Consider the following 57,671-nt stretch of genomic DNA (forward strand, 5'->3'; position numbering starts at 1 on the left):
GGCCGGCCGGCGCCCGCCGGGAGGTCTATGTACCGCCGCGCCGCGCGAAGCGGGGCTGGTTGACCTGGCAGGACCGGGCTCTACTGATTCTCTGGGTGATTCTGACCGCTTTGTTGCTGGTTCGAATGAGTACCGCCGAGGCCTCAACCGGAGGCGAAGAGCACTGGGGCCTGGAATTCCGCGGCAACGGCAGCAATCTGCGCGCAGTCGCCCTCGATACCGACATCGCCGCCGATGTCACCGGGCTGGTGGCCCGGATCGAGGTACGCCAGCGCTTTCGCAATACCGGAACGGCCTGGTCGGAAGCCATCTATCGTTTTCCGCTGCCTCGGGGTTCCGCGGTCGACCGCCTGCGTATCGAAGCCGGCGGCCGGGTGATCGAGGGCGAGATTCGCGAGAAGGGCACCGCCCGCCGCCAATACCAGCAGGCTCGATCGTCCGGCCGGATCGCCGCGCTGGTGGAACAGGAAAGACCCAACCAGTTTCAAACCCGCCTGGCCAATATCGGCCCGGACGAGGAACTGGTGGTGGAAATCGGATTTCTCGCTCACGTGGACTACCACGACGGCGTGTTCAGCCTGAATCTCCCCCTCACCTTCACCCCGCGCTGGCAGGCGGCGGGCCCGCGACGGGTTGAGACCGCCTGGTCGGAAACCACTCCCCGCATCGGAACTTCGGGCGGCCTCGACGACCACCACCTCCAGCTCGGAGTCCGCTTGCGCACCGGGCTGAGCCTGGCTCGCCTGGAAAGCCGCTACCACGACATCGAGGTGCACCCGGCCCTGGGCGGCTACGATGTCTTCGTCGCGGATCCCGACACGCGCACCGACCGGGTGTTCACCCTGGAATGGGCCACCGAGCGGGGCCGCGAACCGGAGTCCGCCCTGATGACCTGGGATGACGGCGACGCGATTTACGCCATGCTGATGGTCGCCCCGCCCCTGCCCGAAGCCGTCGCGCCCCAGCCGCGCGACGTGGTTTTCATCATCGACACCTCCGGTTCGATGGAAGGCCGATCACTGCGGCAGGCCCAGGCCGCCCTCCACCAGGGACTGCAACGGCTGGGACCCGACGATCGCTTCAACATCATCCGATTCGACTCGGTGAGCGAACGCCTGTTCGAGCGAAGCGTGCCGGCCGACGCGGCCAGCCTCGTCACAGCCGGTGATTTCATCGACGACCTGCGTGCCAACGGCGGCACCAACATGGCGCCGGCCTTGCAGGACGCCATGCTGCAGCCGGCCTGGCCCGGATTGTTGCGGCAAATCGTGTTCGTCACCGACGGCAGTGTCGGCAACGAGGGTGACCTGCTTCTGCAGATCGGCGAGCAATTGGGCGCCAGCCGTCTGTTCACCGTTTCCATCGGCTCCGCACCCAACCGGGGCTTCATGCGCAAGGCGGCCGAAATCGGGCGCGGCCATCACACCCACGTCGGCAAACTGAACGAAGTGGAAGAGCGCATGGCCGCCCTGTGGTCGCGCATCGAGAACCCGGCGCTCAGTGATCTCTGCGTGGACTGGGGTGTCGCGGCCGAAACCTATCCGGAAGTCATTCCGGACCTGTACGCGGGCGAACCCCTGTGGCTGTTCGCGCGCCTGCCGCGCGAACCGGCGGAAATCCGTCTGTGCGGCCAGCTCGGCGGCCAGCCCTGGGAACAGGTTCGGCAACCGCTCCCCGGCCGCGGGAGCGAGAACATCGCGACCCTGTGGGCCCGCAGCAAGATCGAATCCCTCGAAGACAGCCGGGTGTTCGGCGCCGATCCCGATTTCGTCCGCGGCGAGGTCACCGATCTGGCCCTGGACTTTGGCCTGCTCACCGCCTACACCGGCATGGTGGCGGTGGCGCCGGAGCCGGTTCGACCGGCCAGCCAGGCCTTGCGGGCCGAGGACGTTCCCAGCCTGCTGCCGGCCGGCAGCAGTGGCCAGGCAAGCGGATTCGCATCCACCGCGACCCACTGGCCGGTGCAACTTTTCTTCGCGCTGCTCCTGCTGTCCATCAGCGTGGCCCTGATGTGGTTCTCCTCTCCCTCGCGCCCGTCGCGAGTACGACATGGCGCGGCCTGACCGCTCCCGGATACGTCCTCCACGGGCCCTGACGGCGGTGCCACGCACCGCCGTCTTTTTTCTTGTTGCCGGTTCCGCCGCGGCCCTGGCGTTGCATGCGGTCTGGATTCCCGTCAAGGCGGAGCTGGCGCAGGTTCTGCTGTCCCGAAGTTGGCAGGCGGTGCGCGACGGCAATGCCGACTCACCGCCATGGCCCTGGGCCGACACCCTGCCTGCCGGCGTGTTGCGGGTCCCCCGACTGGGCCTGGAGCAGTTTGTTCTCGCGGGTCAGTCGGGTCGCAATCTGGCATTCGGACCGGTGTTCGCAAACGGACCGGGAGCAGGCCTCGACCGCGTGCTGAGCGGCCACCGTGACACGCATTTCCGGTTCCTGGAACAACTGCGTCCGGGTGATCGGTTGGAGTTGGAAACCGGGCACGGAACCGAAATCTACGAAATGACCCATGCGGAGGTGATTGACAGTCGTAGGGCCGAACTCGTCATCGAACCCGGGCGCCGCCGGCTCAGCCTGGTGACCTGCTACCCGTTCGGCGCCGCCACGACAGGCGGGCCGCTGCGCTACGTGGTGACAGCTCTGCCCAGCCGCGGGGGCGCGCCCGGGAAAACCCCTTCGAAGGACCAGGCATCGCCCGACAACCGCCGGTTCAGCACCCGTCCGCGTTCTGTTTCATCGCCTTGATGGTCGCCGTGTAGTCGTCGGCGCCGAAAATGGCCGACCCGGCAACGAAGGTATCCGCGCCCGCCGCCGCGACGTCACCGATGTTCTGCACTTTCACGCCGCCGTCCACCTCCAGGCGGATGTCACGGCCCAGGGCATCGATGCGGCCGCGGACTTCGCGGACCTTGTTCAACACGTAGGGAATGAACGATTGGCCCCCGAATCCCGGGTTGACCGACATCAGCAACACCAGGTCGAGTTGTTCCAGGGTCCAGTCCAGCACCTCGACCGGGGTCGCCGGGTTGAGTACCAGTCCGGCCTGGCAGCCGTGGTCATGGATCAGTTGCAGGGTGCGGTCCACATGCCGGCTGGCTTCGGGATGAAAGCTGATCACGCTGGCCCCGGCATCGGCGAACTGCGGCACCAGTTCATCCACCGGCTCCACCATCAGGTGCACGTCGATCGGCGCCTCGATGCCGTGCTTGCGGAGCGCCTCGCACACCATCGGCCCGATGGTCAGGTTGGGCACGTAGTGGTTGTCCATCACGTCGAAATGCACCCAGTCGGCACCGGCTTCGAGCACGGCTTCGACTTCATCCCCCAGCCGCGCGAAATTCGCCGACAGGATGGACGGGGCGATGACGGTTGATTGTTTCATGCGGCTTGCCTCCGGGGCCATGATGAGCAGGGGCGACAGCTTACACGGATTGCACCCGGACCCGCACGGCCCGGTCGTCCGGACTATTTGATACCCCGTGCTTCCTTGATCTGATCGTAAGCCGTGTTGATGTCCCGCACCCGCGACCGGGCCATTTCCATCATTTCCTCGGGCAGTCCGCGTGCCACCAGTTTGTCCGGGTGGTACTGGCTCACCAGCTTGCGGTAGGCCCGCTTGACCTCGGCATCACCGGCCCCGGGCTTCAAACCCAATTGGGCGTAGGCCTGCTCCAGGCTTCCGCGCACCACGCCGGCGGCGCCCCGTCGCCCACTGCCCGCCCCCGCCGATCCGCCGCGAGCCTGCAGCATGGCCGCGAACCAGGCCGGTGCGATATGCAGATCCCGCGCCACCCGCTGCAGAACCGCCAGTTCGTTCTCGGTTGCCTCGCCGCTGGAAAAAGCCGCCTCGACCAGGATTTCCATGAACATCCGGCGCAAGTCCGGCCGGGCCATTGCATGCTGGGCGAACGGACGCAGACCCGCCTCGAGATCGAAGCCCGCCTGCTTGCCCTGGTTGAACAGGCGGATGGCCCGGCGCCGTTCTTCGCCGGTGATCTGCATGCGCGCCATCAATGACTCGACCATGCGGATTTCCGATTCCGAAACCCGGCCGTCGGCCTTGGCCAGATGTCCGAGAGCACTGAACAAACCATCGAAGAACGCTTCACGCGTGGCGCCCACACCGAGAATACCGCCCAGAAAACGATCGACCAGGTGACCGAATACGAAACCGATGACAGCACCCATGAGGCCGCCACGGAAGATACCGACGACGGTGCCGATGATTTTTCCCCACCAGTGGCGGGGGATGCCATTACCCATTGTCATGAACTCTCGACTTGATACGAATGCGCGGGCCGATTATCCCCGAAGCCGGCCGCCGGGTCGAAACCCCGGACAGGCCTCGCCAAGCGCCCGGCACCGCACGTAAACTATCGGCTGTCATCCAGCGGAACGAACCGTGAACGCGAATACGAAGACTTATGAAACCGGCCAAGTCACCGACCTGCCGCTGATCCACCAGGGCAAGGTGCGTGACAGCTTTGCCATCGACGACGAGCACATGCTGATCGTCGCCTCCGATCGGCTGTCCGCATTCGACGTCGTACTGCCCGACCCGGTTCCCGGCAAAGGCGAAATTCTCACGCGGATTTCGAATTTCTGGTTTGACCGCACCGGGCACATCGTGCCCAATCACCTGGCGCCCATCGCGCTCGACGACATCATCCGCGATTCCGGCCTGCGCGAAAGCCTGCGCCATCGCGCCGTCATCGTCCGCCGGCTGAAACCCCTGCCGCTCGAAGCCATCGTGCGCGGCTACCTGATCGGATCGGGCTGGAAAGACTACCGGGCGGAGGGCTCGGTCAGCGGCATCGCGCTGCCTCCGGGCCTGCAGCAGGCCGAGCGCCTGCCGGAAATCATCTTCACGCCCTCGAGCAAGGCGGCTGCCGGTGATCACGACGAGAACATCACGGTGGCGGAAGTCGAGTCGGCCATCGGGACCGACCTGACCCGCCGGGTCCGCGAAGCCAGCATCGCTCTGTACCGGTTCGCGGTGGCGCATGCCGAGCGCCGTGGCATCATCATCGCCGATACCAAATTCGAGTTCGGGCTCGACCACGACGGTGAGCTCAAGGTGATGGACGAGGTCCTCACACCGGACTCGTCTCGCTTCTGGCCGATTGAATCCTATGCACCCGGTTGCAGCCCTCCGAGTTTCGACAAGCAATACGTGCGCGACTACCTGGAAACCCTGGACTGGGACAAGAAACCGCCCGGCCCCCGGTTGCCGCCCGCCGTGATCGAGGCAACCGCGGATCGCTACCGCGAGGCCCTGACCCGCCTGACCGGCCCGGAACGCGAGCCCGAAAACCCGCCCCGGCAGCAGGAGCAGGGCTAGCCCGCCGGCACCCCCGGGAGTGAAACCATGCGAAGAGTGGAAGAACTGCTGAATGAATACGGGGCCAGCCACCGCGACCCGCTGAACAAGAAGCTGCACTGGGCCTGCGTGCCGGTTATCGTCTGGACCGTGGTCGCCCTACTGTGGGCCCTGCCTTTTCCGAACGGGTGGCAGCCCGAAGGAATCCCGCTCAATTGGGCATTGATAGCGCTCGTTCTGGCGCAAGTCTACTACTTCAGGCTCTCGTTCCAGCTCGGTCTGGGCGTGCTCTTGTTTCACGTTTTCCTGCTCTGGCTCACCTCCATCGTGGACACAGCGGCCCCGTGGCCACTGTGGGCGATCGCCGTTTCACTGTTTATCATCGCCTGGATCGGCCAGTTCATCGGCCATGCCATTGAAGGCAAGAGACCTTCATTTTTCAAAGACCTGCAGTTTCTTCTTGTAGGACCCGCCTGGCTGATGTCGTTCCTGTACGAACGACTCGGACTGCGTTACTGAGCGGCGCGGCGTTAGCCCGGAGAGCCTCGACCCTGATGCAAAAAGGCCCGCGGTTCGCGGGCCTTTTCAATGAGACTGGCTCGAGCGCCTATTCCTCGATCGACTCGGCGTAGCCCTCGGAATCCATCAGGCTACTGATTTCATCAGCCGCGGAAGGCGCCAGGCTGAACAGCCAGCCATCGCCGTAGGGATCCGAATTCACCAGCGCGGGATCGTCCTCCAGCGCCGGGTTGGCCTCGATGACTTCGCCACTGATCGGTGCGTAGATGTCCGATGCCGCCTTGACCGATTCGATCACTGCGCAGGCATCTCCCTGGGCATAGCTCAGCCCGGGTTCGGGCAACTCCACGAAAACGATATCTCCCAGGGCAGCCTGGGCATGATCGGTAATGCCGACGACCACGCTGCCGTCGTCCTCGACGCGCACCCACTCGTGGCTGTCGCGGTAGTGCAAATCGGATGGAATGTCGCTCATGCCCGTGATCCCTCGCTGTTGTGCCGGTGTGCTGTCACAAATTCACGTGACCCGCGCTGCATTCTAGCCCCACCCCGGGGCGGTTACAAAACCTTCACCCGGAAGCCGGCAGAATCCCCTCACAGGGTCCCCCATTGCGGGCGAACGGCGGCCGCACGATTCGGGCCTTCAGCCTTCTTCCACGCACCTCCACTTCGCACTCACCGGCTTCTCCGGCGGGTATCCGGGCCAGCGCGATCGCGCATTGCAGGGTCGGCGAAAATCCGCCGCTGGTGGTTACACCCTCGCCGGCTTCGGTGAACACGGCCTGATGGGCGCGCAAAACACCGCGATCCTCCAGCACCAGGCCAACGAACCGGCGCGCCACCCCGTCTGCCTTCTGCTTTTCCAGGGCGGGCCGGCCGATGAAATCGCGATCGTCCTTCATCGCCACGGTCCAGCCGAGTCCGGATTCCAGTGGTGTCACGCTCTCGTCCATGTCCTGGCCGTACAGATTCATGCCGGCTTCGAGCCGCAGGGTATCCCGCGCGCCCAATCCGCACGGTGACACGTCCGCATCCAGCAAACCCTGCCACAACGACTCGGCCTCCGCGGCCGGAACGGTCAATTCGAAACCGTCCTCGCCGGTGTAGCCGGTGCGCGCCACGAACCAGTCGCCGTGGGCACAGGCAAAGAATGGCTCCAGCGGAGCTGCCGCGGTGGCCACGGCATCGGGTAAAACCGCCAGCGCGCGGTCGCGGGCCAGCGGCCCCTGCACAGCGATCATCGCGAGGTCGCCGCGTTCGCGCACATCCACCTCGAACGATTCGGCCTGGCTGCGCAACCAGTCCAGATCCTTGTCACGCGTGGCGGCGTTGACCACCATCCGGAAATGGTTCTCCGCCAGGTAGTAGGTGATCAGGTCATCGATAACCCCACCCGCGTCATTCAACATGCAGCTGTACAGCGCCTTGCCCGGACGTTGCAGGCGCGCGATATCATTGGCCAGCAGCCGCGACAGGTAGTCGCGAACACCGCTTCCCGTCAGGTCGACAACCGTCATATGGGACACGTCGAACATGCCTGCGGCGCGGCGCACCTGGTGATGTTCGTCGAGTTGGGATCCGTAATGAATCGGCATTTCCCAGCCGGAAAAGTCCACCATTCGTGCGCCCGCGGCGAGGTGGGCGGCGTGTAACGGGGTTTTCTTCATGCGGTCAGCTTCCGGACGGTGAGAGATGGCTCACTATAGCCACCTGATCCGAAACTTCAATCCGGCAGGCGCCCGCGGCTTGACCTGCGCCAGGAAAGCGCCGGGATGCACGATGTCGTCCGCGCGAACCCCCGGCGCCGGCTTCAGTCCCCCAGCCGGCTCTCGATCCGTACTTCGCCATGGAGCGTGCGGTGAACCGGGCACCGGTCGGCGATTTCGAGCAGGCGTTGACGCTGATCGGCATCGAGGTCGCCGGTCAGGTTCAGAACCCGTTCGAAGCGATCGATTTTCCCTTTACGCGTCTCGCAGTCCGTACAGTCTTTCGCGTGGATTTTGCCATGGCGCACCCGGACCTCCACCGATTCCAGCGGCAGCCCCTTGTGCCGCGCATACATGTTGACGGTCATGACGGTGCAACTCGCCAGCGCGGCCGACAACAGGTCGTAGGGCGTGGGGCCGCTTTCCGCACCACCCACCGATTCGGGTTCGTCCCCCCGCATGCGGTGACCGTCGGCGTTGATGGATACCCGAAAACCGTGTTCCGCCCTGCCAACAACGACGGTTTCGCCCCCGGCGTAATGAGCTTCCGGTATGGCCGGCGCATCCCGTTCCATGTATCGCGCCGCCCAGGACGCCAGGACCGCACCCGCAAAACGCGAATCGCGTTCGTCGCTGAGCAGGTGATCGGCTCCATCAAGGCTGATGAAACTCTTGGGATGGCGCGCGCTGGTATAGATTCGCGCAGCTTCGTCGATGCTGACGACCTCGTCCACCGGCGAATGCATCACCAGCAAGGCACGCCGCAATTTGCCGATGCCGTCCCGTACCGATTGCGAACGCACGTCTTCGAGAAAATCGCGCCGGATCGTGAACGAACGCCCGGCGAGTTTCACCCGCGCCGCGCCCTCCTCCTCGATACGTTCGAGGTCATCGTCGAGCAGGTGCAGGATGTGTTCGGCTTCGGCGGGCGAACCCAGGGTCGCCACCGCCCGGACCTCGTCGATCCTCGATGCGACCTGCAGGCAGGCCGTGCCACCCAGCGAATGCCCCACCAGTATCTGCGGCGCTTCATGAGCTTCACGCAGAAAAGCGGCGGCGTCTTCGAGATCATCCACGTTGCTGGAGAAATGGGTATCGGCGAATTCCCCCTCACTCTGCCCCAGGCCCGTGAAATCAAAGCGCAGGGTCGCGATGCCTTCCCGACTCAGGGCCTCGGCGATATTGACCGCCGCCTTCACGTTCCGGGTACAGGTGAAACAATGCGCGAACAATGCCCAGGCCCGCGGCCGACCGGCATCGGGACGATGCAGTGATCCGGTCAGCTGTTGCCCGCCGCGATTCTCAAAACGTACGACTTCCTGCATGAATCCTCCTCCTCAAACGGTGCGGGACCGTGCCCGCATCCTGGCCGGCGCTGCAAGATAAGCCCGGGAATTCCGGTCGGAAATACCTGAATTCACACGCGCCACCGGCCCAGGACAATAAAAACATGACCGACCCCCGACTCTGCGCACCGCAACCGCGCCAACGCACCAGCCTGGTGGCTCTGCTGATCGTTCTGGCCGCGGCCTGCTCCATCCCGGCCAACGCTCGGGACTCTGCATGGAAGACCGACATTCTTGCCGAAACCTTCCAAATCACGCGGCAGGGTCACATCGATGTGCCCATCGCAGACGTACACCAGGGCTGCCCGAAACGGGACTGTATCATCTCGATTGACGAACCCGGGTTCGCCAGCGCGGATGCAGCCGCCGGGATCGCGGATGACGACCTGGTACTGGGCGTCGTGATCGACGGCGTGGCCCGCGCCTACCCGGCCTACATCCTGAACCACAGCGAAGTCGTCAACGATACGGTCGCGAACCAGCCGATCGCCATCACCTACTGCCCACTGTGCGGCTCCGGCCTGGCATTCCACCGCCAACTCGGTGACAAGACCGTCGAATTCGGCGTATCCGGCCTGCTGCACAACAGCGATCTGATCCTGTACGACCGGGACAGCAAATCCCTGTGGCAGCAGATCACCGGCACCGCCATCGCCGGTCCCAGGCGCGGGGAAACACTGACCGGGATACCCTTGTCGATGACCACCTGGTCGGAATGGCGGGCGGCCCATCCGGCGACCGGGGTACTGGCCGCCGACGCGGGGCGTCCCCTGCGGGTGACCAACAAGAAACCGTACGGCGACTACGCCAGCAGTCCGCGCTTGATGTTTCCCGCCAACGCCGAGGCCGCTCGATTGCTTCATCCCAAGGAGGTCGTGCACGGCCTGCGCCTGCCGCAGGGTGCGTTCGCCGTCAGCGAGCGCAGACTCACCGCGGACACTGTCGTGCACCTGCCCCTCGACGGCACCACCCTGGTTTGGCAACGCGCGGCAGACGGACGGGTGACCGTGACGCGTGACGATTCCGGTGAGGTCCACGATGCCCATCGCATGTTCTGGTTCGCCTGGTACAGCTTCAATACCGATACGGCTCTGCTGGATACCGAACGGGAAGTCGCTCCATAATCGGGCATGGACACGCGCTGGCATATCCGCAGCCGTTGGCCGTCGCTGGCCGCGCTGCTGATTCTGTCGTGCGCCTGTACCACGCCGATGAAACCGGACCTGGAGCGCCTGCATCGGCAGAACGATCCGTCGGGGCAGCCACCAGTCATCCTCATTCACGGCATTCTCGGCGCCCGGCTGGCGGATGGCGAGACCGGGGCCGAGGCCTGGTTCGGAGGGCTGGGACGCCTGATTTTCTCCGATTATGACGAACTGGCGCTGACGATCGATCCGGAAACCCTGGAACCGGTGCCGTCTCGCCTGACGCCCACCGGACTGACCGATCGCGTCGCCGGCCGGGATTATTACGGCAACATCATCGAAGTACTCGAAACCGCCGGCCGCTACCGCCGGGCGCAACCGGGACGACCACCGGACGGGGGAAGCGGCCGTCACTACTACGTATTCGCCTACGACTGGCGCCAGGACAACGTCGTGAACGCGCAACGTTTGGCCGACTGGATCGACCAGATCCGGCGTGATCACGGCGATCCCGACCTGAAAGTGGACCTGATCGCCCACAGTATGGGCGGGCTGATCGCTCGCTATTACCTGCGTTACGGCCGCACCGACGTGCTCGACGACAATCAGTTTCCGGTGAACTTCGACGGTGCGGCCACGGTACGCCGCACCCTGTTGCTGGGCACGCCAAACCTCGGATCGGCCAGTACGCTGCACGCCTTCATCAAGGGCTATCGAATCGGGCTCCGGGGCATTCCCACCGAAGTCCTGGCAACCATGCCGAGTGTCTTTCAGTTGTTCCCGCACAGCCTCAGCGAATGGCTGGTGACGACGGAAGGCCGGCCGCTGCAACGCGACCTGTTCGATATCGACGTCTGGCGCCGCTTCCAGTGGTCGATCTTCGATCCCGAGGTGCGCCAGCGCATCCTAGCCCGGTTCGAAACCGCGGAAGAAGGCACAACCTATCTGCGGACACTCGAAGCCTGGTTCGACAAACGGTTGAAGCGCGCCCGGCGCTTCGTCTGGTCACTGACGGTGCCGGTACCGCAAGCCCCCTATCGGCTGGTCGTGTTCGGCGGTGATTGTCAGCTCACACCAACCCGCCTGCTGGTCGAGGAAGTCGACGGCGTTTCCGAAATCCGCCTGCGTCCCACGGATATCGCGCGGCCTGTGGCTGGCATCGACTACGACATGCTGATGCTCGAACCCGGAGACGGCACGGTCACCAAGGCCTCCCTGCTGGCGCGCGAACACCTGGACCCGTCGCTGCGAAGGCACCAGTACATCGATTTCCCGCTCGACTACCCCCTGTTCCTGTGTGAACACCACGACCGCATGACCGGCAACCCGACTTTCCAGGACAATCTGCTGCATCATCTGCTGAACCGCGATCCCCGGCGTTAGCGATCACTCCGTGACCACTCCGGTGTGCGCCGCGCGACTGTGACCTTGCGGCACCCTGACGAGACGGGATGGCCAAAACGACCCGGCGGTCTGGAAATCCCCGGGAGGGGCCACTAACCTGACGCCTGATCAGGCGATTGGCCTGACGCCTCTGACAGGGAGCGGCCCGCCGGTGACCCAGGACGAAATCGACAGACTGCGTGAACGGGTGCGGCGCAATCCGGCCGACGGACATGCCTGGCTGGCACTTTCCCGGGTCCTGGCCCGGGGTCCCGCGTCACCCGAACTATTCCATGCCAGCGAACAGGCCATCCGTTCGTTGCCGGACCACGACGAGGCCTGGTTGATCGCCGCTCGGGCACAGGCCGGCCGGTCCGGCGCCGAGGCCGCCGCCGGGTGGCTGGAAACCATGGCGCGCGAAAACCCCGGCCTCACGGCGCCACGGCGCGCGGCCGCCGCATTCCGGAAAGAGGTGGACCAGGCCTCCCTGGCGCACGCCGACCAGCTACGCGCGGATGCGCGCTGGGAAGAGGCGCTCACCGTCTATCGCCGGATCGAGCCGCGCCGGCCAGGTGATGCCCTGCTGCGGAACAACATCGGAACCTGCCTGGCCAGTCTGGAAGCGCACGAGGAGGCAGCCGCCTGCTTCAAGGCAGCACTCGAGCGTGATCCCGCGCTGGCCCAGGCCCGCCTGAACCTGGCCTTGCTGCAGGCCTGCCGGGGGCGCCGCGACCGTGCGCGGCGGCACCTGGCGGACCTTATCGCCTCGCCAATGCCGGATCCGCAACTGCACCGGGCCGCGCATCTGCTGATGTCGCTACTCGATGAGCACGAGCGTCTGGCCCCGGCCGTGTCACGTGCCGTGAACGACCGTTCGGTGACCGAACTGCGCGCCGCCCTCGGCGAGACTCCTCCCGCCCTGTGTGAAGCGGACCCCGATTCCATCGCGCGACTGGAGGCCATCGCCGATTCCCTGAACGGCATTCGCCCACGGGCTGACGCATTCCAGCCCCAGGGCCGGACCGAAGCGCTCGCCTTTCTGGAAGCCTGCGCCCTGGCAAACCTCGCGGACACGGACGACGCCGTGACCCGCCGGCATGAACGGTTTCTCGCCACCGGACCCAACCGGCCTGATCCGGACCAATGGCAATTGGGCAACCTGATAGGCGTTTTGCGCGAGCGCAAGAAATGCCGTGCCGATTGGCTGCAAGGTGATGATGGCGAAGCCTGGCTGCGCTACTGGCACGCCAGGCTGATTCGGGCCACCGACGGTGCCGGGGAAGAGAGCGGGGAAGTGGGTGGGGTCGCGGAAGGGGCAGCGAACACACACGCTCGCGCAGACGCCATGCCGGGCCAGTTCAAACCCGCTCCCAACGCGATCCGAAACCTGCCCCTGACTCCGCCGGAACGCGTGGTGGGCACGGTTCGCCAAACCCTGGGCACCATTCTGCCGAAAGTCGAAGCCGGACCGTCGCGCGCGATTCTGGCCTACGTCGCGATCAACATGATCCACGGCTTCGCGGATGGCAACGGGCGCCTGGCGCGCTTCGTGTCTGGCTGGCTACTGGAAACCGCGGGCCTGCCCGCGGTGACCGTTCCTCCCCGCCTGCGGGCACGCTTCGCACCGGCGCTCGATACGGCGTGGCTGCAGGGCGATGCCGCACCGATAGCTACCGCGTTTCAGGCCGCCCATGCCGAAACCTGGCGTCAGTTGAAGCAGCTCGCCTGAACCCATCGCCGATCGCCCCACCCACTTCTCCTTTGAGATCGCTGCGGCTATGCTGCTGAAGACTGGTTGTTCAAAGCCTCGAACTCGCAGGAGAAAATCGCGATGCCCATTCAGCCTTTTCACAATCGGATGCTTGTCGTTCTGGCAGCGTCGCTCATCACCTGTCCGGTTCTGACTTCGGCGGCCGGGGGCTCGCACCCGGTCAAGATGAGCCAGGCACAGATCGCCGGTGCAATCTTCGAGGATTACGATCCGGTTGTGCTGACGCGCAATGGCAATACCACTCACGATGTCGAAGTGTTTCTGTCTTCCGACCGGCAGTTCGACGCCGGCATGTACCGTTCCGGAAAAGTCCGCTTCGACATCACCGAACCATACGGCGTGAACGAATACATGCATTTCCTGGAGGGCGGCGTCACGCTGACCTCGAGCGACGGCACGGTGACGGAAATTCAGGCCGGCGACTCGGTGGTGATTCCGGCCGACTGGACCGGTGTGTGGGATACCGAGGGCTACACCAAGATCTACGTGATCTATTCACCGGACGGGCCGATCGAAGAATGACAGGCCGTTACCGGTAGGCCGCGCATGGATGAATTCGGCGTCCTCAGTCTGGTGCCGACCCTGGTGGTGGTCGGCCTGGCGCTGTGGTCCCACCGCACCATCGAGTCATTGCTGGCCGGCACCATCGTTGGCCTGTTCATGGTGGCGCCGGCGGATGCGCTGGGCCTGGCGGCGGAGATTTCGCTGTCGGTGATGCAGAACGAAACCGTCGGCTGGGTGATTCTCGTCTGCGGTTTCATGGGCAGCCTGATCGCGCTGTTCATCCGCACCGGGGCCGTTACCGCGTTCACCCAGGCCATCATCTCCCGCGTGCGCACTCAGCGCGGCGGCTTGCTGACCGCATGGGTGCTGGGCCTGTTCCTGTTCGTCGACGACTACCTGAACTCGATCGCCGTCGGCGCGGCGATGCGCAAGGTGACCGATTCCTTTCGCACATCGCGCGAAATGCTGGCCTACGTGGTGGATTCCACGGCCGCGCCGGTCAGCGTCATCATTCCAATTTCGACCTGGGCGGTTTTCTTCGGTGCGTTGCTGGTGGAAAACGGCGTCGCCGCGGAAGGCGAAGGGTTGAAGGCCTACATCGCGGCCATTCCTTACATGTTTTACGCCTGGGCGGCCATCCTGATCGTGCCGCTGGCCATCGTCGGCGTGATCCCGGCCATCGGGCCGATGAAACGGGCCGAGGCCCGGGCCGCGACCGGAATCACGGTGCCACCCGGCGCCGAGCACATCGAGGCCGCCAACCGGTCGATTACCGTCAAGGACGGCGTCCGTGGCCACCCGGCGGAATTCATCGTGCCGATGGTCATCCTGGCCGCGTCGACCTGGTATTTCGACTACGATTTTCTCAAGGGCATCTACCTGACCCTGGCCCTGTACGTCATCATGATCGCGGTGCGCCGCACCTTGAATGTGGAGGAAACCTACAACGCGGTACTCGACGGCTTCAAAACCATGCTCGAACCGCTGGCGGCGCTGGTCGCGGCCTACCTGCTGGACGAAATCAACCAGCGCATGGGGCTGTCACAGTTCGTGATCGACGTCATCAGCCCGCACATGACGGCGGGGATGCTGCCGGCCGCCATTTTCCTGTCGATGGGCGCACTGTCATTCGCCACCGGATCGAATTGGGGTGTGTTCGTAATCGTGCTGCCCATCGTCACGACTCTGGCCAATGCGCTGGATGCCGACATGTCGCTGGTGATCGGCGCCACCCTGTCGGCTTCCACCTTCGGCAGCCATGCCTGCTTTTATACCGACGCCACCGTGCTGACCGCCCAGGCCACGGGCACGACCCCCTATCAGCACGCGATCACTCAAATTCCATACGCCGTCATTGCCGCGGCGATCGCGGCGGTCCTGTACTTCATCGTGGGTTAGTTGCAAACGCAGCATTCGACCGGACGTCACACCCCGTCCACGCGGCCCGAAACCGATTCGGTCACCCCGGGAAAGCGATCAGCCGGTTAGAAGCGGTGATCGCGCGCTGGCGCGCGACCAGGCCGCGGTGAATCACTCCAGGCGTTCGCGCACGGCCCGCCAGGCCGCGTCGATGGCGCCGTTGACGTAGGCGAACGCCTCGGCATCCGAATTGGCGATGGACACGCGGCCGAACGGCTGACGCGCGGTCACGTGCGGACCGTTATAGCGGTTGAATTCCGGCGGGTCGTAAAGGTCGTTGTACTCGTAAGCGTAGCCGTGCGGCCAGCGATTCACCGTCAGCCCGACGATGTCGCGCGCGGGGTCGAATCCGCCTGCCGACAGGGCATCCGCCGCCTGTTTGCGAATGGCGCGCTCGTAATCCTCGAAACCCAGTTCCAGCATGCGCTGGCGGCCCAGCCGGTTCTGCGTCCGCGCGTCCAGCCCCTGGTGCGGCACGGTGGGCACATACACCCAGTGCACGATCATCGGGTCGGACGGCGACCGCGCGAACTCGTAATCGCCCAGGCTCACCGGGAAATCCAGCTCCATGCGGTTCATCAGCCCCCCGGGGTAACGCACGGACCGCAACCCCAGTTTGGCGAAAGCCTCCCAGTTGCGCAGCGCCATATTCGCGTACAGCAGCGGCACTTTGACCTGGGTCGCGAAGGCTTCCGCCTGGGCCGCGGGAAATTCCGGCGCGATGTGCGGCAGCATGGCGCTGTAGCCGGCGTAAATGACCTGATCCGCCGCCACGTCGCAGGCCTCGCCGTCCTTCACGTAACGAACGTTGACCTGGTTCGCGCCGTTGGAACCGCGGCCTCCGGCATGTTCCAGGTGCACCGCGGTGGCATTGAGCCGGATTTTGACCCGGTTGTCCGGCCGGTCGAGCGCGGTGTAATCGGCTGTAGCGGTCACGCTGTCGCGCATGGAGTCGCCCGGCAGCGAGCCGGGCACCAGCGAACGCACCAGCAGGCGGGCAATTCCGGCATTGCCATCCGGGAAATGGAAAATGTACGGATCGTTCTTGTCCAGGCCGTGGTGGGGGTCGTCACGTTCGAGATCCACACCCAGGCCGTCGAAACCGGGAAAACCGAGGAACAGGGCCTCGCGTGCCGATATGCCGTCGGTGCCGATACCCCAGTAGCTGCAGGTGAGCGGATTGATCAGCCGGATGATGTAGTCGGTCGCGCCGAGATGACGCCGCAGGCAGTCGTCGTAGCTGAGTGTGCGAAGGTAGGCGACTTTCTCCGCCGGGGAACGGCCGTGCAGAAAATCCTCGTTGCCCGTAAAAAGGTTCAGTAACGCCGCACGGTCATTTTCAGTGTGAGTGATTTCCCGCGCGAAGCGTTGCAGTGATTCAGCCGATTCCATCCCGCCCCCGCCATAGGCGAACGGGTGGCCACGCACCAGCCGGTCGATTCCGAAGGTGGGCTGGTCCAGCCACCATCCGGGCTGCAGGCCGAGGCGATCGTACATGCCGCGATCGAAGGCTTCGTAAAAGGCCTGCAGGTCGATGCCGATTTCATTAAGCAATCCCCGGGCCGCTTCGCTGTACGACGAGGGCGTGTCGATGGACTGGCTGCCGCCGTAGCCGATGTGACGCCGCCCCCCGATGTCGAACTCATTGCGCTTGGCGTGCCCGCCGAAATCGTCATGGTTGTCGAGCAGGAGAATACGGGCACCGGGACGCTCCCGGCGGTAGAACCAGGCCGCGGCCAGTCCGCTGATGCCGGCGCCGATGACCACCAGATCGAAGCGTCCCTCGCCGGTGTCGGTTCCGCTGGACCAGCGCCGCCCCTGGTGTACGACGCCGTGCGCCACCTCGAACGAGCCCGGATGCGCGCCGCGCAGTCCGGCCAGTGCGGGCGGATAATAACCCTTTCCGATTTCGGGCGAGCCCGGCACCGGCCCGGCGATGGATTGCGCCCACGGCGCCAGCCCGGCGCCCAGCGCCACGGCCGTACCCTGGCAGAACTGACGCCTGTCAATGGGTCGGTCGAGTCCGAGTTCCCGGTCGGAAGCCATCAGACCGCACCCTTTCCAGCCGCGGGCGCGGCCTCGCTGCCGCTGCCCTCCGGATCATTCGTCGCGCCCTTCAATTCCTCCGTTTCCTCGTGCCACTGGAAAATGTTCATTTCGATGAAGATGAAGGCCACCAGCCACAGGAAGGCATCCCAGAAATCGAGAAAATCACCCAGAACGCCCCAGTAGATCGCACAGAAAAACAGAATCGCATACAACACGCCCGCGATCCCTTTCGTGATGCGCAACCGGCGTGCGGTAAGCCGGCCTTTCAACTGCAGCAGCACTTCCAGTTCCAGCAGAACCACGATGATCAGCCAGTCACCGGCATTGATGATATCGACCAGCGCCAGGTTCTGAATGGCGCGCAGCGCTTCACCCGTGCCGATGATCTGCGTTCCGTCGATTCGCAGCAGCGCTTCGCCCTGCAGGGCCGCGCAGGCCGCCAGGTCCAGCGACGGGTACTGATCGAGGTCCTCGACCCAGGTGTAACCGGCGTCCACCAGGCCACACAGGTTTTCGACGCTGAACGGCACGGTGTGCGAGAGGTATCCGTACTTGAAGACGTAACCGTAGAAAGCCCAGAGAATAAAGGCGTAGGAAACGGTACGGACGGCCAGCAACGCCCATTTGAGTCCGCCCCGCAGTTTCTCGTCCGGAATAACGGCGGTTTCGAGTTCGAACAATAAAAGCAGCACCACCCAGGCCGCGGTGTCGATGGTGGCCGAGAACGCCTCGGTGAGCTGACCCCAGGCAATATCGGCTCCGAAAACCTCACGCGCTGAAAGGATCTCTTCCTGGAAGAACAGGTATACGTTCAAGGCCAGAAGGCAGTAAATCGTGTATTTGAACACGCGGTAGACCGTATGAGGATGGACTACCCAGGACCGCGCTGACGCTGTCTTGGTCACCGATCCGCTCGGCCTAAGCCTGGACACTTGCCGGGGGGCGCGACGCCAATCCCCGCAACCGGTAAGCGCGGCAGGCATCGCCGAACGCTTGAAAAATCGCCCTGGATACCGGATTTTCCGTCACTTTCCATTCCGGATGCCACTGCACCGCCAGGGTGAAGCCGGGCGCCTCGCGGACTCTGAACCCCTCCACCAGACCGTCCTCGGCCGTGGCTTCGACGACCAATTCCTCGCCCAGCCGCTCGATGCCCTGTGAATGCAGTGAATTCACGCGCGCCGAGTACGTTCCGGTAATCCGCGCCAGGCAGCTCCCTTCCGCGAAGTCCACGCGATGCACCGGGCCGTACTGCACGTCCAGGGGGTCGTCCGGGTTCTCCTTGTGGACGCGGTAGCCGAGAATTTCGTGCACAAACGGATGCAAGGTTCCGCCAAAGGCCACGTTGACCTCCTGGAATCCACGGCACACCGCGAGCAGGGGCATACCCACTCGCACCGCCGCGGGAATCAGGGCCAAAGCGGCGAGGTCGCGATCGGGATCGTGCCAGGTCCCCGGGCGGCTGGGGTCCCCGAGATAGTGGCGCGGCTCGACATTCGACGGACTGCCGGTCAGGAACAGGCCATCCAGCCGGTCGAGAATGTCCAGCACATCGAACCCTTCGCTCAGCGACGGCAGCGACACCGGATACGCATCAGCTCCGTCGACCACTGCACGCAGGTACTTCTCACCCACCATGTGAAACGGGTGTGGACCCACCATACGGCGGTCCGACACGAGCCCGATCAGTGGCCGGTTCCCTTGCATGTTTGCGATTGTGCTCCGCTCAGTTCTCCGCGGCAAGCGAGGCGGCCGTCCGGTCCAGGCTTTGCCAGGCCTTGTCCACGAGTTCGTCGATATGACCATGATCGGCCACCAGCGGCGGCGAGACGATCATCGTATCGCCCACGGCCCGCATCACCAGGCCACCGTCCACGCTGAGATCGCGGCAGCGGGTGCCGGCGCCGAGATCCTCGTCGAACCGCGCACGGGTCGACTTGTCACGCACGATTTCGATGGCCCCGACCATGCCCACGCTGCGCGCCTCGCCGATGATGGGATGATCGGCGAGAGCAGCCCACCTGGCGTTGAAATACGGAGCCAGGTCATCGCGCACGTACTCGATGATGTGCTCGTCCTGCATCGCCCGCAACGCGGCCAGCGCGACGGCGCAACAGGCCGGATGACCGGAGTAGGTGTAGCCGTGCGCGAACTCGCCGCCTTTGGCGGTAATCACGTCGGCCACGCGTTTGCCCACCAGGGCTCCGCCCAGCGGCAGGTAGCCGGAACTCACACCCTTGGCGAACGAAATCAGGTCCGGTCGAATGCCGAAATGTTCCGAACCGAACCAGTGCCCCAGGCGGCCAAACGCGGTGATGACCTCGTCCGCGACCAGCAAAATGCCGTATTCGTCGCAGATTCGCTGGATCTCCGGCCAGTACGTGTCGGGTGGAATGATGACACCGCCGGCGCCCTGGACCGGTTCGGCGAAAAAGGCGGCGACCTTTTCCGGACCCAGTTCGAGAATCTTCTCTTCCAGCAAGCGGGCCTGTTGCAGGCCGAATTCGTCCGGATCCAGATCCCCACCGAGTTTGAAGTGATAAGGCTGGTCGATGTGCGCGATGCCCGGAACCGTCAGTACCGTCTGCTCGTGCATCGGCCCCATGCCACCCAGGCTGGCGCCGGCGATGGTGCTGCCGTGGTAGGCATTTTTGCGCGCGATGATGGTCATGCGCTCGGGCTCGCCCATCAGGGTCCAGTAGCGGCGAATCAGGCGTATCTGGGTGTCGTTGGCTTCGGAACCGGAGCCGGTGAAGAACACGTGCTGAAAATCGCCCGGACTGAGCTCGGCCAGCAGGTCGGCGAGTTCGATGGCCGGTGGATGGGAGCACTGGAAGAAACTGTTGTAGTACGGCAGTTCCAGCAATTGCCGGTAGGCCACTTCGGCCAGGTCCCTACGGCCATAACCGAGATTGACGCACCACAAACCGGCCATGCCATCGAGGATACGGCGCCCGTCCGAATCATGGATGTAGACACCTTCGGCCCGCGTGATGATGCGGCTGCCTTTGCGGCCGAGGTCGTGAAAATCGGTAAACGGGTGCAGGTAGTGCTGCGCGTCGAGTGACTGCCAGTCGCGCGTTGCTTTTTTCGCGGTGCCGGTCATATGCGATCTCCGATGTCTGGCCGGGAATTCTACTCCCACCCGGTCGTCGCCCGTAACCCCCTTCCGGCTGCCGCAACAACAGCGCCCGGGACGGAACCCCGGCCGGGCCGCATTCCCGCGTGGGGCTGCATGCAGGCCCGCGGCAATCGCCTGCCTCGGGCCTGCACGGCGCCACTCACCCGGGTATCACCCGCGCCGGGCTTTGCCGGCGCCGGGATTCGCCTAGAACCAGCTACGAACCGTTACACCCACCGTACGCGGTTCAACCCGGATCACGGCGTCGGGATCGAAGGGCGGCCGGCGCAGCGCGCGCACCACACCGTCATCGTCGAACACATTGTTGGCGAAAACCGAGAATTCCATGTTCTTCCACATGACTCCGACACGCAGGTTGGCGACCGTGTAGTCCTCCATCTTGCGATAGTTGGTCGTGGGATCGTGATTGAACTCGGTGTGGCGATCGCCGATGTAGGCCACGTTGCCCCAGATGAAACCGTCCAGGGTGTCAGTGAGCGGACGGGTGTACTCGGCATTGGCGTTGAAAGACCACTCCGCCACGTAGGGCGCCTGGTCGCCTTCGACGGCGTTCAGGTTGGGCACGTCGTCGCTCAGTTCCGAATTGACGTAGGAGCCGCCGAATCCGAATGTCAGGGCATCGGTGACCCGGGCGTTCATTTCGAACTCCACGCCCTGGCTGATGACCTCGCCGACGTTTTCGCGGAATCCGAAGCCACAATCGAAGCTGCGGCTGGTCTGCATGTCGTCCCACTTGATGTAGAAGTAGGCGGCGTTGTACGAAACCCGGCCGTCGGCGATGGTGCCCTTGTTGCCGATTTCGAAATTCCACAGCTTGTCGGGATCAAAGAAGCGAACATCGCCACCTTCACGTTCGACCTGGTCGAGCTCGTCGGCGCAGACCGCCTCGGGAATCGCCCCGTTGATGCCACCGTACCGGAAGCCACGGGCAACCTGGGCATAGACCAGCATGTTTTCGTTGATGTCGTAGGACACGTTGAATTTCGGGTTCACGCCATCGGTCTCACCTTTCGGACGCGGATCGCTGTTGGCGCCGCCGTTGAACAAACCGGACTGGTAGAACTCGATGTCCTGTTCCCAGTTGAAGTAGCGGGCGCCAACGGTGAAGGTCCAGCGATCCAATGTGTAGTAAGCCTCACCGAACAGGGCCCAGGTTTTGACTGTCAGGTCGTCGAATCCGTAGAACAGGTGATCCGGCGGCGCGCCGAAAGCGGACGAAGGCACGCCGAGCACGGCGTCCGCACCCGGAACCGGGAAGGTGTTCAGGTACAGCGTGTCTTTCTTGTCCATGTAAGCACCGACCGTCCACTGCAAGGGCGCATCCGTGGTGGAGGCCAGGCGCACTTCCTGGGCGAACACATCCATTTCGGTGGTGTCGATGAGTTCGTGGGGCGTGATGCCCGGGGGCAGCGCAACTTCGAACAGCATGTCCAGCGAGCGCCGGTTATCGACGGTGCGGTCGAAATACGACGACGATGTAACCAGCTCGGCCCAACCGAAGTCGTAGTTCAAGGTCAGGTTGTACACGGTCATTTCATCGTCGTAACCGTCGAACGAGGTGTAGTCGCGGCTGAGGAACGGCGTGTGGTCCAGGTCTTCGGGTCGGCCGTTGTCCGAGTAGTCGTGCCGCATGATGGTCAGGTCGCCCAGAAACGCATCGCTGAACTGCGCACGGGCGGTGATTTTCACACCCTTGCTGGTGCCGTCGTTAAGGTCTTTCTCGCCGGTGGCGACATTGTCGATGTAACCGCCCTTGTCCGTGTAGTAACCGCTGGCACGAATGGCGAAACGGTCTTCGGCGATGGGCACATTGACCATGCCCTTGAAGCCCCAGGTTTCCGAGCCGTGACTGATACTGGCCAGGTTGGCCTCGACCTTGCCTTCGAATTCGTTCAGGTTGGGCTTCTTCGATACCTGGCGTATGGTGCCGGCCATGGATCCCGCACCGAACAGGGTTCCCTGCGGTCCGCGCAACACTTCCACCCGGTCCAGATCGAACAGGGCCAACTCGGGATTCATCGCACCCAGAGAGATGGGAATCTCATCCAGATAAACGCCGACGGTTTCCTGATTCTGGGTGTCATTGTCATTGCCGGCACCGTTCGCAACGCCACGAATGAATATGCGCGTGCGCCCCGGGCCATTCTGATAAGCGGTGAGGCTGGGAACCGTCGAAAGGAGATCCGTGAAATCCTGGGCGCCCAGATTGTCGATCAGATCCTCGGACACCACGTTGATGCTGATCGGAACGTCGTACATGCTCTCGGAGCGTTTACGCGCGGTGACAACAACCTCTTCCAGTTGTGCACCGGACTCCTGGGCCACGGCCGGAACGGCCAGAGCGCCAAGCGCCAGACCTGCGGCGGCCAGGGTCAGGGTCGGTAAAAGACGCGCCACACCCGCGTCGATTCGTTTCGTCTTGATATTCATGGGCACACCATGCTCCTCTCAGGGGATTTTTGCACCTGCACTAAAGTCCCGGGCGCGGAAACGAATCTGCATCCGGGGTATGAAGACTGCTTCGCACAATTCATTCAACTTCCTGGGAACTGATCAGCGGAGCCACGGGCAGTCCTTCGATAGCCACCACCTCGCCATCCTTGATGACCGTGGCGATGGAGCGGTAATGCCGCGCGTCTTCCAGCGGATCGTGGTCGAGAATGACCAGATCGGCCCGTTTGCCGGGCTCGATCGTGCCCAACTCCTGTTCCTTATGATAAGCCACCGCGATATTACGGGTCGCGGCTTGCAGAACGGCCATCGGATCCATTCCCAATTCCTCGAGTCCGACCAGGGCATTGAAATGACCCTCGCCCAGGGTCGTACGTGGATCGACTCTCACCGCCCCGATACCCGTGGCCTCGGACGCCAGTACCGGATGCGTGATGCCGGCGTCCGTTGACACCAGCAGGGTCACACCGGCAGCGATCATGCGTCGCTGGTTCTCTTTCATGTTCGCGGTGTAGCGCGGCAGCCAATGATCGGAGTCAACCGCATTCATGGCTTCGAGTCGCCTCTGCGTCACGGGAATCACCGAGCAGGGAATTCCACGCTCCGCGATTTTCGCGATGGTTTCGTCCGACAGCACGGTGTCTGCGCCGGACACGTCACAATGGGTGAGGATGTCCACACCGGCCTCGATGGCCAGGTCGAGCGATTCCGTGGTCGAAGTATGCGCCTGAACGATCAGACCGGCGCGATGGCCTTCTTCAATAATGATACGTTGCACCCGCGGCGAAAAGCTGATGAACCGCATCTCATGCAAGGCATGCCCGCTGGCGCCGTACTTCAGGAAATCCACATCCAGGGAAGTGTATTCGCGTACCGCCGCGCGTACTTTTTCGGGTTCCGCCCACAACAGATCCTGGCCGGTGCCCTGCTCCCACATCTCATCCAGACGCCTGGCGAAGGCGCGGCTGACGAATTGCGCGGCTGGCGCGTTGAAATCGGTGCTGAATATGCCGCCATAGCCAATGATGTTCCCCGCCAGATAAATCCTCGCACCCGGCACCTCACCGGCATTGATGGCATCGCGCGCACGAACCAGCGGAGCGCGAGGCCCCCAGGTATCGAATACGGTCGTGAGCCCTGTCTTCAACGCGATCTGAGCCGCTTCGATGATGATCTCGTGATAGCGCCCCTCGTACTTGATCAGGGTTTCCAGATCGCGATTCAGATAGAGGTGAAGGTTTGCGTCCATCAGGCCCGGAATCAGGTAACGTCCGGTCGCGTCGATGACCTCGGCATTCTGCGGAATCCTGACATCCGTCCTGGGTCCGGCCGCCGAGATGCGCCCATCGTCAATCACCACAACGGCGTCACGGACCGGAGCGCTTCCGGTGCCGTCTATCAGTGTGGCACCGGTAATGGCCAGATCCGCCGCCTGAGCGGGCGCCAGCAGGAAGCTCATCACCAGGCTGACCGCAAGGGTCAGAACCCTGGCCATACCCGCAGCACCGTGTTTCATCCGTCATACCTCAAAATGAAACCCCGCGGCAGTCGCCTGTCGCGGGGTTGAAAAAATGGGGTCAGAGCAGGAGCCCTGCCCGGACCCGTCACTCGGACCTCAGCTTCGTTAATCAGACAAAGCGCCGCAATCCGACGAAGCCCACACCCAGCATCAGCAGCGCCAACAGGGCCATGCCGTACTGGCTCAGGGTCGGAATGCCCTCGTAGAACACCGAGTTGGTGATGGTGCACGAGGCCCCCTGCCCGGCGCTGACCGTCAGGTCGTCACAGCCGTTGTCCACCTCGACCGCGCCGTCGAACACCGACTCGGTCACGTAGCAGTGCGAGTCCGGGTACTCCGGAATCACCTGGGCGTTGAATACCGCGGAACTGTCGCCGTAGAACGACTGGCACCAGTTGTGGTAATTGCCGATGAACTGCCCGCTCTCCTGGGTCAGCTGGACCAGGCCGCAGCCCCCGGGGCCTTTCGGACCCGGAACCGCGGGCGCCTCCACGAAATCGCCGGTGTCGACACCGTTCACGATCTCGGCATCGCACCACAAGGTCAGCCAGTAGTCCGTATCGACACCCTCCGGCCCGGTGCTGCCCTCGAACACCCACTCCTTCTCGATCACGATATCGACCGGAGCCGGCGTGTTGGTGATAGCGCAGGTGAAGTCGGAGCCATCGGCGACATCCTCGTGCGCGCAGCTCACGTCCGTGACCGTGTCGCCGTTATCGTACTCAACCTCGTAACCCGCCGGCACGGTTTCGGTGATCTCGCAATCCAGCTCGCCACCGTCGAAATCGGTGACCACGAAGACCACACCCTCTTCCTCGCTGATGGCCTTGGTCTGCTCCAGCGGCAGGCCGGTGTTGCAGGAGATGGTCACGTCGACTTCGCCGGGATTGTCGTCGCTGAAGTCCTTGGTGACCTCGAAGGTCGCCCGCGTCGACGCGCTTGCTCCCGGAACGAACGCCAATCCGGCGTCCAGGTTCTGACCGACATCCAGGCCGGTATCGCCAATGACGCTGGTCGCGCCATTGGCGGGGTTTACGCTGTAGAGGATGCCGTCTTCGTCGATGACATAAATCGTCTGCGTGCCCGGATCGTAGGCCATGCCGATGTCATCGGCGTCGGGAATGCCGGTGGCGCCGATCGTCGACCAGGAATTACCCGCCACGTCGAAGCGGATCAGGTTCTCGTCCTCGTTGACGCCGTAGACGTAGTTGTTGACGGGGTCGGCGGCCAGACCCTCGAGATCATTGCTACTCACGAACGGCGGAGAGGGAAGCAATGTCGCGCTGCCGTTCGTCGGATTGATTTCACAGAAATCGCCTCCATCCGATCCGTACAGTTTCCCGGTCGTTGTGTTGTACGCCAGGCCGCGATCGCAGTTTTCACCGAGACTGCCCACAGAGGAATCACCCGAACCATTGCGATTGATCTCGGTCAGAGTATCCTCGTTGTCCACGCCGAAGAGCAGCACGCTGCCGTCCGGCCCCGGTGCCAGGCCTTCCACGTCACCGCTGTGCGATCCGGACACGCCGATCTGCGTGACTTCCGCCGTGCTGGTGTTGACCGTATAGAGTTCGTCGGAACCCTCGTCAGTCGCGAGATACAGGATACCCTGCGCTTGCGCAGCCGTGGCGGCCAGCAGCAGCGGCGCGGCCAACACTGTGGAGAGGATTCCAGAAACATTTCTTGTCATGATGATCCTTCTTTTGCACCGGTGCGCCACATTGAAAGTCCTGCGGCATTGATCCGATTTGCGAATTGATGGTGCGGTCCGTCGAAAAGTCGAAGCGGACGGCTTTCTCGGCGGCGGCATTATCCAGCATGAACGGTATGCAAGACAAGCGGCCAGCATCATTGACAACGGGCCGGTCACCAGCATTTTGGCCGGTAGCGTTGAAGTTCTTCAGGGTTGTTCGCGGGACCACCAGGGGATAGCCGCCCCCCCCGCGGACAGTGCGGGTACCCGACCCGGGACCAGAACCCCTTTCGATTTGCAGCCGGAAAATCAGTCGTCCATTAGAATGAGCGCGTGAATCGCACCTACGCCACCAAGAGCACCCTGTTCGAGGCCGTCGAACTGATCAACAACGGTCAGATCGATCAGGCCGAGACCCTGTGCCGGGCGGCCGTCCGGCGCAACGAGCGAGATGTGAACATGACCGCCCTGCTGGGCGCGACCCTGTTCAAGGCGCGCCGGATTGACGAAGCGGAGCACTGGCTGCGCCATACCATCGAACTCGCGCCGAATTTCGCCAAGCCATGGACAGACCTGGGCCAGTTGCTGCTGACCACGCAGCGCCCCGCTGAAGCCGTGGAAGCCCTGGAAAAAGCGGTCGGGCTGGACGCGTCAGACGCGGATGCGTGGTTTCACCTCGGCAAGGCGCGCGCCCTGACCGGACGCGGTCCGGAGGCAGACCAGGCCTTCGAGCGCTCGTTCGAACTGGATCCCGAACGCAAGGCGCTGGCCCACGCGGCCGAGCACCAGCAACAGGGCCGTCTGGGCGAGGCGGAAAAAATCTACCGCGACCTGCTGCGCCATAACCCCGACAACGTCAACGCCCTGCGGCTGCTGGGGACGCTGGCCGCCCACGCCGGCCGCATGGGCGAGGCCGAACGCCTGTTCCGCCGTGCCATCGCCCGTGCGCCGGACTTCTTCGAAGCCCGCCTGGATCTCGGACGCATCCTCAAGGAACAGCAACGGCTGGAAGAGGCGATCGAGCATATTGAAAAGGCCACCCGGCTCGAGCCCACCCATCACCAGGCCTGGTTTCTGCTCGCATCCACGCTGGCGCCAGCCGCCCGCACCGAAGACTCGGTAAGGGCATACCGGCGGGTCATCGACCTGCGCCCCCGCCACGCCGGCGCGTGGCTCGGGCTGGGCCATACCCTCAAGACACTGGGAAGCCAGCAGGAGGCCATCGCGGCCTACCGTGAATGCATCCGCCTCAAGCCAGGCCAGGGTGAAACCTACTGGAGTCTGGCCAACCTGAAGACCTATCGGCTGACGGACGAAGACATTCAGGACATGGAGTTTCAACTGGCCCGCAATGCCGTCGGAGGCGAATCGGAAAACCGCCCTGCCGTTGACCGGGATGACCGGCAGGATGAGCCACCCGGAACCCAGTCGCGGGTCAATTTCCTGTTTGCGCTGGCCAAGGCCTGGGAGGACCGGGGCGATTACGAACGAGCCTGGACCTGCTACCGCGAGGGCAACGAGACCCAGCGCATGGCAGAAAACTATGACCCGGTACGCACCGAAGTGCTCAACGACGAAATCATTTCCGTGTTCGACGCGGAGTTTCTCCAGGACCAGGGTGGACACGGTCACCCCGCGCCGGACCCGATTTTCATCGTTGGCCTGCCGCGCTCCGGCTCAACCCTGCTGGAACAGATCCTGGCCAGCCACAGCGAGGTCGAAGGGACCGCAGAACTGCCGTACATCGGCATCGTCGCCAACGGGGTCGGAACCGGGCGCGCGGATGGCCTCAACTACCCCCGGGCGATCCGCGACATCGACCGGGAGCAACTTCGCCAGCTGGGCCAGCAGTACCTGGACCGGGCGCGCATTCACCGCACCGAATCACGACCGCGCTTCATCGACAAGATGCCCAACAATTTCCCGGCCATCGGGCTGCTGCACCTGATTCTGCCCAATGCGAAAATCATCGACGCGCGCCGCTATCCCCTGGACTCCTGCCTGTCATGTTACCGGCAACTGTTCGCCCGTGGCCAGAGTTTTACCTACGACCTCACCGACATCGGCGAATATTTCCTGCAATACCAGCGCATGATGGATTACTGGCATGAAGTCCTGCCCGGGCGCGTTCTGACGGTGCAGTACGAAGACCTCGTCACAGACTTCGAAAGCCAGGTGAACCGGCTGTTGGACTACTGCGAACTACCCCGCGAGGATGGACCCTACCGATTCTGGGAAACAGACCGCCCGGTGCGCACAGCCAGCTCGGAACAGGTGCGCCAGCCGATTTATTCCGGATCGATCCACCGCTGGCGCCGCTACCGGCACCACCTCGATGAATTGATGGAAGTGTTGGAGCCGGCGCTACCGCGCTACGCCCGATACGAGTCCATCAACCGCGACTGAACCGGCTCCTGGCCATGCGGCCGCCTGACTCAGTCCGGCACGTCGAAGGGCCAGGCCGTCATGCCGTGCGCCGCGTGGCGGATATCGGTATCCAGGTTGATCCGCTGCGTGGTCGCCATCGATGCGACGTCGTGTACGCAGACGGTCAGCGGTGAGGAGGCGGCGGCGAAGCGGTCGGCATCGAGCACGCACAGGCCGCGCGCGAAGCCCTGGCGGGCCACGTGTTCACTGCAATCGTCGTGGCTCAAGGCTTCCGCCGGATAGTGTGGCGTCCTGAACACGCGATTTCGTTCCGGCGTGAGAAAACGCGCCGCATCGTTCAGGCTGTCATTGAACAACACGCCGTCGCGCCACGGACGCACGTCGCGAGCCCCTTCCGGCAGGGTCACCAGCCGCTTGATCCGCTGGCCGTCGAATCGCAGCAGGCCCCGGGTTCGCAACCCCGCGATGAACATTCCCCGCGGATCGCAAAACAGGCTGGACAGGTGCAGCCTGTTGCCGGGCGAGGGACCCAGTGATCCGGAAGGATCGAACGGCGCTGCCCGCAGACCGGCCTCGTCCTCGATCAGGTGCAGTCCCCACACGAACCGGCCCGTCGCCAGATCCAGTGCGAGCACGGCATCGTAAGCCGCCGAAGCCACGTACAGCCGCCCATCGAATACCGCCATGCCTTGTGCGTGCTTGAGGTAGGGCGAGCAGTGGGTTTCATGCAAGGTAAAATCCGGCGCGAATTGCAGCACCGAGTCACTCGAGGCGACAAACACCCGATCGCCTTCGACCACGATGCCGCGTAAACCACGATCGCCGCCGTAGCCACCCCAGTCGATCGCGGGCCGGGACCAGTCAACCACGTGTGCTGCCCGTCCGTGTTCCAGGTCGAGCAGGTAAATAGCGCCGTGAGGCTCGCCCCGCGTCACACCCCGCCGAACCGTGGTCAAGGCAAGTACCGTCATCCAGCCACCCGCTGTCCAATCCGTGACAAGTTGAAAAGTTGTGGCATTATACGAGGCGGCACAACCGAGCACTGAATCCGACCAGAACGGAGCGTCTCGCACATGAAAAACGTCTACGAAGTTCTGAACCCGAAGTCCCGCAACGCACTCAGTACGGCGATCTCCGCCATCTGCGCCGGTGTTCCAGCCGGGCAGGTGTTCGCCCAGCAGGGCGACGAGGCCGGAGCACTCGAGGAAGTCATCGTTACCGCCACCAAGCGGGGCGCGTTGAACCTGCAGGACGTGCCGCTTTCGATCACCGCTTTCACCAGCGAAAACATTCGCCTGCAGGGCTTCAAGAATCTCGACGACTACTTCGGGCAGATTCCCAGCCTGACCTTCGGACGGGTGGAGCCCGGCGGCACCAACGTCATCATGCGCGGCTGCGCCATTTCCGGTTTTGCTTTCGGCGACAACCCGACCACCGGCGTGTACCTCGACGAGCAACCGATCACCGCCGCGGGTTTCAACCCGGACCCCCGCCTGGTCGACATCGAACGGGTGGAGGCCCTGGCCGGCCCGCAGGGCACGACCTTTGGTGACGCGTCGCAGTGCGGCACGCTGCGCATCATCACCAACAAGCCGGTACTGGGCGAGAACAGCGCCTGGGTCGATCTGACCGGCACGTCGGTGCAACACGGCGAAATGGGCTACGACGCCAGCGCCATGCTGAACGCGGCCATCGGCGAAAACGCCGCGTTCCGGCTGGTCGGTTTCAGCGCCCATGAGGCCGGATACGTGGACAACGTGCTCAGCGACAGCCCGCGGGGAACCTTCAACAATGCCGCCTATGCCGACGACGACGTCAACAGCAGCGATGTCTATGGCGCCCGCGCCGCCATCCGCTGGGAAATCGGCGACAACTGGCTGATCGACATCCAGGGCATTTACCAGAAAACCGAGCAGGACGGTTTCGGCGACGCCGACATCAACGAGCGCTACTGGGCCAACCGCGGCCTGGACGACTGGGAGCAGATCCGGTTCTGGGACGAAACCTTTGACGACGAATGGTACCAATTGGCACTGACCGCTGAAGGCGATCTCGGCTGGGCGGTCGTCACCGCCACGGGCTCTTACTTCAGCCGCGAAACCAGGGAAGTCACGGATGCGACGACCTATCTGCAGAGCTTTCAGGAGTTCAGCGACTACCTGCAGAGTGCCTATGCCTATTACGACATCACCATCTACGACTGGGGCGGTGATCCGCAGGCCTGGATCAACAGCCCGACCGATGCGGACCGCGAAACCTTCGAAGTTCGCCTGGCGACTACGGACGAACTCTCCAGCCGCTGGTCTCTGCTGGTAGGGGCTTTTTACAACAAGACCGAGTCACCCAAGACGGCGTTCAAATCCACCGTCCTCGGCCAGGGCGCCAACTGCACTGATTACTATGCCGCGGCTCCCGGCTGCAGCGGAGCCTTCACCTACCTGAGCTACCTTCACTACTACTACTTCGGGACATTCAGCAAACCTTCCGACAATTGGTGGACGGGCATTTACGAGAATGAACTGAAATCCACCGCCGTTTTTGGCGAAGCCACGTTCGATCTCACGGACAACTTCTCCATCACGCTGGGCGGGCGCTGGTACGACATCGATACCGACCGCACCCTGGTACAGGGGGCGCTGATCGATCCGCTGGACAACATCGCACCCGACTGCGGCACCGAAGCCAGCCGCGCGGCCTGGCAGGTGGATGGCATTCCGCAGGATGTGGCCGACCTGTGCTTCACAGACGTTCGGGCCGAATCCTCCGAGTCGGGTTTCGTACCCAAGCTCAATGCCACCTGGCGCTGGTCGGATCAGAACATGGTGTATTTCACCTACTCTGAAGGTTTCCGCCGCGGCGGCGGCAACGGCGGACGGCGCGGATCCATCTTCGCCGCCGACGGTCCGTTCGGCAGCTATGAGTCCGACGAACTGAGCAACTATGAAATCGGATCCAAGAACACCTTCCTGGACGGCCGCCTGCAGTTGAACGCCACTTTCTATCACATGATCTGGGACAAGATTCAGATCCAGACCGAAGACCCGCAACCCGCGTTCTTCGCGGTCGGCATCCTTAATTTCCCGGAAGCCGAGATCAACGGCATCGAGGCGAACTTCAATTTCGCGGCATCGCGCAACTTCACACTCAGCGGCACCCTCGGGTACAACGATGCCGAACTGTCCGAAGACGCCACCGTGTTTCCCGGCACCGACTCCGAGCGCACGGCACCCGAAGGCACCCGTCTGCCGCTGATGCCGGAGTGGAAGTACAGCCTCACCGGCCGCTACGACTTCAACGGTTCGTTGTGGAACGCCAGCCCCTACCTGCTGGGCACGTGGTCCCATAACGGCGATTCGCTCAACTCGCTCGCCGGCATCCAGGTGAGCATCAACCAGGCCGGAGTTCGCAAAACGCCGTCCTACGACATCGTCAATCTCCGGTTTGGCCTGGAGGGCGACTCCTGGAGCGCGGCATTTTTCGTTGACAATCTGTTCGACGAGTACGGGCGATTGTTCTTCAGCGAACGGTACACGCAGACCCGCGCCACGGTATTGCCGCCACGGACGTACGGCATCACCTTCCGCAAGAACTTCGACTGGTGAGCGGTTGGATATCGGCGAACTGATCCGGCCACTGGGGCCGGTCGATATGGAAGGCCTGCGCGAAGCCATTCTCGCGCAGGACGAGGCCGCCTGGCGTGAAGAGGAATACCGGCAGCAGGAATACGACGTCCATCGTCAAACCGAATCCATCGTGCTGGTGTTCACCAACCTGGACGTCTGGCCGGAAATCGAGATCCACAAGGAACCCGGCTGGAACCGCCTCGCCGAAGCGGCAATTCCGGTGATGCACGGCATCATCGACCGGTATTACCCCAGGGGTGGCGCCATCATCCGCGCCATGGCGGCCAAATTGCTGGCCGGCGGAAAGATTGCCCCACACGTGGACACGCACCCCTCGTTCCACCGCGGCCACCGCATCCACGTTCCGATCACCACCAATTCACGCGTGCGGTTCATGATCGACGGCCGCCCTCACCGATTGCGGGTGGGCGAGGCCTATGAAATCAACAACCAGATGAACCACAGCGTGATGAACAAGGGCTCTGAAGACCGCATCACGTTTATTTTCGACTACATGCCACCGGACGAAATCAATCGGGTAATCGAGAACGCCGGCCGCCAACGCGCCCCGGTCTGAGACACGCTGCGCCGATCGGGGTCCCGGTTCGCCCCGCTTATTGGCGGCGGTAGATCACCTCGCCCTCGAACACCGTCAGGTCCACCCGGGTCTCCGCGATATCCATGGCGTCACCAGACTGGTACAGGTCCACGATGTTGCGGTCCAGAATCGCCAGATCAGCCTTCTTGCCCGGTTCGATCGAACCGGTTTCGGCCTCCTGTTTCAGCGCCCGTGCGCCGTTGATGGTGTAGGCAGCGATCATGTGATCGATGTCTACCGCCTCGGCGGCGTTCAGGACGTTGCCATCGAGGCCCTGTCGGGTCACGCCCACGGCCATGTTCACGAATGGCCGCGGAGAACGGTCATCCACCGGGGCGTCACTGCCGGCCGCGGTCACGGCGCCCGCTTCGGCCATGCTGCGCACCGGGTAACTGTTACGCATCCAGTAGCTGTCCGGATCGTAAATGCCGTCCGGACCGGTAACGTCCCCGAGAAACGGCATCACCGTCATATCGTACGCCGGAACGGTCAGCATCCACGCATAGGTCCAGGCGAGATAGAGCCCCATTTCACCGATGCGTCGCTGATCGTCGGGATGTACCAGTTGGAGATGCGCCATGGTATGTCGGGCCGGGTTGCTGCCGTCCGCGGGTACCACCTGCTGCAAGGCGTCCGCCGCCGCGCGCACGGCGCGGTCGCCGATGGCGTGAATGTGAATGGTGAAGCCCGCCTCGTCCAGCCGCCGAACGTAAGCATTGATGAACGGTTCCGGGTCGGCCATAACGCCGTAGGAGATCGCGCACTGACCGGGATGAAACCCATGCTCGGCCCGGAAGGCATCACGCGCGGCCTTGCTTTCGAAACGTTCTGCGCTGGCCCGGACTTCCTCGCAAACCGGACTGGCGGTATCGACGTAGCCCCGGACCCGGACTTCGCCGGCTTCGGGGTCATACTCGAACAGCGGTTGCCGGTAGGCTTCGATCGTGGCGGCATTGGGCAAGGTGGGCGGGGTGGCGTACGGATTTCCCTCCAGCACGCCGTCGGCGAATATTTTCACCGCCGAAGGGTCGATCAGGGTCGTGGTAAATGCTTCGCGAGCCGCTCCGACGTCCTCCAGCATCTGGTCGATGTCGATCGAACCGGTCAAGGGATCCTGGTAGTCCATCGGCTCGACCCGATTGGCCACCTGAACCCGGAAACGCATGTCACCCGCCTCCTCGAACGCTTTCAGATACGGCAGAAAAACCGGATCCAGCGCCGCGTCCTGCACCGAGGTAATACCGTTACGAGCCAGTTCCTCACCAATTTGCGGCAGCAGCGCCGCCAGCTTTTCCGGATCCCGGCGCGGCCCCGAACCGACGACATTGCGGGCGTGCTCATTCAACTCGCCGTTGGGCTCGCCATCGTCGTTCACGCCAACGAGGTCGAGCAGGTCTTTGAAGGGGCCGGCCAGGGTCTCGGCGCTGAGCCCGACAACATTCCCCTGCTCGTCCCGCGCCAGCGCCAGGGCCGCGCTGTTCACCGCACCGTGATGCCCGTCGTTGCCCCAGAGAATGATGGGGTGTTCGGTGGACACGGCATCCAGAGCGGTGCGCAAGTCGGGCAGTGCCTCCGACACCTGGTTGCCTTCCGAGAAATTCCACATATCCACGGCCAGCCATTCACCGGGAGCCAGATCGTATCGCCGGATGCATTCATCCAGGTACGGCACCATGTCCTCCAGGCTCATCGCCTCGCTGCGCAAGGAACACACATCGGGCTCGACGATGCCGAACACGTGCATGTGAATATCGTGCAGGCCGGGAAGAACCATGCGGCCCGCGAGGTCGATGACTTCGGTTTCCTCGCCGCGATAAGGCGCGACCGCCTCATCGTCACCCACCGCCACGATCAGCCCGTCGCGCACCGCCAGGGCCTGTTCGACATTGCGCCCATCGTCAACCGTATAGATGTAGCCATTGACCAGCAGCAGGTCCGCCGCCTCGACCGCTCCGGCGGCATCCGGAGATTGTTGGCCGGCATCGCACCCGGAAAGCAACACAAGCACCAGGCCAACCGCCAGGAAACGTGAATTCATGCTCGCAGCTCCGTTCTACCAGGGACCGGGCCATGGTACCCCAGCACAACGACCGGCACATGTACCGTCAGGTCCGATACCGCACAATCTGGTTTAGACTGACGGCGGCCCGGACATTGTCCGGTTCACAGGCGGAACTCAAAGCGGAACAACTGGGAATGACGGACCTGACCACAGGCCCGGTCGGCGGCCATCTGCGCCGCCAGGCGGCGGCTTTCTCGCTTGGCCTGGTGGCGATTTTTTCTTTCGAAGCCGTCGACCTCTACTTCATCTCGCGCCTGGGCGATGCGCCGCTGGCGGCGGTCGCGTTCACCTTTCCCGTGATCTGGCTCGTTTACGGCATCGGCATCGGTTTCGAAGCGGGAACTGCTTCCGTCGTTTCGCGAGCCATTGGCCGCAAGGACGGCGGACGTGCTCGCCGCCTGACCACCGACAGCACCGTCCTGGCCACTGCCGTGCTTGGCATCATCGGCCTCGTCGGGCTGGGCACCATCGATCCGGTGTTCCGCCTGCTCGGCGCCACCGATGATCTGATGCTGATTATCCGCGACTACATGGGGGTCTGGTACTGGCTGGCGCCCATGGATGCCTGCCTGTGGACCTGCCTGGCATCGTTACGCGCGCGCGGCCGTGCTGATGTCGAGGCACGAATCATTACAACCACGGCCATACTGAACCTCATTCTCGATCCGATTTTCATTTTCGGACTGTTCGGCTTCCCCCAGCTCGAAGTCATGGGAGCGGCCCTGGCGACCCTGGTTTCCACCGCCACCATGCTGGGTGTATCCATGTGGATTCTGGCCGCACGCATGCAGGTGTTCGCCAATCCATTCGTGCCCCTGGCGCAAATGATCGAGTCGTGGAGGCACATGTTGACCATCGGCCTGCCGGCCGTACTCACCAATACCATCATCCCGTTCTCCAGCGCCATAGTCGTATCGATGATTGCCGCTTACGGCGTTGATGCGGTCGCCGGGTTCGGTGTCGCCGCCCGCATCGAACCGTTCGCGTTACTGGTCTTTTATTCGCTTTCCGCAGTCGCCAGTCCGTTTTTCGGACAGAACTTCAGTGCGGACCAGCATGGACGTCTGTTCGAAGCGCGCCGGCTGATCACCGGGTTCTGTCTGGGTTACGGACTCTTGCTGGCCATCGTGATGGCACTGCTCGCACGACCGATTACGGGACTGTTCAGCGACTCCGAAACCATTCGCCAGGTTGCCGTTCACTACATCTGGCTCGTCGCCTGGGGATACGGCGCACACGGGCTGGTGATGTCGGTCAACGCGGCCTTCAATGGCACCGGGCGGCCTTTGCCGGGCGTGGTGATTTCCGTGAGCCGGGTGATCGTGCTGTTCCTGCCGCTGGCATTTCTGGGGCGATGGCTGATCGGGCTGGAAGGCATATTCGCGGCCACCACGATCTGCAACGTGCTGCTGGCCGTTCTTGGCTGGCACTGGCTCGGCCGCCACATTGCATCCCACGCCCACTACCCGCAGGCAGAAGCCACGGCGAGCCCTCCGGCAGGTGGCGATCGCCAGGCGCCGCCGTAGCGGCCGCGGCCCGCCCCTCAAAAGGAGGTCAGGAAGCTGACGCCGTTACCACCGTAATTGCGCGCCTGCCGGCAGGCGCGGAGATAGTCCGACCCCGTCGCGCCCTGCAGGTCATCCAGCGGCCCACCCTCGTGGAGGATGCGGCAAACCCGGAATCGATGATACATCCGCAACTGGGCTGTGAACGGAATGAAGCGCGCGGGATCATCGCCAAAGCGCTCGCGATCGAAAGCCGGCAGCCGGTACCACGGCACGGTGGGCCGCGCGTGATGGGCATTGTGAAAGCCAAAATTCAACACCAGCCAGTTGAGTTTTTCGAATCTCAGCGAAACAGGACAACTGAATGTGTGCTCCTGTTCGCGCTCGCGGCCACCGAACCGGGAGGGCGGATTGTTGACGAACAAAGTGGGGTTCGGACCGTAATCGTGATGAGTACTGTCCATCAGGCGCAGCACGTGAATCATCACCAGGTATGCCGCCAGATAGCCCAGCGCGACTTTCGGCTGAAACCACAGAATGCAGCAGAACACGGTGCCCCGAACCAGGATGATGACGACATTGCGCAGCCGCTGATCACGCCGCCGCGGAATCACGAACGAGGTGAACACCGTGATGGAATGCATGATCAGTTCGTGCGCAGGTACATACAGCCACTCGAGCCAGCGCGTGACCCGATAGATCAGGGGATGCCGGCGAAAGAACGGTTCGTAAAGCCACCACACGGCATCGTCGTTGTCCATGTGGTGCCGAAAATGTTTGTGGCGGATATCCTCGAAGGTGCCGTAACAGGTACCGGTCACCCAGTTCAGAAAACGGCCCAGGCGGGCATTGGCGCGGTTGGAGCGAAACACGGTGTTGTGGCCGCATTCGTGAATCATGTAGGCGGCGATCACCATGCCATGCCCCCACAGCACGATTGCGCCCAGGTTGACCCACCACAGATCCGAAAGCAGCCCGGCGATGCCGAGTGCGTAGGCGGTCAGGGCGTAGAGCACGGCGCCGCCGTGATACCAAAGCCCTTCGCGTTCATGAAAAATGCGAGCGTTCGCCACCATGCCGAACCCGTATCTGACCCATTCCGCCTCACGCCCCGGGGCGGAGGCTCCAGCTTACCCCAGATGACTTCTGGCCGCCCGCACCGTCTCCGCGATCAGGTCGGGCCTTCCCGGCGCCGTGAGATTGACCCCGGAGATACCGGGTATTTCCGCCAACTGCAGGATTTTTTCCAGCGCGATCGCAACCCCCTCCCGCTCGGGTTCGACCGCATCCGCCATACGCCGGACGATCTGGCCGGCCATGGCGCTGCCGTGCAGGGCCAACTGCAGCCTTTTTGCCGTTTCCACATCCGGCAGGACCGCGATTCCGGCCAGCACGGCGCACCGCCAGGGCAGACGCGCGTCGACCAGGTGCATCATGTATCGCCGCAGTGACTTCAGGTTGAAGCAGATCTGCATCTGCACGAAGTCGGCGCCGGCTTCCACCCGCTCCAGAAGAGACTTCGGCTTCCAGCCCTTGCGTGGAGCGAACACCGTTGCGGCCGTGCCCACGTGAAACCCGCTCACGCCGGGCACCGATTCGTCTTCGCCAAGTTGGCGCGCGATGGTGACAAGGTCCGTGCCGCTCAGCTCCAGCACCTGGCGAGTCGGTGGACGATAGGAGTCGGGCAAGACCTCGCCCCGGGTCAGCAACACGCTCTGCACACCCAGCACGCCCAGGCCCAGCAAATCGTTCTCGAGAGCGATTCGGTTGCGGTCACGGCCGGTCAGGTGAACAACCGGGTCCACGCCTTCCGCCAGCAGCAAGGCGGCCGCCGCGGTCACCGACATCTGCAGACGCCCGTCGTGACTGTCAGGCACCTGCACGGCATCGACCACCGGGGCCAACTGGCGGGCCTGGTGCCGCACTTCGGCCGCACCGGTGCCACGGCCCAGGTCCAGATCAGCGGACATGACGAAGGTTTTTCGCCCCAGGGCTTCGCGCAAGGTTTTCACGCACCCTCCCCGCGACCGAACCGCCGTCGCACCTCGACGAAGAAACCGGCCCGGTCGTCACGAAGTCGTTCGACCACGTCTGGCGTCACGCCCGTATCGGGATCGTAACGGGCGCTCCACAAAACCATTTCAACGATCACGGGCAGCAGATCCAACGCCTTTTCGGTCGGGCGATAGATGTAACGGCGCCGGTTATCCGCGTCGCGCTCCTTGGACAGCAGACCCTGACGGGCGAGTCGTTTGAGCCGATCCGCCAGGATATTGGTGGAAATTCCCTCGCCCGATTCGAGGAATTCCTCATAGTGGCGTTTACCGTGCAACAGGATGTCGCGCAGCACCAGCAGACTCCAGCGATCTCCTATCGCGTCCAGCGCAAAGGCCAGCGGGCAGTCCGAGCGTCGTTGGGGAGCCATGCCGGCAGTCTAGGTTCACTACTTGCATTTAGCAAGCTAACGACCTATGCTCAATTTACTTGCATAATGAAAGCAAAGGAGATCCTCCCCGATGTACCGATTGCACGGATTCTTCACACAGAACACCCTGAAACCCCTGTACGTGCTCGAGGCACTAGAGGTGGATTACGAGTTCCGCTTCGTCAACCTGTTCGAGCGCGAAAATTTCAGCGAGGAATTCAAGCGCATGACACCGGTAGGCAAGGTTCCGGTACTGGAACACGACGGTGAATTCCTGTTCGAATCCGGCGCGATCTGCCGCTATGTCGCCAATGTCGAGAATTCGCCGCTCTACCCGCAGGACAAACTGCAGCGTGCGCGCGTGGATCAGTGGATGGACTTCTTCACCTGCCATGCCGGACACTGGCTGTCGATGCTCTATTTCGAGCGCGTGATCAAACCCAGGGCAGGCATCGGCGAGCCCAATGCCGATCAATGCGCCAAGGCCGAGAAATTCGCCAGCGAGCAACTCGCCGTGGTTGATTCCTGGCTCGGCGAGCACGGCCATCTCGCCAACGGACAATTCAGCATTGCCGACCTGTTCGCCTTCGCCTATCTCGAACAGGCGCCACAGGTGGACTTTTCGCTCGACGGTCTGACCCATCTGCAGTCCTGGTACGCCAAACTGGATTCGTCCGCCGCGGTGCAACGCGCACGCGAACGGGTCAAACAGTAGGCTCGGCCCGCCTCGCTCCCCGCCCGTCCGCGCGAGGGGCGGTCATGATCCCGGCGGCCGGCCGGAATCATTCGCGCGCGACTGACGGATAAGCGACAATGCGGCTGAGCCTGAACCCTCAGCCAAATGAAAGAAAACCACCAATACGCCGAACATACGGATTCGTACTACGCGGCGACGGCCGAAAACCGCACCGACTATCCCGCGCTGAAAGGCGCGCAGTCGGCCGACATCGCGATCGTGGGTGGTGGTTTCACGGGAGTCTCGACGGCACTCACACTGGCCGAGCGCGGCTACCGGGTCGCTCTCATCGAAGCCAATCGCATTGGCTGGGGTGCGTCGGGGCGTAATGGCGGCCAGCTCATCTGCGGCATCAGCGGCGAAGAGAAAATCGCCCGTCATCACGGCGACGCCATCGCCGACGAGCTATGGGATCTGCGCTGGCGCGGACACGAAATCATTTTTGATCGCATCGTGCGCTACGGGATCGAGTGCGATCTGAAATGCGGCTACGTCGATGCCGCGATCAAACCCAGGCACCTGCGTGCGCTCGAGGCCGATTTCGCGCGCCTGCAACGGCGCAATTTTCCTTACGAGCACTATCTGCTGGACCGTGATGGCATGGCGGAAACGCTCGGCACCAGAGCGTATTGCGGTGGACTCGTCAACATGCGCAACGGGCACCTGCATCCCCTGAACCTGTGTCAGGGGGAGGCTCGAGCCGCCGTCTCGCTCGGCGCCAGCGTGTTCGAACACTCCCCGGCGACCCGTATTGTTCATGGCTCGCGTCCGCGGGTGGAAACCGCACACGGTCACATCGAAGCCGACGCCGTGGTACTGGCCGGCCACGTTTTTCACCGGCTGGAACAGGACCGGCTAAGTGGCACGACGTTTCCGGCAGGCAGCTTCATCATGGCCACCGAGCCGCTTTCCGAAACGGTGCGCCGGCGCATCAATCCGCTGGACCTCGCGGTCTGCGACATGAACAACATCATCGACTACTACCGGCTGTCCGCCGACGGCCGCCTGCTGTTCGGGGGGCGCTGCAATTATTCAGGCAGAGTCCCCGCCAGCATCAGCGCCGTACTGCGTCCGCGCCTGGCGCGGGTCTACCCGGAACTCCGCGACGTGCGCACGGACTACGAATGGGGCGGCAGTATCGGCATCGCGATTTTGCGTATCCCGCTACTGGGCCGCATCAACGGCAACGTGTACTACGCACAGGGCTATTCCGGGCACGGTGTCAACGCCACCCACATCATGGGTGAAATCATCGCCGACGCCATCGGAGGCACCCTGGAACACTTCGACCTGTTCGCCAACATGCGCCGGCTGCGCCTGCCCGTCGGCACCGCCGTGGGCGGCCAGATGGTTGCGCTCGGAATGTTGTACTACCGCATGAAGGACCTTTTATGACCCCAACCCGGAATCGTTCCCGCGCCGGCCAGACGCTGAACCGCGTATGGCTTCTCGCCCTGACCGTCAGCCTCGTCCTGAGCCTCGCCGCCTGCGGCCGGGAGGACACTGGTGCGACGCCACCTGAAACCGCGCCACCACGGCCGGACAGTTGGCTGATCACAAACGTGACCGTCATCGACGGTACGGGTTATCCGCGATTCGCCGGCTCGGTCCGGATCAACGGTTCCCGCATCATCGATGTGGGCGTGCTCGAACCCCTGCCGCACGAGACTGCCGTCGACGGGGGCGGACAGGTACTCGCCCCGGGTTTTATCGACACGCACTCCCACGCCGACAGCGATATTTTCGAACTGCCGGACGCAGAACCCGCCGTCAGCCAGGGCATCACGACGGCCATTGTCGGCCAGGATGGTTCTTCTCCCTGGCCCCTTTCCGACTTCACTACCCGGCTGGAACAAGACCCCGTGGCGCTCAACCTCGCCTCCTATGCCGGACACAACACGCTGCGCGCCGAGGTCATGGGCGACGATTACCGCCGCGCCGCCACCGACGCCGAGCTCGAACGCATGGAGACCCTGCTGCTGGCCGAACTCGAGGCCGGAGCCCTGGGGCTGGCGACCGGTCTGGAATACGACCCGGGCATCTATTCCCAACCGGATGAAGTGCTGCAACTGGCACGGCTCGCCGCCGGCTACGGCGGGCGTTACATCAGCCACATGCGCAGTGAGGACCGCTGGCTGAACGAGGCCATCGAAGAGATTCTGCACATCGGACGCGAGACCGGAATGCCGGTGCAGATTTCCCACTTCAAGCTGGCCATGAAGAGCCTGTGGGGCACCGCGGATGACATCCTGACCCGCCTCGACGCCGCCCGTGCCGAGGGAATCGAGGTGACCGCCGATATCTACCCCTACGAGTACTGGCAGTCGAACATGATGGTCTTGCTGCCGGAGCGTGACATCACCGACCGGGACGCGGTGACCTTCGCACTGGGCGAACTGGCGCCACCCGAGGGCCTGTGGATGACGCAATTCGACCCGGATCCATCCTACGTTGGCAAAACGCTCAGCGAGATCGCGAATCTGCGCGGCACCGACCCGGTTACGGCCTTCATGGACCTGATCGCCGAATCTGCCGCCATGGAGGCGGAAACCGGCGAACCCGCCGATGCCATCATCGGCACCAGCATGAGCGAAGCCGACATCGTGACCCTGCTCGAATGGGAGCACACCAATGTCTGCACCGACGGCGGCCTGGTCGATCTGCATCCGCGCGCACGCGGCTCCTACCCCCGCGTACTCGGACGCTACGTACGCGACCAGAAGGCGATGAGTCTGGAAACCGCGGTCCACAAAATGTCGGGACTCGCGGCCGACCACATGGGCATCACCGACCGCGGCCGGATCGAGGCCGGCCAGGCGGCCGACCTCGTGTTGTTCGATCCACAAACCGTCTCCGACCATGCCACCCCGGACCGCCCGGAGGCCCTGAGCAGTGGTATCACCACGGTCTGGGTCAACGGGAAAGTGGTGTGGAAAGACGGGGCCGTGACCGGAGAGCGTCCCGGGATATTCCTCCGGCGCCGCTGATCGGCGCGATCCTGATCCGCAGTCGACTCAGGGCCCCATGTCCGGGGTCACAAGGGCGACGATCACCCTGCTGGTGACGGCCGGATTCTACTGAAAACAGCCTGCCCGTCTCCGGCAGCCGGCTTCAGTCGGCCACTTCAACCTCGCCGGCCACGGCCGTCATGCGCACACCGCCGCTGCTGTCCCGCAGCACCCGGAAATCGCCGCCGATCCTATCGGCGATGATGGCGCCTGACGAATCGCGCTCGACGATGAAATCACCCTCGACGTCCTCGAAGCGAATTTCACCGGAACTGTCCTGTTCCACGCGCACGGAACCGCGAATGTCGCGACCGTCGATGCCGCCCGAACTGTCGCGCCGCACCAGCACATCGCCATGGATGCGTCGCAGCTCGATGTCACCGGACGAATCTTCGAGCGTGACGCGGCCATTGATGTCCCGCGCCTCGATCGAGCCGCTGCTGTCCTGGATACTGACCGGCCCGGTTTCGCGCAGCACCATGTCGCCACTGCTGTCCCGGACTTCGAGCTCCAGGCCGGCTGGAACCGTAATCTCCAGGTCGATGGAAGCGTACCGGTCAGCCGAAAGATTCCAGCCCTTGTTCGTGTCAGGCAGGGTCACCGCGATTCGGGCGGTCGATCCGGAATCCGTTTCCACGCCCGCCTCGCTCAGCCATGCCTCCTTCGACACGCAAACCCGACCCTGGATGTGAGCCTGAACCGCTGCGTCGTCACCGGCGATCGCCAGGTCTCCGGCGGCCGCCTCGATGACCAGCCGGTCCGCACCCGCGAGGTCGAGTGTCGCATCAATTTTTTTCTCATGGCGGCAATCCGCAGCCTGGGCGGACGCCACGAACAGGATCAAAACGGTGGCGAATGACGGTCTCATGGCAAAAATCTCCTGTCGGGGAATATCAGGCCTTTGACGCCGCCATTCGGTGAATGGTTGAAAGCAGGGTCTCGCCGCAGGGGGACTCGACGATTCAGAACAGGATGCGTTGACCGCGGTTGGATCCGGGTTCAGTGGCGATCGCCCGGGACAACGGCAACAGCGCGGAAATCCACAGCGTTCAATTCGCGACCGTTCGCAACAAGAACGCCGCCAGCAGCCCACAGTAAGTGCCGATGACCCCGCCGAAGATGGACAGGAGAAGACCGACCGGTGCCATGGAACGGTAGAAAGCCGAAGCGACGACCGGCGCCGTCGCATACCCGCCCAGGTTGGCCTCGCTGCCCACGGCCACCAGGAAGAACGGCGCCTTCGTCAACCACGCTCCGAGCAGCAGGAAGCACACGTGAATGAACAACCACACGATGCCCACCAGAAGGAATATCGGCATATCCAAGATCCGGGCGAGGTCGGCCTGGGCCCCGAGCGAAGTGAAAAACAGGTAAAGAGCCGCGAATCCGAAGGTCGAAGAACCCGCCTGCTCCATTTTGCGCAGCGGAGTGAACGAAGCGGCGATACCCAGCGTGGTCAGCATCAGGATCAGCCAGGTGAACTGCGAGAATACGGACGCCATACTCATCGAGAACGACTCGATCATCGGATGCAGTACCGGGTGCACCGTCTCGGCGAACTTGCCGCAGAACACGGCCGCGCCCAGCCCAAGCGCCACCATGATGATGAAGTCGACCATGGTGGGCATGCGCTGCGTCGCTTCCTTGAAGTCGCTGAATCGACGGTCGAGCTCCTCCAGGGTGCGTGTATCGCTGGCATAGAAGCGATCGAGCAGATTGGGAAATTTCGCGAGATACAGCATCACGCCGAGCCAGGTAAAAGTGATGGTCGCGTCGACGATGATGGCCGCACCGGCGATACCGTCGGGCGCGTCCACGGACTCCTTGAGCGCCGCGAAATTGGCGCCGCCGCCAATCCAGCTCCCTGAAATGGCCGCCATCCCTTTCCAGATGTCCGGCGGCAGCCAGTCCTGGAACAGCAGCAGGGAAACCGGCGCGCCAATGACAACGCCAAGCGTACCGAACAACATCACGATGATCGCCTTCTTGCCCACTTTCAGAACCGAGGGCACGTCGGCGCCCACGATCAGCAGAAACAGGCTCATCGGCAGCAGATAGTCCCGCATCCACTCGTAGGCCTCCGAGCGTGCGGGAATGAGCCCCAGGTTGGTGCAGATGGCCGGTATGTAGCAGACCAGAAGCACCGGCGGCACGATTTCGAAGAATCTCTTCCCCCACGGCTGCTGCGTGGACCAGTAAATGGCGGCGCAGACTCCTGCCAGAAAGGTGAAAACGGTCATCGGGGCTTGCAGTACGCTGTCCATGGATACTCGTCCTGTGTGAGATCAGCTCATCGGGCTCGAAAGACCGGCGCAAATCGGGACCCCGCCAATAACGACCCCATTGCCGAATACGACGCGCACCGCCGGCGGTTCAGAATGCGACCTGATAGACGATGGCGTCCTTGCGCGCAGCCGGCGTGATGACCACGGCCACGATCCATGCGTCACGTGGTGCGATCAACTCCTCGACCGTATCGCCGAACCAGTCCTTCACCTCGCCGATTCGCTGGCCCTCACGCACCCGGTCTCCAATCGCCTGTTCCGGATAACAGATTCCCTCGCTGGAGATGCGCCAGAAATCCGTCGTGAGTTCACGGACTTCATTCGGCAGTTCGAGATCGCCATCCAGCATGTCCATCCACTTCAGCGTATTGCGCATGCCGCGCAAATGGGTCTCGACGAATTCTTCCTCGAGCAGGCCGCGCCCGCCGGATTCCGCCAGAATGCTCGTGATGCCGTCCGCCTGGGCCGCCTGGTTCAGTGAACTTCCGCCGGCCACGGCACCGGGTGGCGAACCGCTTTCCAGCAGAAACGGCAAGCCATAGGCCCGCCCCAGTTCGCGACAACGCTCGTCCACCTGGGCATTACCCGTGCGGCCAATGCCCGTATAGGGCACCAGTTCCTCGAAAATGTCACCGCCGTGAATGTTCAGCACGCAATCCGCGTCGCGAACGCAATTCTCGTAAATCACGCTCGCCAGGTGGTCGGTGTAATCCTTCGTCGCACTGCCGGGGAACAGCCGATTGAGGTTCTGGCCATCCACCGGGCATTGAACTTCACAGCGGCCGAGAAACCCCGGCACGTTGGCCACCGTGACGATCCGCAAGGTACCGCGCAGACGCTCCGAATCGATCTCTCGTGACAGGCGCACCGCCGCCTCGATACCGCAGTACTCGGCTCCGTGCACACCAGCAACGATGCTCGTCACCGGGCCGTCACTGGCCCCGCTGATTTCGATCAGCGGAACACGAATGGCATCACCGCCGTGGTCGGCGGTGATGATGCGATTGCGAATGCTCATCTACCGTACTCCTCAATGCAGAAAATCGGGCTGCCCGTCTCTCTTTTTTTCAGTAGAACCCAGAGGACATGACTCCTTCAATGGGGCCAACTCGGGAGAATTGTTGCGTTTATCGCAACAAGATTCTGACCGATCCGGGCTTCTTATCGGACCGGGACCCGAGTAGCCTCGGCTCGGTCAAATCACCCTGTCGGAGGAAGCATGAAGTTCGCCAATCGCAAAATAGCACCGGGAGAAGTCAAGGAATTCGATCTCAAAGCCGCCGAAACGGCCGCGGGTCCCGTCACCATTCCCTGCACGGTCATTCGCGGAGCCGAGGACGGCCCGGTTCTGGCCGTGACCGCCGCGTGCCACCCCATGGAACTCAACGGCGTACTGGCTTCGATCCGGCTGGTCAAGGCAATCAAACCGGAAAAACTCCGTGGAACCGTCGCTATCGTCCACGTACAGAACGTTTTCGGATTCATGATGCGGCGCGGCCACATCTCACCGCTCGACGGCGTGAACATGGGCACCGCATTCTCGGCCGAGGATTCCACGGTCGAAGAAGGCGGCAGCGTTTCACACCAGGGCAAGTCGGTGACTCACCAGATTGCCGATTGCGTGTTCCGCCACTTCAACAGCAAGGCCGATTACCTGATCGATCTCCACGGTGGCGAACTGCACGAATCATTGATGTCCAACATCGAAATCCTGCCGATTGGTGATGAAGAAACCGACCAGCGGACACGTGAATTCGCAGCGTCGTTCGGATTCGATCACGTTTGGGAAGTACCGCACGGAAGCATTCCCGAAATGCCAAGCTATCCCGCCCGGGGTTCAGCGGTAATGGAATGCATGCAGTCCGGAATTCCCGCCGTTTACTGCGAAGTGGGTAGCGAGGGCAGGCTCGAAGAGCCGCTGGTTGACCAGACGGTCAAGGGCATTTTGAACGCGATGCGCACCCTGAAAATGCTGCCGGGCCGCGCCGAGAAGAAGACCCCCAGAACCCTGGTGGGCGGACACGTCCTGTTTGCCGGTCGCGGTGGCCTTTTCGTGGCCAAATGCGCGGCGGGCGACACGCTCAGAAAAAACCAGATCATCGGTCAGATCATCGACGTTCGCGGTGAAGTGGTCGAAAAGATTCGCTGCCCCCGGGCCGGAGTCCTCACCAATATCAACACGCTCGGCGTGGTCAACCCGGGTGACATGCTCTACGTCATCGGCAACACCTGACCCCTCGAAGCCGGTCGGCATCCACCATGGATGTTGCCAACCGGGTTGCAGGGCGCCGGCCACGTCCGGCCCCTGCCGGGACATGGCCAGACAGGGCGTCGCCGCTCGGCCGGCACGTCCCGTACGGGTTCTGATCCGGTTATGCTATGCGTTTCCACGCAGGCAGGACACGGGATCGAATCATGTGGACCGAAACGACACGACTTGTTGCACCGATCAGTCTGTTACTGAGTGTACTGGCCTGTTCCACGGCCGGGGCCCACGACGCCGCACCCGACCGGGAACCGCTGTCGCTGGACCAGATGGCCGACGCGCTGGGAATCGACCCGGAAGCGCCGGTCAAAGTTCAGGAACTGGGTGACGGCTTTTACGTCCTGTTCGGCCTCGGGGGCAACGTCCTCGTCTCATCCGGAGAGGACGGCGTGCTGATCATCGACGATCAGTTTCCGATGATCATGCCTCGTCTGCGGGCGGCCATGAAGGAGCGCGGCGACACCCGGATCGATTTTGTCGTCAACACGCACTGGCATTTCGATCACGCCGACGGCAACCAGATCCTCGGCGCCGAGGGAACCTGGCTGGTGTCTCAGGCCAACTCCAGGCGCATGTTGCTGGAAGACCAGTTGATCAACCTCGGTCCCATGACATTTCGGCAGGAAGCCTACCCGCCTCACGCGCTGCCCGACATCACCTTCGACACCACCATGCAGTTCCATTTCAACGGCGAGCGCATCGACCTGCTCCACGTGGGGCCGGCCCACACGACGGGCGACGCGGCCGTGTACTTTCACGGCCACGATACCGTGCACATGGGCGATGTCTTCAACCTGGCCGGCTACCCATTCGTGGACGCCGGCAACGGCGGCACCCTCGACGGCATGCTCGCGTTTAGTGAATCGGTGCTCGAAACGATTGGGCCCAAAACCATCGTGGTACCGGGACACGGCCCGGTGGCCGACCGCGCCGCGCTGGTCGATTACGTCGCGATGCTGCGCCACGTGCATGCGCACCTGACAGCGATGATTGCGGCGGGCGGTACGCTCGAGGAAGCCCTGGAAGCCGGCATTACCGCCCGGTGGGATGAAGAAAAGGGTGATCCCGCGTCCTTCATCGAGCGGTCCTGGACCAGTCTGACTCACCGGTACCTCGGTCCCGGTTCCGCCGCCCGGCCGGGTACGGCGTCCAGCCAGCAGCCGAAGCACTGAGCATGGCCCTTGATGCCGACCATTTGTTGGGACTGAAAACCGCGGATCACATCCGCCGTTACACGGCGGACGAAGTGCGTCGCTATGCGCTGAGTGTCGGCTTCGGGGCCGACCCGCTGAACACGCCGGAACTGGAATTCGTTTGCCCCGGCCGGAATCTCAGGGCCGTCCCGACGATGGCCTCGATTTTCGGTGAGGCCATCGTCGAACTCACCCGGGCCTGTCACCTGGAACGCCCGGAACTGGCGCTGCACGCGGAACAAAAGCTCGAGCTGCTCGCGCCGCTTCCGGCCGAAACAGCGTTGGCCATCTGCGGGTCGATCAGCGCGGTTCACGACCGCGGCGCGGACCGCGGCGCCGAAATCCACATGCAGGCCGAGGCCCGTCTCGCCGATTCCGGCCAGCCTGTTTACCGCACCACCTATGTGACCATCGCGCGCGGCGACGGAGGGTTCGGCGGACCGCCGCCCACACGCCGCCGGCGGACTTCGCTGGACACGACCGGTGCTCCCGCTGCGCGCTTCTCTTATGCGACTCCGCGCAACCTGGCCTTGCTGTACAGCCTCAACGGCGACACCAATCCGATTCATATCAATCCGGAAATCGCCTGTAAGGCCGGCTTCGAAATTCCGATACTGCACGGCTTGTGCACCTACGGCATCGCCTGCCGTGCGGTATTGGCCACCGCGTGTGAATACGACAGCGATCGCATCCGTACCTTCGATGCCCGGTTTTCGGCACCGGTGCTGCCCGGCGATACCCTCACGGTCGATGTCTGGAAACAGGCCAGCGAGGTGGCGTTCCAGGTCCGTGCCGAGGAGCGCGGTACCGTGGTGCTTAAACGAGGGCGCTGTCTGCTGACCGAATGAGTACAACACGTTCAGCCCTGTCCAGCCGCAATTACCTCACCTACCTGACCGGCAGCACCCTTTCGCTGTTGGGGTTATGGATCTACCGGGTCGCTCTGGCGTGGTATGCCTGGGAACTCTCCCGGTCCGAACTCTGGGTGGGTATCGTCGCGGCCACGCAATTCGCCCCCGCGGTGATTTTCGGCCCCGTGTTCGGGGTGCTCGCCGACCGGCTGGACCGCAAACGCACGTCGATCCTGATCAATTCGCTCAGCAGTGTGAACATGGTGCTCCTGGGTGCACTGACCGCGGCCGGTCACATCGATATTCATTCGCTGGTTGTGCTGTCACTGGTCCAGGGTGTTCTGGACGGCGGTCACGCACCGGTTCGCATGAGCATCGTTCCCAATCTCGTCGCCCGCGAACAACTCCAGAGCGCGATCGCGCTGACATCCGTTGCCTTCAACCTGTCCCGTTTCATCGGACCCGCCATAGCCGGCGTGCTCATTGCCGCCTTCGGGGTGGCGACCGCGTTCGTGGTCAATGGCGTCAGTTATCTGGCGCTGATCGGGGTGATGATCGTCGTGAACATCCGGCCCCGGACCCGCAGTGAGCGCGGTCGTAAACATCCGTGGAACGAGTTGATGGACGGAGCGCGCTACGCCTTCAGCCACCGTGCGATCCGCGGTCTGTTGATCGTGTCGGCGCTGGCCTCGGTGTGCGGCCGGGGCGCACTGGAAATGCTGCCGGTATTCGCCGACGACATATTCAGCGGGGGTGCGTCGGCGCTCGCGATTCTGACCTCCGCCGTGGGTGCCGGAGCGGTCATCGGCGGCCTGGCATTGTCCCGCGGCCACGACTGGCTTACGACCCGTATCATCCGATATGCGCTGAGCACCGCGGGAATTCTGGTCATACTGCTTGGAGTCATGCCAAATTTCGCCGGCGCCGTGTCCGTCGTGGCCCTGCTGGGCATCACCCTGTCGTTATGCGGAATCGGTGCCCAGATTCTCATCCAGAGCCTGGTGGATGACGAGGTACGCGGGCGGGTCAGCAGTTTCTGGGGAATGATCGCCTTTGGCGGCACGTCATTGGGAAGTTTGCTCGTCGGAACGGCCGCGAGCGCCTGGAACCTGCAGTCCGCGGTTATTGCCGCGGGCGGAATTTGTGTTCTGGCGACCTGGCTATCGGGCCGGACCCGTTCCTGACCAGAGCCTCAGAACAAGTCCAGTTGACCACCGGTTTCCGGTTCCTTCCGAACCCTGACGAACCGGGATGTGTCCAGCGGCTCGAGCTGCCGGTCGAGCCCGGCACGGCGTCTCGCCACCGCGAAGCGCTGACCGATGATTTCCGCGAACTCGCCCTCGCCACGCATGCGCGTATGAAACGCCGAACGGTAGGCCTTGCCGCGATGGCAGTCCTGGAGAATACCCATGACCGCCCGCGCCCGTTCCGGAAAATGCACCGCCAGCCAATCGCGGAACAACGGCTCCACTTCGTCGGGAAGGCGCAACAGGACGTAGCTGGCGGACCGGGCTCCACGCGCCGCGGCAGCCGCCAGAATCCGTTCCATTTCCGCGTCGTTGATGCGCGGAATGATCGGAGCCACCATCACGCTCACCGGTACGCCGGCGCCGGCCAGTTCCCCGATCACGCCCAGACGCGCACCCGGCCCGGCGGTACGCGGCTCCAGGCGGCGCTTCAGATCGTGGTCCAGGGTGGTCAGGCTCACCGCCACGCGCACCAGCCTCAGCCGGGCCAGTTCAGCGAGCAAGTCCTTGTCGCGCAGGATCAGCCGGCTCTTGGTAATCAGGATTGCCGGCTGGCGGCGGGCGAGACAGGTTTCCAGCAAGCCACGGGTAATCCGCAAGTCGCGCTCGGCCGGCTGGTAGGCATCCGTATTCACACCAATCGCGATCGGCTCACAGCGATACGAAGGCGCCGCGAGTTCCCGAACGAAACAGTCTACCGCGTTGGTTTTCGCCAGAATCCGAGTCTCGAAATCAAGTCCGGGCGAAAGGTCGTGGTAGGCATGGCTTGGCCGCGCGAAGCAGTAGACACACCCGTGCTCGCACCCCTGATAGGGGTTGACCGAAAGATTGAATCCGACATCCGGCGACCGGTTTCGGGTGATCACCGACCGCGCACGCACCGGCAACACCTGGGTCACCGGCGGCTCGCCATCGACGGCCTCGGCCGGTTCGGCGACCACGCTGCGCCGCTGGAAGCGATGGCTGATGTTGCTTCGCGCACCCCGGCCCCGAATTGCACCTCTGCCTGATATACTGTTCATTTATACAGTATATGCGTGAAATCGTTCCCGTACAAGGAAGCAGGCACGGTATCGTGCGAGAATCCGCGAGGAATCCCCGGCTGGCACCGCCCGGCCGCGCGCGGAATCCGGCCGCGCATGGCCCACGACACCAGGAGATGAAAATGGCATTTTTCGCATGGCTGGATGACGATTCCGACATCACCGCCATCCTGTTCCACAATCCGCGACGCTTCAATCCCCTGAACAAGGCCACCCAGAACATTCTGCGCGGTCCATCCGAACTCAGTGTGGCCGAACGTGAGTTCCTGGCGGCCTATGTTTCGGGGATCAATGCCTGCTCATTCTGTTTTGGCGCGCACCGCGCCGTGGCCGAGGTATACGGCGTTGACGAAGTCATGCTGACCCAGGCGGTGGACGACCTGCAGACCGCGAATGTCGATCCGAAAATGCGGCCGATACTGACACTGGCTCACAAACTCACCACGACACCGTCACAGATGACCCGCGCCGACATCGATGCCATCACCGACGCCGGCTGGCGTGAAGAAACGGCCCACGACGCGGTTGTGATCACCGCGCTTTTCAATTACTACAATCGACTGCTCGATGGGCACGGCATCAAGGGCAACGCCGACAAGGCCGCCCGTTCGGCCCGCTTCCTTCCCCGGTTCGGATATCGCATTCCGTGGTTCGTTCGCTGGCTGGAGCGGTGGCGCAATCGGTCCGCCGGCCGCTGACTCGCAAATAAGAGAGACCGGTCGCGCGACGCGGATTCGCCTGCCTGGCATTCGCGCGACCGGCCTCGAGAACGCCGGGAATCAGAAACAACCGGAGCACCGGGTCATGAATCCAGCACCGGTTCACCGTTCTCGATTTCGATCCGGCTTCCGGGGTCGTGCTCCATGTGCACCACGCGAGTCTCGCCTTCGATCCGGTAGGTCACGTGATAACCGTTCTGGATCTCCTCGGTCTCGTGCACGGTCTGGCACACGTGTTCCACGCGCTGTTCCGTGTTGCCTTCCTGAATCTTCTTCTGAATGGTGTTGCCGGCGTATCCACCGGCCACGGCACCACCGGCAGTGGCAATGTCCTGCCCCGATCCATCACCGATCTGGTTGCCCAGAACACCACCGATGACAGCACCGGCGATCGTCCCTGAGATTCGGTGTTCGTCCTTGACGGGCCGGGTCGTGGTCACGAGTTCATCACCACAGACTTCGCGCGGGGTCGTAACCGTTCGGGTCACGGGTTCCACGGACACCACATCGGCATAGTCACCGAATCCAATCAGGTCCGTACCTGCCACGCCGGCGATCGCGGTCGCGGCCACGGCGCCGATGACGCCGCCTATAACAAGTTGCCTGTTCATCTGGAATGCTCCTTCGCTATCCGGTGCGGCTGCCCGGGGTAATCTGACGTCCGGTGCGGGCCGCCGCGTGGTTTCGGGAACGTCGGGTGGGATGAAGCAGTTTTCGTGCCAAAACCTATCCGCTTGTTTTTAAGGATCTTTTTTTCACTCACATCCATGCCGTGCGGCATATTTTGCGCGTATCGGCAAACTTTTCCTGCAGAAAATTTCGGCCGGGTCGATCCCTTTCCTGACCCTTCAATCGGACTCCGCGAACCCGGCTCGGGCGGCCTCACCGTCACCGCGGAGGGTCCCGATCCTGCTTGTAACTCTTACACGCCGTTGTAAGCCCGGCACTGGCCCGGACGGTTCCAGGATCATGTATCGCACGTTCTCATGCGGTTTCCGGGGCCTGGCACAAGTCCTGCATGGTTAGCGGGTGAACCCATCGAAGTCGCAACTGGACACAGGAGTAACGATGAACAAGCAAACACGAACCGGATTGACCCTGGGCCTGGCGACCTTGCTGGTGACCGCCACGGGTTGCGCGGCCGCTCCCGACCGGCCCGACAAACAACTGACCCGGGCAGAGACCAGCATCGAGTTCGCCGAACAGAACGGCGCGCGCGAGTTCGGAAGTTCCGCACTGGACCGCGCCCGCCAAAACCTGGAGATGGCGTACGACTACGCCGATCAGGACGAATACCGGGCGGCCCTGCGTGCCGCTGAAAAAGCGGAACTCGACGCGGAACTGGCCGCAGCACAGGCCAACACGAGCAAGGCCGACGAGGCTCTTGCCGAAATCCGCGAAAGCATCGAAACGCTGCGCCGCGAAATCGCGCGCAACGGGATCAGCTAAGGAGGATTCCCATGCATAACAGAAAACTCATCACAATCATCATTTCGGGTGCGCTTCTGCAGGCTTGCAGCACCGTGCCCGACCGCATCGACGTTCTCGAGGATGCCCGCACCGCCGTTGACCGCGTGGAGCAGGATCCCATGTCGTCACGCGTTGCCGGCAATGAACTCGAAGAAGCCCGGGACGCTTTGGCGCGCGCCGAGGAGTCAAGAGACGATGGCGAGGAACTGGAGGCCATTCGGCATGATGCCTACCTGGCCCTCAGGCACGCAGAAATTGTCGAGCAGCGGGTGAAGGAAGCCCGTATCCGCGAACAGATCGCCGCCTCCGAGCAGGAGCGTAATGCGATCCTGCTCCGCGACCGCGAACGCGAGGCACTCGCCGCGCGCTCGGTAGCGGAAGCCCGCGCCGCCCAGGCGGCGCACGCGGATGCCCGTGCGGCTCATGCCGAGGCGGTCGCCGAAGCGAACGCCCGGCAGGCGGAACGCAAGGCACTGGAAGCCGAACTGGCCCAGGCCCGGGCCGCCGATGCCATGGCGGACGCGCGTGCGCTGGAAGCCGAACTCGAAGCGCTCAAGGCCAGAGAAACCGAGCGTGGAATGGTTCTGACCCTGGGCGACGTGCTGTTCGACTACGATCGGTCCGAGCTTAAACCCGGTGCGGCCAGCACACTCGATCGGGTGGCGGCATTCCTGAAGGATTATCCGGAACGTCAACTGCTCATCGAAGGCCACACGGACTCGGACGGAGATGCCGGCTACAACCGGGAGCTTTCCGAGAGACGCGCCAGTGCGGTCCGTGACGCCCTGATACAGCGAGGCGTCGACGATCAGCGCCTGGATGCCGCCGGTCTGGGCGAAGCCTACCCCGTCGCCACCAACGACACGGTCGCCGGCCGGCAGGAAAACCGCCGCGTGGAGATCGTGATTTCAGACGAGGAAGGCGAATTTCCGCCTGCGGTCGAGCGCCGGATCGCCCGGCAATAACAATGCACGGAGAACCTGTCCAGGGAGGTTGACATGATCACATTTCGAACCGCAACAGTGACTTTGGCATGCGTTTTTCTGGCCGCCTGCACCGGCCCGTCGGTCTATCGGCCGGCGGACACCGAAGGCGCAATTGGCTACGACGAGACCCGCCTGACAACGCAGCAATACCGCGTGTCCTTCCGTGGCAACCGGTCGACCAGCGCAAGCGCAGTCCGCGACTACGCTCTGCTGCGTGCCGCCGAGGTCACCTTGCAAAACGGCTACGACTGGTTCGAAGTCCTGAGCAGCAATACGCAGACGGCCGAGCGCGAACGACTGACGACGGCCACGGAACCTGTCCCCGCAAGACGGGTGTCACGCAGCTGCGGCCTGCTCGGCTGTACCACCACGGTGGACTCGGGCTACGCGGGAGTTCGTGTCATGGCCACCCGGGAAGACGACTACCACACCGCACACGTGGAATTCACCATGGGCGACGGCGAGCCGCAGGCACCCAGCCGCGTGTACAACGCGGCTGAACTGGCCCAGTCGATTCGAGACCGGCGGCTGAACGGGGCCTGAGCCAGGGAGCCGGGCGCCCGCGCATTCGCCGGGCGCACCGGCCACGGCCATGACCAGAACCCAACCCACAATCATTCAACACCATTGCAACCAGGAGGATCCATGAGTAATGAGAACCCGAAAACCGAAACCCGAAGCACCGGGAACGGCAGCGCAGCGCCGACGACCGAACACATGCGCGCCACCGCGCACGAGGCCGTGGACAAGGCGGCCGACCGCGCCGAGGGTGTAGAGCAACGGGTTCGCGAGGAAGCCAGCCGGGCTGCCGAGAAGGCCGGTGAACAGCGCGAAGAGGCGCGCAGGCAACTGGACGACACCCTGAGCAGCATCGACGGTTTCGTCCGGGAAAAACCCGTCGCCGCAGCCGGAATCGCTTTTGCGGCGGGCGTCGTGACGACACTGCTGATGAAGCGCTGATCCCGGCATGGCCCAGGCGACCCCAAAACACCCCGTTTCGGCGACCGGCGGCGACCTGCCGCGGGTTGCCGATACGGAATCCGCGCCCTCGCTCACCGACTGGTTCACCGCGGTGGGCGAGCGGTTCGGCAATAGCGCGAAACTGATTTTGGCCGAGACCCGGCTGGCCGTGGCCACCTTCATACTGATGATTTTCTGTGTCGTGCTGGCCGCCGGGGCCGTACTGTTCGCCTGGGCCCTGCTGGTGTTGTTCGGCGTACAGGCGCTGGCACTCGCGGGCTTCGAATTGCTGGCCGCTATCGGCCTGCTGTGCATTGCCCACGTACTGATCGCGCTGGGACTGTGGCTTACGGCCAACCGTCTTGCCCGGCACATGGAATTCCGCGCCACGCGGGAGTTATTCGGAGACGATTCATGATCACCTACTGGAACGAAGCACGAGACCGGGTCGAAGCCCTGCATACGCGTGCGGAACGGAGCCGGTGCATGGAGGCCCGGCGGCGGGCAAGGCTGGGTGCCTGGGGACGTGATGTTCTGTTTCGTTACGAGACGGCCCTGTGGGTGTCGGTAACCGCGGCGATCTGGCTGCGCCGCCGCAACCGGCAGGATTCCGAGGAACGCAGCGGACCGCTGGCGGAAGTCCTGGCATCACTGTGGATCATGAACCGCTGGCGCCGCCTCGCGGAACGCGCCTCGCAGGCCTTGCAGGAAAACGACAGGCCCGCCGGCGGGCACTGACCTGCCCCCGGGCGCGAAACGAGGGAGATACCACGGTGAGCACGCAATCCGGGCAACACCTCCACCCGAAAAGAAAAAGGTTCTACACAGTTCAATCCACGGCAGTGACCGTCCTGGCGGTACTGGGCGTGCTCTACACGCTGTATTTCGCCAGATCACTGTTGCTGCCCGTGGCTGTGGCTCTGATGCTGCATCTGCTGTTCAGCCCGCTCATCAGCTGGGCGCGGCGGCACGGAATACATTCCACCATTTCGGCCGTTCTGATTATCGGCCTCCTGTTGTCGGCGCTGTTCGGCGCCGGGGCGGCGCTGGTCGATCCCGCCAGCGAATGGCTCAAACAGGCACCGACCAACGTGCGCCAGCTGGCGCGCGAGTTCGAACAGGTCAAACAGCCTCTGGAGGGCATCAAGGAGCTGAGTGAAGAGGTCACCGAAATCACCGAAATCGACTCGGGGAAACCCAAGCCGCCCAGTGTCAAGATCAATGACCCGACAGCCCTCGACCGCGTCATGCAGAACATGCCCGAATTCGCCACGTCACTGGCCATCATGTTTCTGACGGCCTTCTTTCTGATGGCGGGGGGCGACGCCCAGTCACGCCGTATTCTGGCCTTCGGACGCAGCTGGAAGGCAAAGCGCCGGATCATCAGGGTCACCCGGGAAATTCAGGCTGAAGTCTCGCGGCACCTGCGCACCGTCACGCTGATCAATATCGGGCTGGGCGTGGCGGTCGCGCTGGCGCTGTGGCAGATCGACGTGCCCAACCCCCCGCTGTGGGGCACGATGGTCGCCGTACTGAATTTCGCGCCTTATGTCGGCGCCATCGTCAGCACCGTCATCCTGACCGTCGTCGGCATTTCCACGTTCGGCGACCTGGGGGACGCATTGACCGTACCGGGACTCTTTCTGCTGCTGAACGCCACCGAGTTCGCCTTGATCACCCCGTTGCTGCTTGGCCGCAGCCTGTCGCTCAATCCGCTGGTGGTGTTTCTGGCGGTAATCGCCTGGGGCTGGATGTGGGGCATCGCCGGCGCCCTGATCGCGGTGCCCCTGGTGTCAACGGCGAAAGTCATCCTGTCCCACGCGGAACGGACGCGACCCCTGGCCAGGCTGTTGGAAAGTTAGTGCGGGCTTCAGGCGCCGCGCTTGCGCAGGAACAGCAGGGCCGCGGCCGCCATAACCAGACCGATGAATTCCCGGGCGCTTTCGATCCAGGGCGCATCAGCGCGCATGGCACCGCCAATCTCGGTCCAGTAGTCGTGCCGCAGATATTCCACAAAGCCGGGCGCCGCAATCAGCATGCCGGCCAACACCACGCCAAGCGCGATCAGACCGAATCGTGGCATCGACCGGCCGGTGGCAGCAGCCAGCGACACGATGGCGACCGCCGCATAAACCGCGACCCAGTAAACGGGATCCGGATCATTCAGCTGGATTGCGGCCATCAGGACGAACATTGGCACGCAAATACCTGCCACGACCCGTCGCCAGATACGAGAAAGCATCGCCGCCGGCTTCCCGTGCTCAGGCCGGCATCAGGGCGCGGAGGCCCGGATGAAGCCGGCGAGGTCGGACTTGAACTTCACCAGCGAAGGTTCGTGGATA

General features: G+C 63.4%; 52 protein-coding genes (1 of these 52 cut by a window edge). 28 read left to right on the forward strand and 24 right to left on the reverse strand.

The window, feature by feature from the left end:
* Both V3330_RS15845 and V3330_RS15850 read left to right on the forward strand, forming a co-directional pair.
* Nucleotides 1–2,063, forward strand: a 2,063-nt coding sequence (locus tag V3330_RS15845; protein ID WP_354696419.1) for a marine proteobacterial sortase target protein, incomplete at its 5' end; no start/stop codon positions are given.
* Nucleotides 2,050–2,742, forward strand: a complete 693-nt coding sequence (locus V3330_RS15850) for a class GN sortase (RefSeq protein ID WP_354696420.1) — start codon at nt 2,050–2,052, stop codon at nt 2,740–2,742. The genes V3330_RS15845 and V3330_RS15850, both read left to right, overlap by 14 nt.
* Here V3330_RS15850 and rpe read toward each other — a convergent pair.
* Together rpe and djlA are read right to left on the reverse strand one after the other, a co-directional pair.
* Entirely contained in the window at nt 2,708–3,379 is a 672-nt protein-coding gene (gene rpe / locus V3330_RS15855) for a ribulose-phosphate 3-epimerase (protein WP_354696421.1), read from the reverse strand. The genes V3330_RS15850 and rpe overlap by 35 nt on opposite strands.
* A gap of 83 nt (nt 3,380–3,462) precedes the next feature.
* The gene (gene djlA, locus V3330_RS15860) at nt 3,463–4,260 is read right to left on the reverse strand and encodes a co-chaperone DjlA (RefSeq protein ID WP_354696422.1); all 798 of its coding nucleotides are present in this window, start codon (nt 4,258–4,260) and stop codon (nt 3,463–3,465) included.
* A 139-nt stretch (nt 4,261–4,399) separates the two neighbouring features.
* Between djlA and V3330_RS15865 the strand changes: the two genes are divergently transcribed.
* Together V3330_RS15865 and V3330_RS15870 are read left to right on the forward strand one after the other, a co-directional pair.
* On the forward strand, nt 4,400–5,338 hold the full coding sequence (locus V3330_RS15865; protein ID WP_354696423.1) for a phosphoribosylaminoimidazolesuccinocarboxamide synthase: 939 nt from the start codon (nt 4,400–4,402) through the stop codon (nt 5,336–5,338).
* A gap of 36 nt (nt 5,339–5,374) precedes the next feature.
* Entirely contained in the window at nt 5,375–5,836 is a 462-nt protein-coding gene (locus tag V3330_RS15870) for an Mpo1 family 2-hydroxy fatty acid dioxygenase (protein ID WP_354696424.1), read from the forward strand.
* An 88-nt stretch (nt 5,837–5,924) separates the two neighbouring features.
* Here the strand turns inward: V3330_RS15870 and gcvH are convergent, their stop codons facing one another.
* The 3 genes from gcvH to V3330_RS15885 all read right to left on the reverse strand — a co-directional run bounded on the left by gcvH (nt 5,925) and on the right by V3330_RS15885 (nt 8,867).
* The gene (gcvH, locus tag V3330_RS15875; protein WP_354696425.1) at nt 5,925–6,311 is read right to left on the reverse strand and encodes a glycine cleavage system protein GcvH; all 387 of its coding nucleotides are present in this window, start codon (nt 6,309–6,311) and stop codon (nt 5,925–5,927) included.
* 94 nt (nt 6,312–6,405) lie between these two features.
* Complete coding sequence (gcvT, locus tag V3330_RS15880; RefSeq protein ID WP_354696426.1) at nt 6,406–7,503, reverse strand: glycine cleavage system aminomethyltransferase GcvT; 1,098 nt, start codon at nt 7,501–7,503, stop codon at nt 6,406–6,408.
* A 143-nt stretch (nt 7,504–7,646) separates the two neighbouring features.
* On the reverse strand, nt 7,647–8,867 hold the full coding sequence (locus V3330_RS15885; RefSeq protein WP_354696427.1) for a bifunctional alpha/beta hydrolase/OsmC family protein: 1,221 nt from the start codon (nt 8,865–8,867) through the stop codon (nt 7,647–7,649).
* Nucleotides 8,868–8,992: 125 nt separating this feature from the next.
* Between V3330_RS15885 and V3330_RS15890 the strand changes: the two genes are divergently transcribed.
* From V3330_RS15890 to V3330_RS15910, 5 genes are all read left to right on the forward strand, one after another.
* On the forward strand, nt 8,993–10,012 hold the full coding sequence (locus V3330_RS15890; RefSeq protein ID WP_354696428.1) for a DUF3179 domain-containing protein: 1,020 nt from the start codon (nt 8,993–8,995) through the stop codon (nt 10,010–10,012).
* 6 nt (nt 10,013–10,018) lie between these two features.
* Nucleotides 10,019–11,416 carry an alpha/beta hydrolase gene (locus V3330_RS15895; protein WP_354696429.1) on the forward strand — a complete coding sequence of 466 codons (1,398 nt, stop codon included), beginning with the start codon at nt 10,019–10,021 and terminating at the stop codon, nt 11,414–11,416.
* Between the two features lie 172 nt (nt 11,417–11,588).
* Entirely contained in the window at nt 11,589–13,145 is a 1,557-nt protein-coding gene (locus V3330_RS15900; RefSeq protein WP_354696430.1) for a Fic family protein, read from the forward strand.
* A gap of 102 nt (nt 13,146–13,247) precedes the next feature.
* Nucleotides 13,248–13,709, forward strand: coding sequence for a cupin domain-containing protein (locus tag V3330_RS15905; protein ID WP_354696431.1), 462 nt, complete (start codon nt 13,248–13,250; stop codon nt 13,707–13,709).
* 24 nt (nt 13,710–13,733) lie between these two features.
* Entirely contained in the window at nt 13,734–15,089 is a 1,356-nt protein-coding gene (locus V3330_RS15910) for a Na+/H+ antiporter NhaC family protein (protein WP_354696432.1), read from the forward strand.
* 132 nt (nt 15,090–15,221) lie between these two features.
* Here V3330_RS15910 and V3330_RS15915 read toward each other — a convergent pair whose 3' ends face one another.
* The 7 genes from V3330_RS15915 to V3330_RS15945 all read right to left on the reverse strand — a co-directional run bounded on the left by V3330_RS15915 (nt 15,222) and on the right by V3330_RS15945 (nt 25,961).
* Entirely contained in the window at nt 15,222–17,156 is a 1,935-nt protein-coding gene (locus tag V3330_RS15915; RefSeq protein ID WP_354696433.1) for an FAD-dependent oxidoreductase, read from the reverse strand.
* A complete protein-coding gene (locus V3330_RS15920; protein WP_354696434.1) occupies nt 17,156–18,007 on the reverse strand; it encodes a hypothetical protein in 852 nt (283 codons plus the stop codon). The genes V3330_RS15915 and V3330_RS15920 overlap by 1 nt, the downstream gene beginning before the upstream one ends.
* 70 nt (nt 18,008–18,077) lie before the next feature.
* Nucleotides 18,078–18,866 carry a gamma-glutamyl-gamma-aminobutyrate hydrolase family protein gene (locus V3330_RS15925; protein ID WP_354696435.1) on the reverse strand — a complete coding sequence of 263 codons (789 nt, stop codon included), beginning with the start codon at nt 18,864–18,866 and terminating at the stop codon, nt 18,078–18,080.
* 19 nt (nt 18,867–18,885) lie between these two features.
* Nucleotides 18,886–20,265 carry an aspartate aminotransferase family protein gene (locus V3330_RS15930; protein WP_354696436.1) on the reverse strand — a complete coding sequence of 460 codons (1,380 nt, stop codon included), beginning with the start codon at nt 20,263–20,265 and terminating at the stop codon, nt 18,886–18,888.
* A gap of 222 nt (nt 20,266–20,487) precedes the next feature.
* A complete protein-coding gene (locus V3330_RS15935) occupies nt 20,488–22,731 on the reverse strand; it encodes a TonB-dependent receptor (protein ID WP_354696437.1) in 2,244 nt (747 codons plus the stop codon).
* A 100-nt stretch (nt 22,732–22,831) separates the two neighbouring features.
* A complete protein-coding gene (locus tag V3330_RS15940; protein ID WP_354696438.1) occupies nt 22,832–24,268 on the reverse strand; it encodes an amidohydrolase family protein in 1,437 nt (478 codons plus the stop codon).
* A gap of 112 nt (nt 24,269–24,380) precedes the next feature.
* Nucleotides 24,381–25,961, reverse strand: coding sequence for an IPTL-CTERM sorting domain-containing protein (locus V3330_RS15945; protein WP_354696439.1), 1,581 nt, complete (start codon nt 25,959–25,961; stop codon nt 24,381–24,383).
* A 336-nt stretch (nt 25,962–26,297) separates the two neighbouring features.
* On the opposite strand from V3330_RS15945, the gene V3330_RS15950 reads away from it, so the two are divergent.
* Complete coding sequence (locus V3330_RS15950) at nt 26,298–28,370, forward strand: tetratricopeptide repeat-containing sulfotransferase family protein (RefSeq protein WP_354696440.1); 2,073 nt, start codon at nt 26,298–26,300, stop codon at nt 28,368–28,370.
* A gap of 29 nt (nt 28,371–28,399) precedes the next feature.
* Here V3330_RS15950 and V3330_RS15955 read toward each other — a convergent pair whose 3' ends face one another.
* Entirely contained in the window at nt 28,400–29,323 is a 924-nt protein-coding gene (locus V3330_RS15955) for a YncE family protein (protein WP_354696441.1), read from the reverse strand.
* 102 nt (nt 29,324–29,425) lie between these two features.
* On the opposite strand from V3330_RS15955, the gene V3330_RS15960 reads away from it, so the two are divergent.
* Together V3330_RS15960 and V3330_RS15965 are read left to right on the forward strand one after the other, a co-directional pair.
* Complete coding sequence (locus tag V3330_RS15960; RefSeq protein WP_354696442.1) at nt 29,426–31,954, forward strand: TonB-dependent receptor; 2,529 nt, start codon at nt 29,426–29,428, stop codon at nt 31,952–31,954.
* Nucleotides 31,955–31,958: 4 nt separating this feature from the next.
* Nucleotides 31,959–32,552: an aspartyl/asparaginyl beta-hydroxylase domain-containing protein gene (locus V3330_RS15965; RefSeq protein WP_354696443.1), complete on the forward strand. Its 594-nt coding sequence runs from the start codon at nt 31,959–31,961 to the stop codon at nt 32,550–32,552.
* Nucleotides 32,553–32,589: 37 nt separating this feature from the next.
* Here V3330_RS15965 and V3330_RS15970 read toward each other — a convergent pair whose 3' ends face one another.
* Nucleotides 32,590–34,611 (reverse strand): amidohydrolase, encoded by a 2,022-nt coding sequence (locus V3330_RS15970; protein WP_354696444.1) that lies wholly within the window; start codon nt 34,609–34,611, stop codon nt 32,590–32,592.
* 158 nt (nt 34,612–34,769) lie between these two features.
* Here V3330_RS15970 and V3330_RS15975 point away from each other — a divergent pair, with 158 nt between their 5' ends.
* Nucleotides 34,770–36,161, forward strand: a complete 1,392-nt coding sequence (locus tag V3330_RS15975; protein WP_354696445.1) for an MATE family efflux transporter — start codon at nt 34,770–34,772, stop codon at nt 36,159–36,161.
* Between the two features lie 17 nt (nt 36,162–36,178).
* On the opposite strand, the gene V3330_RS15980 is transcribed toward V3330_RS15975, so the two are convergent.
* From V3330_RS15980 to V3330_RS15990, 3 genes are read right to left on the reverse strand one after another with little or no spacing between them, the layout of a single operon-like run.
* On the reverse strand, nt 36,179–37,216 hold the full coding sequence (locus tag V3330_RS15980; RefSeq protein WP_354696446.1) for a fatty acid desaturase family protein: 1,038 nt from the start codon (nt 37,214–37,216) through the stop codon (nt 36,179–36,181).
* A 54-nt stretch (nt 37,217–37,270) separates the two neighbouring features.
* Complete coding sequence (locus tag V3330_RS15985) at nt 37,271–38,152, reverse strand: methylenetetrahydrofolate reductase (RefSeq protein ID WP_354696447.1); 882 nt, start codon at nt 38,150–38,152, stop codon at nt 37,271–37,273.
* On the reverse strand, nt 38,149–38,565 hold the full coding sequence (locus tag V3330_RS15990) for a winged helix-turn-helix transcriptional regulator (RefSeq protein ID WP_354696448.1): 417 nt from the start codon (nt 38,563–38,565) through the stop codon (nt 38,149–38,151). The genes V3330_RS15985 and V3330_RS15990 overlap by 4 nt, the downstream gene beginning before the upstream one ends.
* Nucleotides 38,566–38,656: 91 nt before the next feature.
* On the opposite strand from V3330_RS15990, the gene V3330_RS15995 reads away from it, so the two are divergent.
* The 3 genes from V3330_RS15995 to V3330_RS16005 all read left to right on the forward strand — a co-directional run bounded on the left by V3330_RS15995 (nt 38,657) and on the right by V3330_RS16005 (nt 42,288).
* Nucleotides 38,657–39,280 (forward strand): glutathione S-transferase family protein, encoded by a 624-nt coding sequence (locus V3330_RS15995; RefSeq protein ID WP_354696449.1) that lies wholly within the window; start codon nt 38,657–38,659, stop codon nt 39,278–39,280.
* Between the two features lie 126 nt (nt 39,281–39,406).
* A complete protein-coding gene (locus tag V3330_RS16000; protein WP_354696450.1) occupies nt 39,407–40,696 on the forward strand; it encodes an NAD(P)/FAD-dependent oxidoreductase in 1,290 nt (429 codons plus the stop codon).
* Nucleotides 40,693–42,288, forward strand: a complete 1,596-nt coding sequence (locus V3330_RS16005) for an N-acyl-D-amino-acid deacylase family protein (protein ID WP_354696451.1) — start codon at nt 40,693–40,695, stop codon at nt 42,286–42,288. The genes V3330_RS16000 and V3330_RS16005 overlap by 4 nt, the downstream gene beginning before the upstream one ends.
* A 124-nt stretch (nt 42,289–42,412) precedes the next feature.
* Here the strand turns inward: V3330_RS16005 and V3330_RS16010 are convergent, their stop codons facing one another.
* The 3 genes from V3330_RS16010 to V3330_RS16020 all read right to left on the reverse strand — a co-directional run bounded on the left by V3330_RS16010 (nt 42,413) and on the right by V3330_RS16020 (nt 45,612).
* Complete coding sequence (locus V3330_RS16010; RefSeq protein ID WP_354696452.1) at nt 42,413–43,177, reverse strand: DUF4097 family beta strand repeat-containing protein; 765 nt, start codon at nt 43,175–43,177, stop codon at nt 42,413–42,415.
* A 181-nt stretch (nt 43,178–43,358) separates the two neighbouring features.
* The gene (locus tag V3330_RS16015) at nt 43,359–44,573 is read right to left on the reverse strand and encodes a DUF819 family protein (protein ID WP_354696453.1); all 1,215 of its coding nucleotides are present in this window, start codon (nt 44,571–44,573) and stop codon (nt 43,359–43,361) included.
* A gap of 109 nt (nt 44,574–44,682) precedes the next feature.
* The gene (locus V3330_RS16020) at nt 44,683–45,612 is read right to left on the reverse strand and encodes a succinylglutamate desuccinylase/aspartoacylase family protein (protein ID WP_354696454.1); all 930 of its coding nucleotides are present in this window, start codon (nt 45,610–45,612) and stop codon (nt 44,683–44,685) included.
* Between the two features lie 201 nt (nt 45,613–45,813).
* On the opposite strand from V3330_RS16020, the gene V3330_RS16025 reads away from it, so the two are divergent.
* The 4 genes from V3330_RS16025 to V3330_RS16040 all read left to right on the forward strand — a co-directional run bounded on the left by V3330_RS16025 (nt 45,814) and on the right by V3330_RS16040 (nt 50,088).
* Nucleotides 45,814–46,827 carry a succinylglutamate desuccinylase/aspartoacylase family protein gene (locus V3330_RS16025; protein WP_354696455.1) on the forward strand — a complete coding sequence of 338 codons (1,014 nt, stop codon included), beginning with the start codon at nt 45,814–45,816 and terminating at the stop codon, nt 46,825–46,827.
* A gap of 182 nt (nt 46,828–47,009) precedes the next feature.
* Nucleotides 47,010–48,032: an MBL fold metallo-hydrolase gene (locus V3330_RS16030; RefSeq protein WP_354696456.1), complete on the forward strand. Its 1,023-nt coding sequence runs from the start codon at nt 47,010–47,012 to the stop codon at nt 48,030–48,032.
* A 2-nt stretch (nt 48,033–48,034) separates the two neighbouring features.
* Nucleotides 48,035–48,901: a MaoC family dehydratase gene (locus tag V3330_RS16035; RefSeq protein ID WP_354696457.1), complete on the forward strand. Its 867-nt coding sequence runs from the start codon at nt 48,035–48,037 to the stop codon at nt 48,899–48,901.
* A complete protein-coding gene (locus V3330_RS16040; protein ID WP_354696458.1) occupies nt 48,898–50,088 on the forward strand; it encodes an MFS transporter in 1,191 nt (396 codons plus the stop codon). The genes V3330_RS16035 and V3330_RS16040 overlap by 4 nt, the downstream gene beginning before the upstream one ends.
* An 8-nt stretch (nt 50,089–50,096) precedes the next feature.
* Here V3330_RS16040 and V3330_RS16045 read toward each other — a convergent pair whose 3' ends face one another.
* Nucleotides 50,097–51,173 (reverse strand): PA0069 family radical SAM protein, encoded by a 1,077-nt coding sequence (locus tag V3330_RS16045; RefSeq protein WP_354696459.1) that lies wholly within the window; start codon nt 51,171–51,173, stop codon nt 50,097–50,099.
* A gap of 143 nt (nt 51,174–51,316) precedes the next feature.
* On the opposite strand from V3330_RS16045, the gene V3330_RS16050 reads away from it, so the two are divergent.
* Entirely contained in the window at nt 51,317–51,892 is a 576-nt protein-coding gene (locus tag V3330_RS16050) for a carboxymuconolactone decarboxylase family protein (RefSeq protein ID WP_354696460.1), read from the forward strand.
* A gap of 104 nt (nt 51,893–51,996) precedes the next feature.
* Here V3330_RS16050 and V3330_RS16055 read toward each other — a convergent pair whose 3' ends face one another.
* The gene (locus V3330_RS16055) at nt 51,997–52,524 is read right to left on the reverse strand and encodes a glycine zipper 2TM domain-containing protein (protein ID WP_354696461.1); all 528 of its coding nucleotides are present in this window, start codon (nt 52,522–52,524) and stop codon (nt 51,997–51,999) included.
* 457 nt (nt 52,525–52,981) lie between these two features.
* Here V3330_RS16055 and V3330_RS16060 point away from each other — a divergent pair, with 457 nt between their 5' ends.
* The 7 genes from V3330_RS16060 (at nt 52,982) to V3330_RS16090 (ending at nt 57,191) form a co-directional block, all read left to right on the forward strand.
* A complete protein-coding gene (locus V3330_RS16060) occupies nt 52,982–53,362 on the forward strand; it encodes a DUF4398 domain-containing protein (protein ID WP_354696462.1) in 381 nt (126 codons plus the stop codon).
* An 11-nt stretch (nt 53,363–53,373) separates the two neighbouring features.
* Nucleotides 53,374–54,348: an OmpA family protein gene (locus V3330_RS16065; protein ID WP_354696463.1), complete on the forward strand. Its 975-nt coding sequence runs from the start codon at nt 53,374–53,376 to the stop codon at nt 54,346–54,348.
* Nucleotides 54,349–54,381: 33 nt separating this feature from the next.
* Nucleotides 54,382–54,912 carry a CC0125/CC1285 family lipoprotein gene (locus V3330_RS16070; protein WP_354696464.1) on the forward strand — a complete coding sequence of 177 codons (531 nt, stop codon included), beginning with the start codon at nt 54,382–54,384 and terminating at the stop codon, nt 54,910–54,912.
* Between the two features lie 102 nt (nt 54,913–55,014).
* The gene (locus V3330_RS16075; RefSeq protein ID WP_354696465.1) at nt 55,015–55,329 is read left to right on the forward strand and encodes a hypothetical protein; all 315 of its coding nucleotides are present in this window, start codon (nt 55,015–55,017) and stop codon (nt 55,327–55,329) included.
* Nucleotides 55,330–55,336: 7 nt separating this feature from the next.
* A complete protein-coding gene (locus tag V3330_RS16080) occupies nt 55,337–55,747 on the forward strand; it encodes a hypothetical protein (RefSeq protein WP_354696466.1) in 411 nt (136 codons plus the stop codon).
* On the forward strand, nt 55,744–56,067 hold the full coding sequence (locus V3330_RS16085) for a hypothetical protein (RefSeq protein WP_354696467.1): 324 nt from the start codon (nt 55,744–55,746) through the stop codon (nt 56,065–56,067). The genes V3330_RS16080 and V3330_RS16085 overlap by 4 nt, the downstream gene beginning before the upstream one ends.
* 35 nt (nt 56,068–56,102) lie before the next feature.
* Nucleotides 56,103–57,191 (forward strand): AI-2E family transporter, encoded by a 1,089-nt coding sequence (locus V3330_RS16090; RefSeq protein ID WP_354696468.1) that lies wholly within the window; start codon nt 56,103–56,105, stop codon nt 57,189–57,191.
* Nucleotides 57,192–57,199: 8 nt separating this feature from the next.
* Here V3330_RS16090 and V3330_RS16095 read toward each other — a convergent pair whose 3' ends face one another.
* Together V3330_RS16095 and V3330_RS16100 are read right to left on the reverse strand one after the other, a co-directional pair.
* Nucleotides 57,200–57,523 carry a transmembrane 220 family protein gene (locus V3330_RS16095; RefSeq protein ID WP_354696491.1) on the reverse strand — a complete coding sequence of 108 codons (324 nt, stop codon included), beginning with the start codon at nt 57,521–57,523 and terminating at the stop codon, nt 57,200–57,202.
* Between the two features lie 78 nt (nt 57,524–57,601).
* Nucleotides 57,602–57,671: the final stretch of a S10 family peptidase gene (locus V3330_RS16100; RefSeq protein ID WP_354696469.1), read on the reverse strand. 1,445 nt of this gene lie beyond the right edge of the window; 70 of the gene's 1,515 nt are visible here — the last part of the coding sequence; its start codon lies off the right edge, out of view; its stop codon occupies nt 57,602–57,604.

Source organism: Elongatibacter sediminis (assembly GCF_037892215.1).
Lineage (GTDB): Bacteria > Pseudomonadota > Gammaproteobacteria > Xanthomonadales > SZUA-36 > Elongatibacter > Elongatibacter sediminis.

Bases quoted from the DNA above. Each gene is read 5' to 3' on its own strand.
- V3330_RS15850 (WP_354696420.1), top strand. From the start codon at position 2,050: ATGGCGCGGCCTGACCGCTCCCGGATACGTCCTCCACGGGCCCTGACG.
- rpe (WP_354696421.1), bottom strand. From the start codon at position 3,379: ATGAAACAATCAACCGTCATCGCCCCGTCCATCCTGTCGGCGAATTTC.
- djlA (WP_354696422.1), bottom strand. From the start codon at position 4,260: ATGGGTAATGGCATCCCCCGCCACTGGTGGGGAAAAATCATCGGCACC.
- gcvH (WP_354696425.1), bottom strand. From the start codon at position 6,311: ATGAGCGACATTCCATCCGATTTGCACTACCGCGACAGCCACGAGTGG.
- gcvT (WP_354696426.1), bottom strand. From the start codon at position 7,503: ATGAAGAAAACCCCGTTACACGCCGCCCACCTCGCCGCGGGCGCACGA.
- V3330_RS15885 (WP_354696427.1), bottom strand. From the start codon at position 8,867: ATGCAGGAAGTCGTACGTTTTGAGAATCGCGGCGGGCAACAGCTGACC.
- V3330_RS15890 (WP_354696428.1), top strand. From the start codon at position 8,993: ATGACCGACCCCCGACTCTGCGCACCGCAACCGCGCCAACGCACCAGC.
- V3330_RS15895 (WP_354696429.1), top strand. From the start codon at position 10,019: ATGGACACGCGCTGGCATATCCGCAGCCGTTGGCCGTCGCTGGCCGCG.
- V3330_RS15905 (WP_354696431.1), top strand. From the start codon at position 13,248: ATGCCCATTCAGCCTTTTCACAATCGGATGCTTGTCGTTCTGGCAGCG.
- V3330_RS15910 (WP_354696432.1), top strand. From the start codon at position 13,734: ATGGATGAATTCGGCGTCCTCAGTCTGGTGCCGACCCTGGTGGTGGTC.
- V3330_RS15915 (WP_354696433.1), bottom strand. From the start codon at position 17,156: ATGGCTTCCGACCGGGAACTCGGACTCGACCGACCCATTGACAGGCGT.
- V3330_RS15925 (WP_354696435.1), bottom strand. From the start codon at position 18,866: ATGCAAGGGAACCGGCCACTGATCGGGCTCGTGTCGGACCGCCGTATG.
- V3330_RS15930 (WP_354696436.1), bottom strand. From the start codon at position 20,265: ATGACCGGCACCGCGAAAAAAGCAACGCGCGACTGGCAGTCACTCGAC.
- V3330_RS15935 (WP_354696437.1), bottom strand. From the start codon at position 22,731: ATGAATATCAAGACGAAACGAATCGACGCGGGTGTGGCGCGTCTTTTA.
- V3330_RS15940 (WP_354696438.1), bottom strand. From the start codon at position 24,268: ATGAAACACGGTGCTGCGGGTATGGCCAGGGTTCTGACCCTTGCGGTC.
- V3330_RS15945 (WP_354696439.1), bottom strand. From the start codon at position 25,961: ATGACAAGAAATGTTTCTGGAATCCTCTCCACAGTGTTGGCCGCGCCG.
- V3330_RS15955 (WP_354696441.1), bottom strand. From the start codon at position 29,323: ATGACGGTACTTGCCTTGACCACGGTTCGGCGGGGTGTGACGCGGGGC.
- V3330_RS15960 (WP_354696442.1), top strand. From the start codon at position 29,426: ATGAAAAACGTCTACGAAGTTCTGAACCCGAAGTCCCGCAACGCACTC.
- V3330_RS15970 (WP_354696444.1), bottom strand. From the start codon at position 34,611: ATGAATTCACGTTTCCTGGCGGTTGGCCTGGTGCTTGTGTTGCTTTCC.
- V3330_RS15975 (WP_354696445.1), top strand. From the start codon at position 34,770: ATGACGGACCTGACCACAGGCCCGGTCGGCGGCCATCTGCGCCGCCAG.
- V3330_RS15980 (WP_354696446.1), bottom strand. From the start codon at position 37,216: ATGGTGGCGAACGCTCGCATTTTTCATGAACGCGAAGGGCTTTGGTAT.
- V3330_RS15990 (WP_354696448.1), bottom strand. From the start codon at position 38,565: ATGGCTCCCCAACGACGCTCGGACTGCCCGCTGGCCTTTGCGCTGGAC.
- V3330_RS15995 (WP_354696449.1), top strand. From the start codon at position 38,657: ATGTACCGATTGCACGGATTCTTCACACAGAACACCCTGAAACCCCTG.
- V3330_RS16000 (WP_354696450.1), top strand. From the start codon at position 39,407: ATGAAAGAAAACCACCAATACGCCGAACATACGGATTCGTACTACGCG.
- V3330_RS16005 (WP_354696451.1), top strand. From the start codon at position 40,693: ATGACCCCAACCCGGAATCGTTCCCGCGCCGGCCAGACGCTGAACCGC.
- V3330_RS16010 (WP_354696452.1), bottom strand. From the start codon at position 43,177: ATGAGACCGTCATTCGCCACCGTTTTGATCCTGTTCGTGGCGTCCGCC.
- V3330_RS16015 (WP_354696453.1), bottom strand. From the start codon at position 44,573: ATGGACAGCGTACTGCAAGCCCCGATGACCGTTTTCACCTTTCTGGCA.
- V3330_RS16020 (WP_354696454.1), bottom strand. From the start codon at position 45,612: ATGAGCATTCGCAATCGCATCATCACCGCCGACCACGGCGGTGATGCC.
- V3330_RS16025 (WP_354696455.1), top strand. From the start codon at position 45,814: ATGAAGTTCGCCAATCGCAAAATAGCACCGGGAGAAGTCAAGGAATTC.
- V3330_RS16030 (WP_354696456.1), top strand. From the start codon at position 47,010: ATGTGGACCGAAACGACACGACTTGTTGCACCGATCAGTCTGTTACTG.
- V3330_RS16035 (WP_354696457.1), top strand. From the start codon at position 48,035: ATGGCCCTTGATGCCGACCATTTGTTGGGACTGAAAACCGCGGATCAC.
- V3330_RS16040 (WP_354696458.1), top strand. From the start codon at position 48,898: ATGAGTACAACACGTTCAGCCCTGTCCAGCCGCAATTACCTCACCTAC.
- V3330_RS16045 (WP_354696459.1), bottom strand. From the start codon at position 51,173: ATGAACAGTATATCAGGCAGAGGTGCAATTCGGGGCCGGGGTGCGCGA.
- V3330_RS16050 (WP_354696460.1), top strand. From the start codon at position 51,317: ATGGCATTTTTCGCATGGCTGGATGACGATTCCGACATCACCGCCATC.
- V3330_RS16055 (WP_354696461.1), bottom strand. From the start codon at position 52,524: ATGAACAGGCAACTTGTTATAGGCGGCGTCATCGGCGCCGTGGCCGCG.
- V3330_RS16060 (WP_354696462.1), top strand. From the start codon at position 52,982: ATGAACAAGCAAACACGAACCGGATTGACCCTGGGCCTGGCGACCTTG.
- V3330_RS16065 (WP_354696463.1), top strand. From the start codon at position 53,374: ATGCATAACAGAAAACTCATCACAATCATCATTTCGGGTGCGCTTCTG.
- V3330_RS16070 (WP_354696464.1), top strand. From the start codon at position 54,382: ATGATCACATTTCGAACCGCAACAGTGACTTTGGCATGCGTTTTTCTG.
- V3330_RS16075 (WP_354696465.1), top strand. From the start codon at position 55,015: ATGAGTAATGAGAACCCGAAAACCGAAACCCGAAGCACCGGGAACGGC.
- V3330_RS16080 (WP_354696466.1), top strand. From the start codon at position 55,337: ATGGCCCAGGCGACCCCAAAACACCCCGTTTCGGCGACCGGCGGCGAC.
- V3330_RS16085 (WP_354696467.1), top strand. From the start codon at position 55,744: ATGATCACCTACTGGAACGAAGCACGAGACCGGGTCGAAGCCCTGCAT.
- V3330_RS16095 (WP_354696491.1), bottom strand. From the start codon at position 57,523: ATGTTCGTCCTGATGGCCGCAATCCAGCTGAATGATCCGGATCCCGTT.